The 55464-nt window shown below is 70.0% G+C and carries 53 protein-coding genes and 1 tRNA gene (2 of these 54 running past the window's edge); 29 read left to right on the top strand and 25 right to left on the bottom strand.

All coding sequences use genetic code 11. The features are described 5' to 3' along the window. Window positions 1–1195, bottom strand: partial view of a DNA gyrase/topoisomerase IV subunit A gene (locus ACFOY2_RS04600; protein ID WP_379526637.1) — the beginning only. Its footprint begins 1334 nt before the window's first position; 1195 of the gene's 2529 nt are visible here — the first part of the coding sequence; it begins with the start codon at window positions 1193–1195; the stop codon falls past the left edge of the window. Window positions 1196–1318: 123 nt separating this feature from the next. Here ACFOY2_RS04600 and ACFOY2_RS04605 point away from each other — a divergent pair, with 123 nt between their 5' ends. Further along, window positions 1319–2140: a TauD/TfdA dioxygenase family protein gene (locus ACFOY2_RS04605; RefSeq protein WP_379526638.1), complete on the top strand. Its 822-nt coding sequence runs from the start codon at window positions 1319–1321 to the stop codon at window positions 2138–2140. Window positions 2141–2232: 92 nt separating this feature from the next. Continuing rightward, window positions 2233–4344: a RecQ family ATP-dependent DNA helicase gene (locus ACFOY2_RS04610; protein WP_379526639.1), complete on the top strand. Its 2112-nt coding sequence runs from the start codon at window positions 2233–2235 to the stop codon at window positions 4342–4344. On the opposite strand, the gene ACFOY2_RS04615 is transcribed toward ACFOY2_RS04610, so the two are convergent. Next, a complete protein-coding gene (locus ACFOY2_RS04615) occupies window positions 4337–7252 on the bottom strand; it encodes an ABC transporter substrate-binding protein (RefSeq protein ID WP_379526640.1) in 2916 nt (971 codons plus the stop codon). The two genes, ACFOY2_RS04610 and ACFOY2_RS04615, sit on opposite strands and share 8 nt — an antisense overlap. A 57-nt stretch (window positions 7253–7309) precedes the next feature. Next, window positions 7310–8203, bottom strand: a complete 894-nt coding sequence (locus ACFOY2_RS04620) for a carbohydrate kinase family protein (RefSeq protein WP_379526641.1) — start codon at window positions 8201–8203, stop codon at window positions 7310–7312. A gap of 140 nt (window positions 8204–8343) precedes the next feature. Between ACFOY2_RS04620 and ACFOY2_RS04625 the strand changes: the two genes are divergently transcribed. The 4 genes from ACFOY2_RS04625 to ACFOY2_RS04640 all read left to right on the top strand — a co-directional run bounded on the left by ACFOY2_RS04625 (window position 8344) and on the right by ACFOY2_RS04640 (window position 14815). Further along, a complete protein-coding gene (locus ACFOY2_RS04625) occupies window positions 8344–11373 on the top strand; it encodes a bifunctional acetate--CoA ligase family protein/GNAT family N-acetyltransferase (RefSeq protein WP_379526642.1) in 3030 nt (1009 codons plus the stop codon). A 301-nt stretch (window positions 11374–11674) separates the two neighbouring features. After that, window positions 11675–12265 (top strand): DUF5998 family protein, encoded by a 591-nt coding sequence (locus ACFOY2_RS04630; RefSeq protein WP_357803895.1) that lies wholly within the window; start codon window positions 11675–11677, stop codon window positions 12263–12265. Window positions 12266–12914: 649 nt separating this feature from the next. Next, window positions 12915–13973 (top strand): alkaline phosphatase family protein, encoded by a 1059-nt coding sequence (locus tag ACFOY2_RS04635; protein ID WP_379526643.1) that lies wholly within the window; start codon window positions 12915–12917, stop codon window positions 13971–13973. Window positions 13974–14002: 29 nt separating this feature from the next. After that, a complete protein-coding gene (locus tag ACFOY2_RS04640) occupies window positions 14003–14815 on the top strand; it encodes a sulfurtransferase (RefSeq protein WP_379526644.1) in 813 nt (270 codons plus the stop codon). 265 nt (window positions 14816–15080) lie between these two features. On the opposite strand, the gene ACFOY2_RS04645 is transcribed toward ACFOY2_RS04640, so the two are convergent. The 4 genes from ACFOY2_RS04645 to ACFOY2_RS04660 form a co-directional block, all read right to left on the bottom strand. Beyond that, complete coding sequence (locus ACFOY2_RS04645) at window positions 15081–17591, bottom strand: CHAT domain-containing protein (protein WP_379526645.1); 2511 nt, start codon at window positions 17589–17591, stop codon at window positions 15081–15083. Between the two features lie 7 nt (window positions 17592–17598). Continuing rightward, window positions 17599–18045 (bottom strand): hypothetical protein, encoded by a 447-nt coding sequence (locus ACFOY2_RS04650; RefSeq protein ID WP_357803906.1) that lies wholly within the window; start codon window positions 18043–18045, stop codon window positions 17599–17601. Further along, window positions 18042–18578, bottom strand: coding sequence for an RNA polymerase sigma factor (locus tag ACFOY2_RS04655; protein ID WP_379526646.1), 537 nt, complete (start codon window positions 18576–18578; stop codon window positions 18042–18044). Before ACFOY2_RS04655 ends, ACFOY2_RS04650 begins: the two co-directional genes overlap by 4 nt. A gap of 71 nt (window positions 18579–18649) precedes the next feature. Next, window positions 18650–19663 (bottom strand): S8 family peptidase, encoded by a 1014-nt coding sequence (locus ACFOY2_RS04660; protein ID WP_379526647.1) that lies wholly within the window; start codon window positions 19661–19663, stop codon window positions 18650–18652. Between the two features lie 176 nt (window positions 19664–19839). Between ACFOY2_RS04660 and ACFOY2_RS04665 the strand changes: the two genes are divergently transcribed. From ACFOY2_RS04665 to ACFOY2_RS04680, 4 genes are all read left to right on the top strand, one after another. Beyond that, complete coding sequence (locus tag ACFOY2_RS04665; protein ID WP_379526648.1) at window positions 19840–20334, top strand: DUF3145 domain-containing protein; 495 nt, start codon at window positions 19840–19842, stop codon at window positions 20332–20334. A 341-nt stretch (window positions 20335–20675) separates the two neighbouring features. Next, window positions 20676–21632, top strand: a complete 957-nt coding sequence (locus ACFOY2_RS04670) for a D-alanine--D-alanine ligase family protein (RefSeq protein WP_379526649.1) — start codon at window positions 20676–20678, stop codon at window positions 21630–21632. Further along, window positions 21629–23005 (top strand): UDP-N-acetylmuramoyl-tripeptide--D-alanyl-D-alanine ligase, encoded by a 1377-nt coding sequence (locus tag ACFOY2_RS04675; RefSeq protein ID WP_379526650.1) that lies wholly within the window; start codon window positions 21629–21631, stop codon window positions 23003–23005. The genes ACFOY2_RS04670 and ACFOY2_RS04675 overlap by 4 nt, the downstream gene beginning before the upstream one ends. A gap of 28 nt (window positions 23006–23033) precedes the next feature. Beyond that, a complete protein-coding gene (locus ACFOY2_RS04680) occupies window positions 23034–23726 on the top strand; it encodes an aspartate/glutamate racemase family protein (protein ID WP_379526651.1) in 693 nt (230 codons plus the stop codon). Between the two features lie 8 nt (window positions 23727–23734). On the opposite strand, the gene ACFOY2_RS04685 is transcribed toward ACFOY2_RS04680, so the two are convergent. Both ACFOY2_RS04685 and vanY-N read right to left on the bottom strand, forming a co-directional pair. After that, window positions 23735–25672, bottom strand: coding sequence for an ATP-binding protein (locus ACFOY2_RS04685; RefSeq protein ID WP_379526652.1), 1938 nt, complete (start codon window positions 25670–25672; stop codon window positions 23735–23737). Window positions 25673–25751: 79 nt separating this feature from the next. Then, entirely contained in the window at window positions 25752–26297 is a 546-nt protein-coding gene (vanY-N, locus tag ACFOY2_RS04690; protein WP_379526653.1) for a D,D-peptidase/D,D-carboxypeptidase VanY-N, read from the bottom strand. Between the two features lie 191 nt (window positions 26298–26488). Between vanY-N and ACFOY2_RS04695 the strand changes: the two genes are divergently transcribed. Genes ACFOY2_RS04695 through ACFOY2_RS04705 form a run of 3 tightly spaced genes read left to right on the top strand, consistent with a single transcriptional unit; the run spans window position 26489 to window position 29137 of the window. After that, window positions 26489–27163 (top strand): response regulator, encoded by a 675-nt coding sequence (locus tag ACFOY2_RS04695; RefSeq protein ID WP_379526998.1) that lies wholly within the window; start codon window positions 26489–26491, stop codon window positions 27161–27163. 7 nt (window positions 27164–27170) lie between these two features. Then, window positions 27171–28643 carry an ATP-binding protein gene (locus tag ACFOY2_RS04700; RefSeq protein ID WP_379526654.1) on the top strand — a complete coding sequence of 491 codons (1473 nt, stop codon included), beginning with the start codon at window positions 27171–27173 and terminating at the stop codon, window positions 28641–28643. Continuing rightward, window positions 28640–29137, top strand: a complete 498-nt coding sequence (locus ACFOY2_RS04705; protein ID WP_379526655.1) for a hypothetical protein — start codon at window positions 28640–28642, stop codon at window positions 29135–29137. The genes ACFOY2_RS04700 and ACFOY2_RS04705 overlap by 4 nt, the downstream gene beginning before the upstream one ends. Before the next feature lie 70 nt (window positions 29138–29207). Here ACFOY2_RS04705 and ACFOY2_RS04710 read toward each other — a convergent pair whose 3' ends face one another. From ACFOY2_RS04710 to ACFOY2_RS04750, 9 genes are all read right to left on the bottom strand, one after another. After that, on the bottom strand, window positions 29208–30632 hold the full coding sequence (locus ACFOY2_RS04710) for an acyl-CoA carboxylase subunit beta (RefSeq protein WP_379526656.1): 1425 nt from the start codon (window positions 30630–30632) through the stop codon (window positions 29208–29210). Then, window positions 30633–31865, bottom strand: coding sequence for a beta-ketoacyl-[acyl-carrier-protein] synthase family protein (locus ACFOY2_RS04715; protein ID WP_379526657.1), 1233 nt, complete (start codon window positions 31863–31865; stop codon window positions 30633–30635). 35 nt (window positions 31866–31900) lie between these two features. After that, the gene (locus tag ACFOY2_RS04720; RefSeq protein WP_043614464.1) at window positions 31901–32140 is read right to left on the bottom strand and encodes an acyl carrier protein; all 240 of its coding nucleotides are present in this window, start codon (window positions 32138–32140) and stop codon (window positions 31901–31903) included. A gap of 84 nt (window positions 32141–32224) precedes the next feature. Beyond that, window positions 32225–33181 carry a beta-ketoacyl-ACP synthase III gene (locus ACFOY2_RS04725; protein ID WP_379526658.1) on the bottom strand — a complete coding sequence of 319 codons (957 nt, stop codon included), beginning with the start codon at window positions 33179–33181 and terminating at the stop codon, window positions 32225–32227. Then, on the bottom strand, window positions 33178–34074 hold the full coding sequence (locus ACFOY2_RS04730) for an ACP S-malonyltransferase (protein WP_379526659.1): 897 nt from the start codon (window positions 34072–34074) through the stop codon (window positions 33178–33180). The genes ACFOY2_RS04725 and ACFOY2_RS04730 overlap by 4 nt, the downstream gene beginning before the upstream one ends. Window positions 34075–34177: 103 nt before the next feature. After that, window positions 34178–35296, bottom strand: coding sequence for a PucR family transcriptional regulator (locus ACFOY2_RS04735; RefSeq protein ID WP_379526999.1), 1119 nt, complete (start codon window positions 35294–35296; stop codon window positions 34178–34180). A 118-nt stretch (window positions 35297–35414) separates the two neighbouring features. Further along, on the bottom strand, window positions 35415–35858 hold the full coding sequence (locus ACFOY2_RS04740; protein WP_379526660.1) for a DUF350 domain-containing protein: 444 nt from the start codon (window positions 35856–35858) through the stop codon (window positions 35415–35417). A 29-nt stretch (window positions 35859–35887) separates the two neighbouring features. After that, the gene (locus ACFOY2_RS04745; protein WP_379526661.1) at window positions 35888–37033 is read right to left on the bottom strand and encodes a glutathionylspermidine synthase family protein; all 1146 of its coding nucleotides are present in this window, start codon (window positions 37031–37033) and stop codon (window positions 35888–35890) included. 2 nt (window positions 37034–37035) lie between these two features. After that, window positions 37036–37572 carry a hypothetical protein gene (locus ACFOY2_RS04750; RefSeq protein WP_379526662.1) on the bottom strand — a complete coding sequence of 179 codons (537 nt, stop codon included), beginning with the start codon at window positions 37570–37572 and terminating at the stop codon, window positions 37036–37038. A 102-nt stretch (window positions 37573–37674) separates the two neighbouring features. Here ACFOY2_RS04750 and ACFOY2_RS04755 point away from each other — a divergent pair, with 102 nt between their 5' ends. The 3 genes from ACFOY2_RS04755 to ACFOY2_RS04765 all read left to right on the top strand — a co-directional run bounded on the left by ACFOY2_RS04755 (window position 37675) and on the right by ACFOY2_RS04765 (window position 39972). Then, complete coding sequence (locus tag ACFOY2_RS04755; RefSeq protein ID WP_379526663.1) at window positions 37675–38697, top strand: PHP domain-containing protein; 1023 nt, start codon at window positions 37675–37677, stop codon at window positions 38695–38697. Window positions 38698–38810: 113 nt separating this feature from the next. After that, window positions 38811–39539 carry a helix-turn-helix transcriptional regulator gene (locus ACFOY2_RS04760; protein WP_379526664.1) on the top strand — a complete coding sequence of 243 codons (729 nt, stop codon included), beginning with the start codon at window positions 38811–38813 and terminating at the stop codon, window positions 39537–39539. A 76-nt stretch (window positions 39540–39615) separates the two neighbouring features. Continuing rightward, window positions 39616–39972: a VOC family protein gene (locus tag ACFOY2_RS04765; RefSeq protein WP_379526665.1), complete on the top strand. Its 357-nt coding sequence runs from the start codon at window positions 39616–39618 to the stop codon at window positions 39970–39972. A 144-nt stretch (window positions 39973–40116) separates the two neighbouring features. Here the strand turns inward: ACFOY2_RS04765 and ACFOY2_RS04770 are convergent, their stop codons facing one another. The 4 genes from ACFOY2_RS04770 to ACFOY2_RS04785 form a co-directional block, all read right to left on the bottom strand. Continuing rightward, complete coding sequence (locus tag ACFOY2_RS04770; RefSeq protein WP_379526666.1) at window positions 40117–40860, bottom strand: maleylpyruvate isomerase family mycothiol-dependent enzyme; 744 nt, start codon at window positions 40858–40860, stop codon at window positions 40117–40119. Window positions 40861–40870: 10 nt separating this feature from the next. Next, a complete protein-coding gene (locus ACFOY2_RS04775; protein WP_379526667.1) occupies window positions 40871–42376 on the bottom strand; it encodes an alpha/beta hydrolase in 1506 nt (501 codons plus the stop codon). A gap of 185 nt (window positions 42377–42561) precedes the next feature. Continuing rightward, window positions 42562–45309, bottom strand: a complete 2748-nt coding sequence (gene aceE / locus ACFOY2_RS04780) for a pyruvate dehydrogenase (acetyl-transferring), homodimeric type (RefSeq protein ID WP_379526668.1) — start codon at window positions 45307–45309, stop codon at window positions 42562–42564. A gap of 555 nt (window positions 45310–45864) precedes the next feature. Next, window positions 45865–46020 carry a hypothetical protein gene (locus tag ACFOY2_RS04785; protein ID WP_379526669.1) on the bottom strand — a complete coding sequence of 52 codons (156 nt, stop codon included), beginning with the start codon at window positions 46018–46020 and terminating at the stop codon, window positions 45865–45867. Between the two features lie 103 nt (window positions 46021–46123). On the opposite strand from ACFOY2_RS04785, the gene ACFOY2_RS04790 reads away from it, so the two are divergent. From ACFOY2_RS04790 to ACFOY2_RS04820, 7 genes are all read left to right on the top strand, one after another. Further along, window positions 46124–46306: a DUF1918 domain-containing protein gene (locus ACFOY2_RS04790; RefSeq protein ID WP_357803978.1), complete on the top strand. Its 183-nt coding sequence runs from the start codon at window positions 46124–46126 to the stop codon at window positions 46304–46306. 9 nt (window positions 46307–46315) lie between these two features. Next, window positions 46316–46723, top strand: coding sequence for a secondary thiamine-phosphate synthase enzyme YjbQ (locus tag ACFOY2_RS04795; RefSeq protein ID WP_357803981.1), 408 nt, complete (start codon window positions 46316–46318; stop codon window positions 46721–46723). Window positions 46724–46840: 117 nt separating this feature from the next. Then, window positions 46841–47269, top strand: coding sequence for a DUF3052 domain-containing protein (locus ACFOY2_RS04800; RefSeq protein ID WP_357803983.1), 429 nt, complete (start codon window positions 46841–46843; stop codon window positions 47267–47269). Window positions 47270–47297: 28 nt separating this feature from the next. Then, window positions 47298–47759 (top strand): peroxiredoxin, encoded by a 462-nt coding sequence (locus ACFOY2_RS04805; RefSeq protein WP_379526670.1) that lies wholly within the window; start codon window positions 47298–47300, stop codon window positions 47757–47759. Window positions 47760–47771: 12 nt separating this feature from the next. After that, window positions 47772–48095 (top strand): hypothetical protein, encoded by a 324-nt coding sequence (locus ACFOY2_RS04810; protein ID WP_379526671.1) that lies wholly within the window; start codon window positions 47772–47774, stop codon window positions 48093–48095. Window positions 48096–48292: 197 nt separating this feature from the next. Continuing rightward, window positions 48293–49243: an ROK family protein gene (locus ACFOY2_RS04815; protein WP_379526672.1), complete on the top strand. Its 951-nt coding sequence runs from the start codon at window positions 48293–48295 to the stop codon at window positions 49241–49243. Window positions 49244–49260: 17 nt separating this feature from the next. After that, window positions 49261–49332, top strand: a tRNA-Val gene (locus tag ACFOY2_RS04820). A 6-nt stretch (window positions 49333–49338) separates the two neighbouring features. Here the strand turns inward: ACFOY2_RS04820 and ACFOY2_RS04825 are convergent. The 3 genes from ACFOY2_RS04825 to ACFOY2_RS04835 all read right to left on the bottom strand — a co-directional run bounded on the left by ACFOY2_RS04825 (window position 49339) and on the right by ACFOY2_RS04835 (window position 52995). Further along, window positions 49339–50865, bottom strand: a complete 1527-nt coding sequence (locus tag ACFOY2_RS04825; protein WP_379526673.1) for a tyrosine-type recombinase/integrase — start codon at window positions 50863–50865, stop codon at window positions 49339–49341. An 851-nt stretch (window positions 50866–51716) separates the two neighbouring features. Continuing rightward, window positions 51717–52115, bottom strand: coding sequence for a hypothetical protein (locus ACFOY2_RS04830; RefSeq protein ID WP_379526674.1), 399 nt, complete (start codon window positions 52113–52115; stop codon window positions 51717–51719). A gap of 286 nt (window positions 52116–52401) precedes the next feature. After that, on the bottom strand, window positions 52402–52995 hold the full coding sequence (locus ACFOY2_RS04835) for a hypothetical protein (RefSeq protein ID WP_379526675.1): 594 nt from the start codon (window positions 52993–52995) through the stop codon (window positions 52402–52404). A 90-nt stretch (window positions 52996–53085) separates the two neighbouring features. Here ACFOY2_RS04835 and ACFOY2_RS04840 point away from each other — a divergent pair, with 90 nt between their 5' ends. The 6 genes from ACFOY2_RS04840 to ACFOY2_RS04865 all read left to right on the top strand — a co-directional run. Continuing rightward, window positions 53086–53346, top strand: a complete 261-nt coding sequence (locus ACFOY2_RS04840; protein ID WP_379526676.1) for a helix-turn-helix domain-containing protein — start codon at window positions 53086–53088, stop codon at window positions 53344–53346. Between the two features lie 64 nt (window positions 53347–53410). Continuing rightward, entirely contained in the window at window positions 53411–53743 is a 333-nt protein-coding gene (locus ACFOY2_RS04845) for a hypothetical protein (protein ID WP_379526677.1), read from the top strand. Then, window positions 53740–53865 (top strand): hypothetical protein, encoded by a 126-nt coding sequence (locus ACFOY2_RS04850; protein WP_379526678.1) that lies wholly within the window; start codon window positions 53740–53742, stop codon window positions 53863–53865. The genes ACFOY2_RS04845 and ACFOY2_RS04850 overlap by 4 nt, the downstream gene beginning before the upstream one ends. Before the next feature lie 91 nt (window positions 53866–53956). Beyond that, window positions 53957–54244, top strand: coding sequence for a hypothetical protein (locus ACFOY2_RS04855; protein ID WP_379526679.1), 288 nt, complete (start codon window positions 53957–53959; stop codon window positions 54242–54244). Beyond that, complete coding sequence (locus ACFOY2_RS04860; RefSeq protein ID WP_379526680.1) at window positions 54241–54789, top strand: hypothetical protein; 549 nt, start codon at window positions 54241–54243, stop codon at window positions 54787–54789. Before ACFOY2_RS04855 ends, ACFOY2_RS04860 begins: the two co-directional genes overlap by 4 nt. Next, window positions 54789–55464: the 5' portion of an AAA family ATPase gene (locus tag ACFOY2_RS04865; protein ID WP_379526681.1), read on the top strand. The gene runs 350 nt beyond the window's last position; the window shows 676 of its 1026 coding nt (coding positions 1–676); its start codon is at window positions 54789–54791; its stop codon lies beyond the right edge, outside the window. Before ACFOY2_RS04860 ends, ACFOY2_RS04865 begins: the two co-directional genes overlap by 1 nt.

Consider the following 55464-nt stretch of genomic DNA (forward strand, 5'->3'; position numbering starts at 1 on the left):
GCAGCGCGATGATGAGGCCGTCGACCAGGTGGAGGCGTTCTTCGCGCTTGCGGCGGCGGAACTCCGACCTGCGGCGCACGACCTCGATCCGGTGGTCGACGTAGACCTGCAGCATCTCGCGCAGCCCCAGCGTGCGGGGCTGGCCGTCGACGAGGGCGACGTTGTTGATGCCGAACGTCTCCTCCATCGGCGTGAGCCGGTAGAGCTCCTCGAGGACGGCCTCGGGGATGAAGCCGTTCTTGATCTCGATGACCAGCCGCAGGCCCTTGTGCCGGTCGGTGAGGTCTTTCAGGTCGGCGATGCCCTGGAGCTTCTTGCTGGTCACCAGCTCCTTCATCTTGGTGACCACACGCTCGGGGCCGACGTTGTAGGGCAGTTCGGTGACGATGATGCCCTTGCGGCGCGGCGTGATCTGCTCGACCGTGCACTTGGCCCGCATGCGGAACGTGCCACGCCCGCTCTCGTAGGCGTCGCGCACCCCCTGCAGGCCGATGATCGTGCCACCGGTCGGCAGGTCGGGGCCCGGCACGTACTTCATCAGGTCGTCGAGCGTCGCGTCGGGCTTCTTGATCAGGTGGCGGGCGGCGGCCACGACCTCGGCGAGGTTGTGCGGCGCCATGTTGGTGGCCATGCCGACCGCGATGCCGCTGGTGCCGTTGACCAGCAGGTTGGGGAAGGCCGACGGCATGACGACCGGCTCGGTCTCCTGCCCGTCGTAGTTGGGCTTGAAGTCGACGGTGTCCTCGTCGAGCGACTCGACCATGAGCATCGCCGCCGGGGCCAGCCTGGCCTCGGTGTAACGCATGGCGGCGGGAAGGTCGTCGGGGGAGCCGAAGTTGCCGTGGCCGTCGACCAGCGGCAGGCGCATGGAGAACGGCTGCGCCAGGCGGACGAGCGCGTCGTAGATGGCGGTGTCGCCGTGGGGGTGGAGCTTGCCCATGACGTCGCCGACGACGCGCGAGGACTTGACGTGGCCGCGGTCGGGGCGCAGCCCCATCTCGCTCATCGAGTAGAGGATGCGCCGCTGCACGGGCTTGAGACCGTCCCGAGCGTCGGGCAGCGCCCGCTGGTAGATCACCGAGTAGGCGTACTCGAGATAGCTCTTGCGCATCTCCGAGGAGACGTCGATGTCGACGATGCGCTCCTCGAAATCCTCGGGCGGGGGTGCAGTCGTGCGTCGGGCCATGTCGAACATTGTGCCGAAGGTATTCGGGTGCCCGCGACTCCTCCGGTTAAGAGTCCGGTATGTGTAGGCTTGACCAAGCAATTGCTTGGTCGTACGTTCGGGGTGAGGGTTCCCAGTTTCCCCGGAGGGGTCATGATCGAGTTCCATCCCGTGACCAAGCACATCGGCGCCGAGGTCACCGGGGTCGATCTGCGCAAGCCGCTGTCGCCGGAAGAGGTCGCGACCCTGCGTACGGGCTGGCTGGAACACCTCGTGCTCTTCTTCCGCGACCAGCACGTCGACGACGGGCAGCACCTGCAGTTCGCCCTGAACTTCGGCACGCTCAACCACCCCGCCTTCAAGAAGGACGCCGACAGCCCCATCCACGTGCTCGACCAGACCAACCCCAAGGGCGAGGGCGGAGACGAATGGCACAGCGACAACACCTTCGAGCCCACACCCCCGATGGGCTCCCTGCTGCGCTGCGTCCAACTGCCCGGCGTGGGCGGCGACACGTGCTGGGCGAACACGTACCTGGCCTATGAGACGCTCTCGCCGTCGATGCGGCGGCTGTGCGACGAGTTGACGGCCGTGCACGACATCACGATGTCGATGAAGAAGGCGATCGCGAAGGGCTACCCGTTCGACCTGGCCGAGGTCCAGGCGAAGTGGCCGCCGGTGGAACGTCCCGTGGTGCGCGTGCACGCCGAGACCGGACGCAAGGCGCTGTTCGTCAACCGCGCCTCCACGACCCGCCTGGTGGGGCTGAGCGAACGGGAGAACGAGGCGCTGCTGCCGTTCCTCATCGACCACATCCGCTCGGCCGAGTACCAGGTCAGGCTCCGGTGGCGGCCCGGCACGCTGGCATTCTGGGACAACCGCCCGACCCAGCACTACGCCGTGGCCGACTACACGGAACGCCGACGCATGCACCGCGTCACGATCAACGCCTTCCCCGAGCACGCCGACACCTGAGCCGTCCGGCAACCGGTTCCGCCGGATTCTTTATGCCGGTCCGTGCGGCCCGGAGGCGTCCTTTGTCGGGGAAAGCTGGTAACAAGGGGGGCATGATTGACGCCGATGCCGGGATGTTGCGCGAAGAGGCCGAGGAGCGGCTGCGGGCGCTGGCGGGTGAGCACGCCCGCCTGCGCGACGACCAGTGGGCCGCCATAAAGGCGCTCGTCCTCGACCGGCACAGGGTGCTGGTCGTCCAGCGCACCGGCTGGGGAAAGTCGGCCGTCTACTTCGTGGCCACCGCCCTGCTGCGCGAGCTGGGCGAGGGCCCCACGGTCATCGTCTCGCCGCTGCTCGCGCTGATGCGCAACCAGATCGCCGCCGCCGAGCGGGCCGGCATCAAGGCCGTCACGATCAACTCCGCCAACCCCGAGGCGTGGGAGGAGATCTACACCCAGGTCGCCGACGGCATGGTCGACGTGCTGCTGGTCAGCCCCGAACGGCTCAACAACCCCGACTTTCGCGACAACGTGCTGCCCGAGCTGGCCGAGAGCGCCGGGCTCGTCGTGGTCGACGAGGCCCACTGCATCTCCGACTGGGGCCACGACTTCAGGCCCGACTACCGCAGGCTGGCCACGCTGTTCGCGGAGCTGCCGCCGGGCATCCCCGTCCTGGCCACCACCGCCACCGCCAACGCGCGCGTCACCCGCGACGTGGCCGAGCAGCTCCGCCTGCCCCCTGAGCTGCGTTCCGAGGGCGACGACACGCTCGTGCTGCGCGGGCCGCTCGAACGCGAGAGCCTCCACCTCGGCGTCGTCCGCCTGCCGAGCGCCGAGCAGCGCCTGGCCTGGCTGGGCCAGACGCTGCGCGAACTGCCCGGCTCGGGCATCGTCTACACCCTGACCGTCGCCGCCGCCCACGAGATCGCCGGCTACCTGCGCGACCAGGGCCTCGAAGTGGCCGCCTACTCGGGCCAGACCGAGCCGTCCGAGCGGCTGGCGGCCGAAGAGGCGCTGCTCAACAACAAGATCAAGGCGCTGGTCGCCACGAGCGCGCTCGGGATGGGCTTCGACAAGCCCGACCTGGGGTTCGTGGTGCACGTGGGGGCGCCGCAGTCGCCCGTCGCCTACTACCAGCAGGTCGGCAGGGCCGGGCGTGGCGTCGAACGGGCCGAGGTGATCCTGCTGCCCGGCACAGAAGACCGCGACATCTGGGCCTATTTCGCCTCTTTGGCGTTCCCGCCCGAGCCCGTCGTCCGCGCCACGCTCCAGGCGCTCGAAGAGCGCGGCCTCATGTCCACCCAAGCTCTTGAGACCGCCGTCGACCTCAGCCGCGGCCGCCTGGAGATGATGCTCAAGGTCCTCGACGTCGACGGCGCGGTCCGGCGGGTCAAGGGCGGCTGGGAGGCCACCGGCGAGCCGTGGGCGTACGACGCCGAGCGCTACGCCCGCATCGCCGCCGAGCGCAAGGCCGAGCAGGATGCCATGCTCGCCTACCTGACCACGTCCGAGTGCCGCGAGCAGTACCTGCGCAGGCACCTCGACGACGACAGCGCCACGCCGTGCGGCCGTTGCGACAACTGCACCGGCCGGCACCGCTCGCCCGAGATCGGCGCGCAGGCCGTCGAGAGCGCCCGCGAACGGCTGAGCAGGCCCGGCGTCGAGATCGAGGCCCGCAGGCAGTGGCCGACCGGGCTGGCCGACCTGTCCGGGCGGATCAAGCCCGAACTGGGCGCGGAGCCGGGGCGGGCGCTGGGGCGGCTGACCGACATCGGCTGGGGCAACCGGCTGCGCGAGCTGTTCAACGGTGGCGACGGGCCGATGGCCGACGACATGTTCAAGGCAGTAGTGCAGGTGTTGTCGGCGTGGGACTGGACAGAGCGTCCCGTCGCCGTGGTCAGCGTGCCCTCCGCGACGCGGCCCGCGCTGGTGCGGTCGTTCGCCGAACGGCTGGCGCAGATCGGGCGGCTGTCCTACCTGGGGGAGCTCGGCTATCGGGCGGGCTCGCCCGGGCAGCAGTTCAACAGCGCCAAGCGGGTGCAGGCCATCAGGGCCACGCTGGCCATGCCGAAAGAGGTGGCCTCCGCGGTCGCCGAGTGCGGAGGTCCGGTCCTGCTCATCGACGACCGCGTCGACACGGGGTGGACGATGACGCTGGGCGCGGCGCTCATCCGCCACGCGGGCGCCCCCGCCGTGCTGCCCCTGGCCCTGGCGACGGTCAGCTGAGGCCCGTGGTGAGCAGGTCGTAGTTCGCGAACGCCGGGCTGAAGTGCACGTTCGTGACCCGCTGCCCGCGCAGCAGGAGCAAGCTCTGCCACGCCATCGGCACGAGCACGGCCTGCGCGGCCAGGCTCGACTCGACCTGCGACCACAGGCCCGCCCGCTTGCCGGCGTCGATCTCCGCCCTGGCCCGGTCCATGAGCGAGTCGAGCGCCTTGTCGCGGACGCTGACGTTGAACGAGTACTCCTCGGTGATCTGCCGGCTGTCCGCCGACAGCGTCAGGAACGAATCGGGATCGAGCCAGTCCGGCCCCCAGCTCCTGGAGATCAGCCCGATTTTTTGCTTTTTGAGGTAGGCGGGACTGCCGGCAAACGTCTTGTGGAAATCCAGGACGGACGCCCGCTGAAGGGCGACCTTGATGCCGACCCTGGCGAGGGAGGCCTGCACGGTCTGGGCCGCGCGGACCTCGTTGGGCACGTCGCGGTAGATGTATGTGGCGGTGAACCCCGTCGGGTGGCCGCACGCCGCCAGCGACCGCTTGGCCGCTTCAGGAGAGCCGTCCGGGGTGAGGTTCGGGTCGGCGTAGTGGCGGCCGGGGACCGCCGGCGGCAGCAGTGACGTGGGCAGCGGCTTCTGCTCGCTCCCGTAGGCGAGCCGGAGCCGGTTCAGGTCGAGCGCCTGGACGACGGCCCGGCGGCAGTCGACCTTGTCGAACGGCGGCACCTGCGGGTTGATCGCCAGCATCCGGACGGTGCTCGTCACGGGCGCGTCCGCACGCGCCTTGAGCTGGGGGTCGCCGAGCAGTTGTGCCGTGTTCTCGTTCGGGACGACGGGGCCGATGTCGGCGGTGCCGCTCTTGAGCCGCTGATAGGCGTCCTGGGAGGACAGACCGTACTCGATCTCGTACCGGTCGGGCAGCGGCTTGCGGTTGGGGTCGGTGGCGGCGGACCACTGGTCGTTGCGTACAAGGATGACCTTGTTGTCCGTCACGGACTCCATCTTGTACGGGCCGGAGGCGATGACGTTCTTGCCGTACTGCACCTTCGTGTCCTTCGCCGCCGGCACCGGGACGGTGTCCGGGAGCTGCACGACCTGGTCGAACGTCGAATACGGGGCCTTCAGGTGGAAGACGATCGTGCGTTCGTCGGGGGTCTCGACGGCCGCGTCGGTGTTGACGTTCGCGGACCTGTAGCCGCCCTGGTAGCCGGAGGGGAGGTCGAGCATGAGGTCGAAGTACCTGGGCCCGCTGGACAGGTCGGCGTCCATGGCGCGCAGCACCGCGTACTTGACGTCCTTGGCCGTGATCGGCGTCCCGTCCTGATATTTCAGGCCCTGTCGGAGTTTGTAGGTCCAGGTCTTGGCGCCGTCGCTCGGCACGCCGAGCGATTCGGCCAGATCCGGTACGACCTGCGTTCCCGCCTGGCCCGGGACCGGCCTGAACATCGTCAGCGAGCGGCCGTAGAGCCTCACCAGGTTGAGGGAGTCCGGCAGGTACATGTTCCCGGGGTCGGTCTCCGGGGTGGACGTCGAGACGACCCGCAGGGTGCCGCCCGTCTTGGCGGACGGCATCGCCACGGCCTCCTCCGCCGCCCCGAACCTCATCTCGGCGACGGGAGACGAGGTGGGACGGGCGACGCCCGGCTGGTTCGCCTGGGACACCAACCACACTGCCGCGCCCACCATGAGCGCGGTGGTCGCGGCGGCGACGGGGATCAGCGTCCTGCGGATCCGCTTGGAGGGGGCGGTGGTGGTGGCCTGGCGGGGCGGCATCCCTTGAGGCGGAACCTGCCAGCCCTGCGGTGGGGTCTGCCGGCCGTACGGTGGGTCGCCCACCGGGTATGGCATCCCACCGGAGGGGCCCGTGCCGGGGCCTGCGCCCCCGTTGGGCGATGATCCGAGCGCGCCGCCCATGGGTCCTGCGCCAGGCGGTCCGGCTGCGCCGCCCGAGAAGCCCGCGCCGGCCAGGGGCGGCGGGCCTCCCGAAGAGGCCGGGGCGGAGTCCGCCGGCAGGGGATGGGCCGAGCCGGGAGGCGGCCCGGAGGCGCCTTCCATCGGGACGGAATCTGCGGGCAGGGGGCGGGTCGAGCCGGGAGGCGGCGGCGGGGCGGTGCCGGCGCGGATGAGGTCGCGGATGAGTTGTTCGGCGGTGGGACGGTATCGGGCGTCCTTGGCCAGGGACGCCCACAGCAGCGGCGCCAGCTCACCCGGCACCCCGGTCAGGTCGGGATCGGCGTTGAGGATCCGGTGCATCACCACGGGCAGCGGCCCGAACCCGAACGCGCCCCGCCCCGTCGCCGCGAACACCATCGTCCCCGCCCAGGCGAACACGTCGGCCGCCGGCGAGGCTTCTCCCAAGAACTGTTCTGGCGCCATGAACGCGGGCGTCCCCACGATCCCGGTCGTCAGGCTCTGGCTGACGTCGAGCGCCCGCGCGATCCCGAAGTCGATCACCCGGGGCCCGTCAGGGCCTAACAGCACGTTGTTCGGTTTGAAGTCGCGATGCACCACCCCGGCTCCGTGGATGGCGACCAGCGCCGTGGCCGTGGTGATCGCCAGCCGCATCAGGCCGGGCCCGCGGATCGGCCCTTCCTGGGTGACGTGCTGCTGCAACGAGGGCCCGTCGACGTACTCGCCCACGATGTAGGGCTGGTTCTCGACGGTCCCGACTTCGAGCACCCGGGCGGTGCAGAACTCGGCGACCCGCCGGGCCGACTCGGCCTCGCGGCGGAAGCGGCGCACGGCCTGCTCGTCCTCGGCGAACCGGGCGTGCAGCAGCTTGATCGCGACCTGTTCGCCGGAGGGGGAGAGCCCCAGGTAGACGCTGCCCTGGCCGCCCTCCCCGAGAAAGCCGGTGAGCGCATAGGGGCCGACCGACGAGGGGTCGCTCGACCTCAGCGGGCGCACGCCCTGCATCCGGCTCCCTATGTCGCGCTATTTCAGGCTTTGACCACCATAGCGCCCCACATTCCCCTAGAACGGGGGCCGTGCGCCCAAGTGCATGATCGCCTTGGCCGCCAACCGGCAGCCGGAGGCCAGCGCCTCGGCCGGGGGCTTGCCCGCCAGCCACGACGGCAGGAACCCGGCGCTGAAGGCGTCGCCCGCGCCCGTACCGTCAACGATCTTGTCGACCGGCTCGGCGGGAACGCGCACCGGATCGGGGCGGCCGTTGCTGTACCACAGCGCGCCCTCGGCGCTCATCTTGATCACGACCTGCGGGAACCACGCGGTCAGCACCTTGGCGGCGGCCTCGGCGTCGTCGCGGCCCGTCAGCACCTTGGCCTGGTCGATGTTGGCGAACAGCAGCTTGACCCCGTTGGTCCACTCCAGGAACGGCTCGGCGCCCGTGCGCTCCAGCGGCGCCGACGAGGCGCAGTCGATGGAGATCGTCATCCCGCCGCGCCTGGCCATGTCGAGCGCCGCGAGACCGGCGTCGCGCGAGCCCTCGTTGATCAGCGTGTAGCCCGACACATGAAGGTGCGTGCCCTGCGTGAACAGGTCGCGCGGCAGGTCTTCCGGAGACAGCGCGGCGTTGGCGCCCGGGTCGGAGAGCATCGTGCGCTCGCCCTTGTGCGTGACGAGCACCACGCACGTGCCGGTGGGCCGCTCCGGGTCCATGACGAGCCGGGCGTCCACGCCATAGCCCATCAGCTCCATGTCGCGGTTTCTGCCCGTGATGTCGGCGCCTCTGCGGCCGATGTAGGCCACCTCGGCACCCTCGACGGCCAGCCAGGAGGCGATGTTCGCTCCTGATCCGCCGCCGTGCATGGTCACGATCGCCGGCGTGTCACTCGCCCTGGCGAGCGCATATTGGGCGCGCGCGACCGCGTCGGTCATGAGATCGCCCACCACGACGACCCGCGTCATGATGTCACCACCTTGCTGCCTTCAGAACGAGCCGGCCACGGCAAAACTAACAGCTTCCAGGCGGTCGGTGGGGCGGACCCAGGACACCAGACGACCTTCGATGCACAAGCGTTGCCCAACTGGGCCTCCGGTCTTGGCATATGGGATGCGGGTTTACTCTCGAGACTGTGGAGGCACCCTATCCGGCCCATTGGGAGGCCGACGTCGTTCTCGCCGACGGCGGAACCGCGCACGTTCGCCCGATCAAGCCCGCCGACGCCGACCGCCTCCGCTCCTTCTACTCGCGGCTGTCCGACGAGTCGATCTATTTCCGGTTCTTCGGGCCCAGGCCCCGGCTGTCCGACAGGGAAGTCGAACGGTTCACCAACGTCGACTACGTCAACCGCGTCGCGCTGATCGCCACCATCGGCGCCGAGATGGTGGCCGTGATCCGCTACGACCGCACAGGGCCGGGCGAGGCCGAGGTGGCCTTCCTCGTCGAGGACGCACACCAGGGCAGGGGAGTGGCCTCCGTCCTGCTGGAACACCTGGCGGCCACGGCCCGCGAACGCGGCATCGAACATTTCATCGCCGACGTGCTGCCCGCCAACATGCGCATGACGGGCCTGCTGCGCCAGGCCGGTTACACGGCGCAGAGCCAGTTCGAGGACGGCGTCGTCCGCATGACGCTCGACCTCACCCCCACCGACACCTCGGCCGAGGTCACGGCCGCCCGCGAGCACCGGGCCGAGTCCAGGTCCATCGCCAGGCTCCTCACGCCGCGCTCGGTCGCCGTCATCGGCGCCTCCCGCGAGCCGGGCGGAGTCGGCCAGACCGTCCTGCGCAACCTGCTGGCCGCCGACTTCACCGGCCCCGTCTACCCCGTGCACCGGGAGGTGCGGGCGGTGGCGGGCGTGCGGGCCCACCCGAGCGTGACGGCGATCGACGGCGACGTCGACCTGGCCGTGGTGGCCGTCCCCGCCTCGGGCGTGATCGACGTGGTCGAGGAGTGCGCGCGCAAGGGCGTGCACGGGCTGGTCGTGGTCTCATCGGGGTTCGGTGAGACGGGCGCGCAGGGGCGGGCAAGACAGGACGAACTCGCGCGCATCGCCCGCTCCTACGGCCTGCGCGTCGTCGGCCCCAACTGCCTCGGCATCGCCAACACCGACCCCGCCGTCAAGCTGAACGCCACCCTCGCCGACACCGTGCCCGGCAGGGGCAAGGTCGGCTTCTTCAGCCAGTCGGGCGCGCTCGGCACCGCCCTGCTCCAGCGGGTGGCGCAGCGCGGCATGGGCATCTCGTCGTTCGTCTCGGCCGGCAACAGGGCCGACGTGTCGGGCAACGACCTGCTGCAGTACTGGGAGGAAGACGACGCGACCGAGGTGATCCTGCTCTACCTGGAGTCCCTGGGCAATCCACGCAAGTTCACCCGGCTGGCCAGGCGCATCGCCCGCAACAAGCCGATCGTGGTGGTCAAGAGCGGCGGCACCCCCTCGGGGCACTCAGCTGAGGAGCTGGGGCTGCCCGACTCCGCGATCAGCTCGTTGTTCGCGCAGGCGGGGCTGATCAGGGTGGACGACCTCATCCAGCTCTTCGACGTGGGCCAGCTCCTGGCCTACCAGCCGTTGCCCGCCGGTCCCAGGGTCGCGCTCGTGACCAACTCCGACGCGCTCGGCCTCCTCGCCGCCGACGCCTGCCTGGCCGCGGGGCTCGAACCCCGCCCCCCGGTCAACCTGGGGCCCGCCGCGGGGGCGTCGGAGTTCGGCACGGCGCTGGCCGGCGAACTGGCCTCCTCCGACGTGGACGCCGCCGTCGTGATCTACATGCCGCCCATTCCCGGCAAGTCGGATGAGGTGGCGGCCGAGCTGCTGCGGGTCTCCAAAGACGTCAGCAAGCCGGTCCTGGCCACGTTCAGGGGACATCTGGGCATGCACCCTGCGCTGCGCGTGGAGACGCCGTGCGGGTCGGGCACGACGCCCTCGCGCGGCTCCATCCCCTCATACGCGGCGCCGGAGGAGGCGGTACGCGCGCTGGCCCAGGTGGTGCGGTACGCGACCTGGCGCGCCCACCCCGCGGTGCCGCCGCCCGAACTGGACGGCATCGACACCGCCCGCGCCCGAACCCTGGTCCACACCGCACTCCCCACCGCGACGGGAACACCCCCGCAAACCCAGTCGGGACCGAGCACGAACCACGCAACTCCCTCCAAGACCGGGCCGAACGCCGAACCCAGCGAGCCAGGCCCCGAAGAGACACCAGGGCAGCGAGGTCCAGGGAAAACAGCCGTGCAGCCGGAACCAGGAGACGCGGCCGAACAGCCAGGCCCGGAGGCGGCGGCCGAATCGAGACCGGAGACGGCGGGCCAACCGGGGTCGGAGGCAGCCGGGCAGCCGGGTCCCAGCGGGGTGGCCGGGCGGCCTGTGTCCGGTGGGGTGGCTGGGCGATCGGCGCTCAGTGCGGTGGCCGGGCAGCCGGGGGCGGAGGCGGGGGTCGGGCCCTCTGGGGTGTTCGCGGAGCCTGGGCCTCCGGTCGAGATCGATGCCGCCGAGCTCCTGTCCTGCTACGGCCTCACCGTCTGGCCCGCCGAGATCGTCCGTTCCCCCGACGAAGCCGTGGCCGCCGCGGAGCGCCTGGGCTGGCCCGTGGTGGTCAAGGTGGCAGACCCTGGCGCCTCGCGCCGCGCCGGCACCGTGCGCCTGGGACTGACGGGCCCCGAGATGGTCCGCCACGCTTACACCGAGTTCGCCGACCACCCAGGACAGAGGGTGGAGCTGGCGGTCCAGCGCATGGCGCCCCAGCCCGCCGTCCCCACGGTCATCGGCGTCATCGAGGATCCGGCGTTCGGCCCCGTCGTCTCCTTCGGGCTCGGCGAGGTGACCGCGCGCCTCCTGCTCGACCAGGGCTTCCGCCTGGCCCCGCTCACCCGTGAGGACGCCGTCGCCCTCGTCCGTTCGGTACGCGCGGCGCCGCTGCTCTTCGGCGAGTACGGCTACCCGCCCGTGGCCGTGGACGCCCTGGAGGACCTGCTCGTACGCGTCGGCCGCCTGGCCAACGACCTGCCGGAGGTCGCCCGCCTGGACCTGGACCAGGTGCTCGTGGGCGAATCGGACGTAATGATCCTCGGCGCCCGCGCCACCCTGCGCACCCCGGCAGGCCCACGCCTGGACGGAGGCCCCCGCAGGCTGGGCTGACCCACCCGGCGCAGGTTGGGCTGATCGGCCCCGCAGGCTGGGGAAGGTGGTCCGCCCGGCAGGTCAGGCTGATTCGGTCTGCGGGCTGGGGAGGTGATCCGCCCGGCAGGTCGGGCTGACCCGCTCCCGGAGGCTTGGGCTGACCCGCCCCGGCAGGTCGGGCTGATTTGCCCCGCAGGCTGGGCTGATCCGCTCTCAGCGAAGCCAGTGGCCGAAGTGGCGATCGATACCTGGATAAAGACGTTATAGAGCGTTATATCCGGCGGGTGAGTGCACTGCCCGGTCCTGGCAGGATGGAGCCATGAGGGAAACCCGAGTCTCAGCCGCGGGCCTGCGTGAAGCGATAGAGCGCAGCGGCTACTATCCCGACCTCGTCACCGATGCGGTCGAATCCGCGCTGGGCAAGGAGGCCGTGACCGCGTTCGTGGTCCATCACGAGGCCACATTCGATCCCGCGATGGAGGTCCGCAGGCACGTCACCGTCCTGGTGCTGTCGGCCACGCGACTCCTGGTCTGCCACACCGACGAGCATCCCGCGGTGGAGGGCGTCTCGACCTCCCACGCCTCCACCACCACCGAGGCCGTACGCCTGAGCCGCGTCCAGTCGGTCGCCGTCACGCGGGTGGTGCCCGATCCCGCCTCCTACGTCCCAGGCGTCCCGCCCACCGAGGTGACGCTGACGATCGGCTGGGGCGCCATCTCCCACGTCGACCTGGAGCCGGCCACCTGCGGCGACGAAAACTGCGAGGCCGACCACGGCTACACGGGCGCGATCACCGCCGACGACCTGTCACTGCGGGTCAGCGAGGCCGCCGACGGCCCCGAGGCGGTCACCCACGTCCTCTCCTTCGCCAAGGCCCTCTCAGAAGCCACAGCCCGCGCCTCCTCCTAACCCCCCCCAAGAAACTCCAGACATCCCGACTGTCTCGAGCACCCCACCCTCACGAAACACCACCCCAACACCTCCCGCCACCAGACGCAGCCACCCCACAAACACCCCCTGCCTCGAACACCCCACCGCCTTGACACCTCATGCTTCCCGGATACCTCATGCTTTCCGGACACCCCTCGGCGAACGGCAAACCCCTGGCGAAGACAGCCGTTCAACTCGTGCGAGCCCGCCAGCCAACACCTCAGCGAAGAAGCCGGCCCACTATGCGCTCGTAACGGCGCGCACCCCGTGAGCCTTCACGACCGGCCATGACGGCCGGAAAGCGATGTCGGCGCGTGCGGGTGACCCTGGGCGACCGTAAGGAACGAAACCGCACGCGCGACGCCCGCAGTCGAGATCCCACGCGCGGCACCTACGGCGACGGTCGGAAAGCGATGTCGGCGCGTGCGGGTGACCCTGGGCGGCCGTAAAGAAACGAAACCCCATGCGCGCCCGGGGAAGATGAAAGATGCGCGGGGAAAATGAAAGACGCCTGGGCGACCGTAAGAACGAAAACTCCACGCGGGGGAGAATGGAAAATCCACGGAAAGTCCAGACGCACCAGAAAGCGGGTAGGGACATGGCCGGGTTGGACGGGTTGGGGCGGTCTGTGCTGGCTGCGTTGGGGCTGGGGGAGGCCAATGAGCTCGCCCTTCCTCCCGCGGACCGGATCTGCGTGTTCCTGGTGGACGGCCTCGGCGCCGAACTCCTGCGCGCCCACCCGGAGACCGCCCCCTTCCTGTCGAGTCTGCCCGGCAGAACGCTCACCGCCGGCTTCCCCGCCACCACCGTCACGAGCCTGTGCTCCCTGGGCACCGGCCTGCAGCCGGGCGAGCACGGCATGGTCGGCCTGATGCTGGCCGTGCCCGGCACGGGACACCTGTTCAACTGCCTGCGCTGGACGCTCCCCGACGGCCTGATCATGGACCCGGAGGAGTGGCAGCCGGCCACGACGGTCTACCAGCGCGCCGCCAAGGCCGGGATCGAGCCCGTGTACGTCGCCCCGGGCGAGTTCGAGGGCACCGGGCTGACCAGGGCCGTCTACCGGGGCGTGCGCTACGCGCCCGCCGAAACCGTCGACGACCGCGTGGCCCGCGTCCACGAGGCGATGCGCGCCCGCCCCGCGCACGTCACCGTCTACTACGGCGACCTCGACGCCGCCGGGCACATGAAGGGGTGGGGCGGCGAGGAGTGGCTACGGCAGCTCGCCATCGTCGACGACATGGCCCGGCGGCTCGCCGAAGGGCTGCCTCCCGGTTCCGCCTTGTACGTCACCGCCGACCACGGCATGGTCAACGCCACCGAGAAGATCAACGCCGAGGGCGTGCCCGCGCTGACGGAAGGGGTCGCGCTGCTCGGCGGTGAGGCCCGCGCCAGACACGTCTACGTCCGGCCGGGGGCGGGGAAACAGGTGCTTGAGGCGTGGCGGGAGACCTTCCGCGACAAAGCGTGGGTAGTGTCCAGGGAGGAGGCGGTCGAGTCCGGCTGGTTCGGCCCGAGGGTGCTCGACGAGTGGCTGGGACGCATCGGCGACGTCGTGGCGGTTCCCTACACCGACCTGGCCATCACCGCTCCGACGACACACCGGATCGAGGCGCTCTTCACCGGCTACCACGGTTCGATGACGACGGCCGAGCAGCACGTTCCGCTCCTGGAAGTGCGGACGTGAAGAGACTCGAAGATCATGGAGGAAGGCACTTGACGAGCCCGCTGATCACCCCTGCCGAACTCGCCGCGCTGGACGAGGTGACGGTGCTCGACGTGCGCTGGCGGCTCGGCGGCCCGCCTGGCGAGGGCCTCTACCGCGAAGGCCACATTCCGGGCGCCGTCTTCTGCGACCTCGACGCCGACCTCGCGGCCCCTCCCGGCGCGGGCGGACGCCATCCGCTGCCGGAGGCGGGGGCGTTCCAGGCGGCGATGCGGCGGCTGGGCGTGACGGACGCTCCCGTGGTCGTCTACGACGACGCCGGATCCACGACGGCCGCCAGAGCCTGGTGGGCGCTGCGGTACTTCGGGCATCGCAACGTCCGCGTGCTCGACGGCGGGCTGCAGGCGTGGACGGCAGCGAACCTGCCGATCACCAAGGACGTCCCCGACTCCGCTGTGGGCGGCTTCACTGCGCGTCCGGGCGGGATGCCGGTGCTGACGGCCGACGAGGCCGCCGAACTGGCGACCAGGGGCGTGCTGCTCGACGCCAGGGCCGCCGAACGCTACCGGGGCGAGGTGGAGCCCGTCGATCCGGTGGCCGGGCACGTTCCGGGGGCGGTCAACGCGCCCACCACGGAGAACGTCGGCCCCGACGGCAGGTTCCTCGACCCGGCCGCACTCAGGGCCCGCTTCACTGCGCTCGGGGTCGGCGAGGGGGTCGAGGTCGGCGCGTACTGCGGCTCCGGCGTGACGGCCGCCCATGAGGTGCTGGCGCTGGAGGTGGCGGGCCTGCCAGGAGCGCTGTATGTCGGCTCATGGTCCAACTGGGTCGCCGACCCCACCCGCCCCGTCGCCACCGGCTGACCAGGGACCGCACCCGCCCCACGAAAAGACGCCTCGGACGCCCGCACAGCGCCCGATCTCCGTCAAGCGAAGCACCGGCTCGCACCACGCACGCCATCATCTACGGTGCCGGACCGCGCCAAGAATGGTGCCGGATCGCATCGAGTGCGGTGGTCAGTATGGTGTCGGAGCGCGCCGAGCGCGCCCGTCAGTGCGGTGCCGGATCGCACTAAGCACGCTGGTCAGTAACGGGGCTGGGCCGAATACTGGGCATCAGTGGGGCGGGTCAGTAGAGTGGCCGGTCGCCGGCGCCGAAGCAGGCGAAGCCCACCTCGCCCGTCTTGGCCGCGGCGGCGGCCAGGGCGGCGTCCGGTGGTTGCCCCTGCGCCAGCAGTTCGTGGAACAGGCTCATCACCGCCCGAGCCGACTCGTCGTCCACCCGCACCAGCCCCGCCACCACGCAGGCGGCCCCTTTGGCGAGGAACGTCCCTGGCAGCCCCAGGGGCGCCCCCTCCACGGGCGTCCGCGACATCCCCGAGTTGCACGCGGACAGCACCACCAGCCCCGCCGACCGTGACACGTCCAGCAGGTCGTAGGCCATCAACGACCCGTCTTCCAGCAGGATCCCCGACACCAGCGGGCTGCGCGCGTGGAACATCCCGTGCGCCGCCAGGTGCAGCACGTCGGCCGTCGCCAGGGCGTCCAGCACGGCCTGCCTGCGTCCGGCCACCTCCCGCCCGGCGGGATGGCAGTCCAGCACCTGGGCGACTTCGGCCCGCGCGTGGGCCAGCCCGGGCCCGGCCGCGGCCGCGACCACCGGCGCGAGGCCCGTTTGAGCGCGGCAGAGCGCCCGCGCCCGCATCCAGGCGCCCGCGCCGGCCGTCACGCTCACCGGCCGCCCGCGCAGGCACGGCAGCGCCCCCCACGGCAACGTGTGCAGCGCCCCGACGGGCACCACCACCAGCGGCCGATCGCCCAGATCGCCCATCAGCGGCCGGAGCAGCAGCCCTTCGAGATCCGCGCCCGCCGCCTCGACGTCGCTGCGCCGCCGCAGCGCGTATCTGAGCCGGACGATCGCCTCCTTGACCTGCCGCACCTCGCCGAGCCGCCGCAGCAGCACCCGCTGCTCGGTGATCAGCACGGCCAGCAGCGACTCTTCTTCGGCCACGAACTCGACCAGCGCCCCATGCCCCAGCTCGGCCCGCACCTCCTCGGGGGAGACCGGCGAGGAGGCGTGCGCGGGCGCGGCGACGGCCCGCCAGCGTTCCGCCCACTCGAACACCTCCTCGGCGAACCCGTCGCGCACCGCCAGCTTCAGCCCGAACGCCGCCAGTCGCTCGCCCGCCCTGGCCGCGTGGGCGCGCAGCGACGGGTCGTCGAACGTCTCCACCTGCTCGCTCACCTCCGCCAGCCCTTCGTGAACCGCGCGGAAGGCCGCCGTGACGTCCTCCTGCAGCGCCGCCTCCAGCGCGAGCGCGTGCTGACGCACCGGTGCCGGGATCTGCGACGCCTGCGCGAGCTGCCTGGCCTGCCCTTCCGAGGCCAGCGAGGTCAGGCGGGTGCCGGCCGGCACCCGCCGGGTGCTCCGCTCGGCGTGTCTGGTCAGGCGGGCGAGCTGCGTGGAGGCCGTCGGGCGGTCGTCCACGGCGAGCGCTGCCTCGGCCGCCACGAGCCGCATCGCCGCCGCCCCCGCCTGGTGGCCGAAGCCGTCCTCCAGTTCGTCCGCGCACGCGATCATCTCGCGGACGAGACTGGGCGTGACGGGCTCGAGCGCCAGGCGGGAACGCAGGACGACCTCTTTGGCCAGCGGCAGCCATGACGCGCGCTCCTGCGCCGCCAGCTCGCTGGCTGCCTGCTCGGCCACCTCCCGCGCCCGGTGCGGGTCGCCGGTGAGCAGTTCGACCTGGGCCAGCTTCAGGCGCGACTCGGCAAGCGCCACGTGCGCGCCCGACGCCTCGAGGTCGGGCACGGCCAGCGAGAGCATGGCCCTGGCCTCGCCGGGCAGGTGGGCGGCCAGCAGCGCGCCCGCGAAGTCGGCCCGCATCGTGGCCAGCCGCTCGGGGAAGCCGAACAGGGTGTCCTCGGCCTCGCGGTAGTGCTGGAACGCCCCCGCGATGTCGCCACGCCGGACCGCGAGGAAGGGCAGGTTCGCGGCCGAGAGCCGGGCCAGGTGCCGCAGGCCGGCGTGCTGGGAGATCTGCAGGCAGGCGGTGAGGTCGTGCATGGCGGCGTCCCAGTCGCCGCGGAGGGTGTGGATGAGGCCGCGGTTGAGCAGCCCGCCCGCCAGGAAACGCCGGTCGTCGATGGTGCCGGGGGCGTGTACGAGCGCGCGCAGCGCCCGGTCGCACGAGGCGATGGCCTCCTGGTGGCGGCCCAGGTGGGCCAGGGCGACCGCGCGCTGGGTGTCGAGCTTGGCGCGGTCGAGCGGCGACAGGTGGGCCCACGCCAGGGCGGCCACGCGCAGGGCCTGCAGCGGGTGGCCGCGTTCCGTGCGCACGGTCACCAGCGACAGCCGCGCCTGGGCGAGCCGTTCGGCGGGGGCGCGTTCGACGGCGATGGCCTCGCGCAGGCGCAGCTCGGCCGTTTCGAGGTCGCCCAGCTCGCGGGCGGCCAGCGCCATGGCCCGCAGCGCCATGACCTCGCCCTCGGGTGAGCCGGCGCGGCGGGCCGCGGCGAGCAGGGTGCGTCCGGCGCGCATGGCGTGGTCGGGGTCGACCAGAGAACGCATCATGGCGGCCTCGGCCGCCGCGATGAGCGGGTCGAGGCCGCCGGGTGAGTCCTGTTCATCCGTTCTCATCAGGGGATCAAGGTCGGATGCGCACCCACCTGGTTTGCACGGGTGCGTGGCCGGGCCGGTGGCACACCACGCTGAGCCAGCCTGGCGCCAGGCCCGATGCGGCGAAGTAGCCGGTGCGGGCGATACGTCTCGTGAGCGTCAAATGGGGGGTTTTTACATCGACGAGTGCGCCCTCTCCTGGGTGGGGGGAAATGTGGCCGGCGACGTCGATCAGCCCGTCGCCCATGGTCACCTCCAGCTCGAAGGTGAGCCCGGCCGCGGTGAAACGCACCAGGTGCGAATCATCGTCGGCCCGTGCGCTGCGCATCGCCCGGCAGGGCGCGGGGGAGGCGGTCGCCGCCTTCGGCACCCGAAGTTTGAAGGCGTTGCGTGCGGCGGCGGACACGTGACCCGGAATCGGGTCGTTCCCGGCGGCCAGCCGGAGCGCCGCCAGGAGGTAATCATCGTTGATCATTGCGCTGTCTCCTGTAGTGAGAGCAGAGTGCGCAGTTTCTCCAGGCAGCGGGCCTTGGCTGGGCCGACGCTGCCCGCTGGCATCCCGAGCCGCGACGCCACCTGCTGGTTGCCGAGGTCGATCGCGACCAGCCGGAGCAGCGTGCGGCAGGGTTCGTGCAGGTCGGAGACCATGCGCCAGAGCAGGCGCCGATCGTCGGTCTCCAGGATGGTCGATGCCGGATCAGGGTTCTCGACGACCTCGGAGGAGGAGACGCGCGGGGTCTGCTTCCGAAGTAAGAGCAGGGCTTCGCGGCGCACGGTCGTCGTGAGCCAGCTCCCCACCCTCGCCGGGTCCCTGATGCTCTCAAGGTGCTGCAGCAGCCGCAGCCAGGCTCCCTGGACCGCGTCCGCCGCCTCGGTGCGGCTCAGGCCGCACGCGCGGGCCACGGCCCACATGCGCGGCCCGAACCGGAACTCGAGCTCGTCCCACGCCGCCTGATCGCCGTCGGCCGCCGCCACGAGCAGCTCCGCTGGATCGCGTGGATCGCGCATGCGGCCTCCTCTCGTCCAGAACGGAAGGCGATCATACCTCTTCGTGATCGCATGGGAACTGAGCGTAGACCCTACAGACCCGCCGGGACCAGAACTCCCAGATCCTCGATTTGCCGGGCCTCATCCGACTCCAGCAGCCGTCTGGCCGCCTCCTTGGCCGGCATCTCCCTGGCCGCGTCGGCGATGGCCCCCGCCACCAGGGCGGTGGCGAACGACGTGCCGCTCCACGCCGCGTAGCCGGCGAACTCGCCGTGGTCGAGAAAGCTGCTGGCCAGCCAGTCGCCGCGCGCGCAGGCGTCCACCCACGTGCCGTAGCCCGAGTAGGGCGCCCGATGTTCCTCGGCGGTGTCCAGGGCCGCCACGCCGACGGCGGAGGGCAGCGCGGCGGGCCAGAACGGCCGGTCGGACGCGGTGTTGCCGGCGCAGGCCACCGTCACCGTGTCGCTCAGCGCGGCGATGGCGTCGGCCAGCAGGGGTGGCGGGTGGTCGTCGAAGCTGTGGCAGCCGAAGGACAGGTTGAGCACGTGAGGGGGCCGCTCGCGCATGCGGTTCAGAGCGCGCACGACGGTTGCCTCGTCGCCGATGCCGTCGCCGTCCAGCACCCGCTCGACGCGCAGCCGTGAACCGGGCGCGCGGCGCGTCAGCAGGCCCGCCACGAACGTCCCGTGTCCCGCCTGCGCCCCCTCCACGGCGTCGGCCTCGTCGGGCCCCAGGTTGCCGTACCAGTCGCTGCCCGACCACCACGGATGTTTGGCCACGCCGGTGTCGAGCAGGCCGATCACCACGTCGGAGCGGGCGCGGCCCGGTTTGAAGCCGATCGGCGGGGTGGGGAAGGGCCTGGACGCGGGGCCGCCGAAGAACAGCGGCTGCCCGCGGAGCACGTGATTGGGCGATGCTCTCAGACCCTGGTCGCGAAGCTCGGCCGTGACCTCGCGGGGGTCGGCGCCGGGTGTGAGATGGATGACGCAGACGCCGTCAGCCTCCGAGACCGCCTGGGTCCAACGGGACACGGCTGACAACGCCGACCGGTCGGTCAGTACCTGACCTGCCCGGATGTACGACGCGCCGACAGATTGGATGTCCATGAGCGGGTATCTATCCCCGCTCGGGCAACTGTCACGCGCCACTCCCGCACCAACTTGGTATGGCCCCCCACTGGTGCCAGGTAGCGACCGACGGTAGTCTCTCCCTAGTCACTTGTGATCATCCCGGGAACGAGGCCGTTGGGGAAGGCGCACCTCGTACCGAAACGGGAGGTCCGGTGTCTGCTCGTGGCGTCCTTTACGTCCACTCGGCTCAGCCTGCGCTGTGCCCGCACATTGAATGGGCAGTCGCGGGTGTCCTCGGCGTGCCCGTAGACCTGACGTGGACGCCGCAACCCGCCGCGCCCAACGTCCTGCGCGCCCAGGCCGAATGGGAGGGCCGCGCGGGTATCGCGGCGGCCATCGCCTCCTCCCTCATGGGCTGGCAGCGGCTGAGATTCGAGATCACCGAGGACGCCTCGGCGGGCGTGGACGGGTCCCGGCACGCCTACACGCCGACGCTCGGCGCTTTCACGGCGGTGATCGGCGCCGCCGGCGACATCATGATCCCTGAGGACCGGCTCCGCACCGCGATGATGATGGCCACGCAGGGCCGGTGCGTGCTTGAGGACGAGCTGGACAAAATGCTTGGGCGGCCTTGGGACGAGGAACTTGAACCGTTCCGGTACGCGGGGGACGGGGCGCCTGTCCGCTGGCTCCACGCCGCCGTCTGACGCCTCCCGGGCCACGAGCAGCGCCTGACCCTGGGGAGACCTCGCACCGCCCTTGATGCCCAGGGGTGCGGGGTCTTCGCCGTACTGGCACTGGTATGCCGGTTCCGGCCAGGAAACTCGAACTTCGCGCAGTCGGGCGCGACGAGCATCGATCCAGCCTGCGCCGAGATCATCCAGAAGGCCGCCTTCCGGCTTACTGCCACATTGGTCAGGAACTGGACAGCGAATGGGCTGGTAACTGGTCAGGCGAAGAGCCGACACTCGGCGGGCTGGTCCTGCGACGGTGAACACCGTGCCGCCAGCGGTGTTGTCTCCGTGCCACTGAGGAAGGCTGATTGATCGTGGCTGAACGCTTGCGCGTGGCTGTGCTGGCGGGTGGGCCGTCCGCCGAGCATGAGGTGTCGCTGCAGTCGGCGCAGGCTGTGCTCGATGCTCTGCCCAGAGATCTGTACGAGCCCGTCGCCGTGATCATCGATCGGCGGGGCAGGTGGCCGGTGGAGCTGCGAGGTGATCTGGCAGAGGTGGTCTTTCCCGTGCTGCACGGGCCGTTCGGTGAGGACGGCGTCGTCCAGGGCCACCTGGAGACGCTGGGCATCCCGTACGTGGGCTGCGGCGTGCTGGCCTCGGCCGTGGCGATGGACAAGGTCGCGATGCGGCGCACGTTCCTGGCCGAGGACATCCCCATCACCCCACATGTGTGGTTCACCGCCCACGAATGGCGCACCACCACCGACCACTGGGGCCTGGTGAAGTCGCTGGAGTGGCCGATGTACGTCAAACCGGCCAACATGGGCTCCTCCATCGGCATCTCACGCGTCACCTCGATGCAGGAGCTGCGCGCGGGTGTGGATCTGGCGCTGACCTTCGACCGGGTGGTCGTCGTCGAGCAGGGCGTAACGGCGCGGGAGGTCATCTGCGGCGTGCTCGGCGGCTATGACGCTCCGGAGGTTTCGGTGCCCGGCGAGCTCATCGTGCCCGGCGGCTGGCTCGACTATGAGGCCAAATACCTCAGCCGGGCCGAGATCGCCGCCATCCCCGCGGTGCTGCCGCAACGGGTGGCCGAGGACGTGCGGGAGCTGGCCCTGCGCGCCTTCCGGGCGATCGGCGGCTACGGCCTGTCCCGGGTCGACTTCCTCTACGAGCGGGACACGGGACGCCTGTATGTGGGGGAGATCAACACCATGCCCGGCTTCACCACCCGTTCCGTCTACGCCCGGGCCTGGGCGGCGAGCGGTGTCGCCTACCCGGACCTGCTGCGCCGCCTCATCGATCTCGCCTTCGACAGGAGCGGCTCATGATCCCCATGACGCTGAACGAGATCGCGCACGCCGTCGGCGCGAGCCTGCATGACGTGCGCGAGGCGCGGGCGCTGGTAACGGCACCCTCGGCGGTCGACTCCCGGCAGGTGGTGCCCGGCGGCCTGTTCGCCGCGACGGCCGGCGCCCGCGTCGACGGGCACGACTACGCCGCGGCCGCGGTCGCCGGCGGCGCCGTCGCCGTGCTGGCCGCAAGGCCGGTCGGCGTGCCCGCCCTCGTGGTCGAGGACGTCCAGCTCGCGCTCGGCCTGCTGGCCAGGCACCTGCTCGGCCGCATCAGCCCGGCGGTGATCGGGCTGACCGGCTCGGTGGGCAAGACCACGACCAAGGACCTGCTGGCCCAGGTGCTGGAACGGCACGGTCCGACGGTCGCCACCGACCGGTCGTTCAACAACGAGCTCGGGCTGCCGCTCACCGTGCTGCGCGCCGATGCCGCCACCCGATACCTGGTGCTGGAAATGGGTGCGGGCCGCAAGGGCGACCTGAGGTACCTGACTGGGCTCGCACCACCCCGCCTCGGGCTGGTGCTCAATGTCGGCACCGCGCACGTGGAGCGGATGGGGGGCGGGCCGGCCGACGTGGCCGAAGCCAAAGGCGAGCTGGTCGAGGCCCTGGCCGGGGATGGGGTCGCCCTGCTCAACGCCGACGACCCGCATGTCGTGGGCATGGCCGGCCGCACCAAAGCCACGATCCTGTTGTTCGGCAGGTCGGCGCAGGCGCAGGTGCGCGCCGAACAGGTGCGGATGACCGGCCGCGCGCGACCCGCGTTCACGCTGGTGACACCTTCCGGGCGTGCCCCGGTCGAGCTTGACCTGATCGGCGAGCACCAGGTGAGCAACGCCCTGGCCGCGGCCGCCGTGGCCACCGCGCTCGGCCTGGGCGTCGCCGAGATCGCCGAGGGGCTGAACGCCGCCCGGCGGCGCTCGGCGGGCCGGCTGGAGGTCGTCGAACGAGGCGACGGCGTCACCATCGTCAACGACGCCTTCAACGCCAGCCCCGAATCCATGTGGGCCGGGCTGCGGGCGGCCAAGGCCCTGGCCGGCACCCGTCGCACCATCGCCGTGCTCGGCGCGATGGGACAGCAGGCGGACGCCTCGGCCGCCCGGCACGCCGAGATCGGCCGGCTCGTCGCCCGCCTCCGCTTCGACGTGCTGATCACGGTCGGAGCCGGGGATCCCCTCACGATGGCGCAAGCAGCGCAGTCCTCGGGCCAGGGCGTGACCGTCCACACCGTCGAAGACGTGACCGGGGCCCTCCGGCTGGCCACCGGACTGCTCGAACCGGGAGACGTGGTGTTCATCAAGGCCTCCAGCGAGATCGGGCTCAGCGCCTGCGCCCGCGCCCTGGCCGGTTAATGAGCACAAGCAAGCGAAACGGAGTTCCATGCGCACGATCGGTCTCATCGGCGGGTTGAGCTGGGAATCGACGGTGATCTACTACCAGATCATCAACCAGCGGGTACGCGAGCGACTCGGCGGCAGCCATTCCGCCGACAGCCTCATCTGGTCGGTCGACTACACGACCGTCGAAAACCTCATCTTCGCCGGCCGCTGGGAAGAGGTGAGCACGTTGCTGACCGGTGCGGGCGGGAAACTGGCCGATTGCGGCGCAGAGGTCCTGCTCATCTGCAGCAACACCTTCAGCCGGGTGAGTGATGAGGTGGCGCGGGCCGTGAGCGTGCCCGTGCTGCACATCGCCGACGCCGTGGGCGCCGAGATCCGCGCCAGGGGCATGCGCAAGGTCGGCCTGCTGGGCACCCGCTTCACCATGGAGCAGCCCTTCTACCGGGAGCGGCTGGCCGCCCACGGCTTCGACGTGGTCGTCCCGCGACGTGAGCAGCGGGAACTGGTCCATCGCGTGATCTTCGACGAACTGGTGCGCGGGGTGATCCGGGACTCCTCCAGGGACGCCTACGCCCAGATCATCGCCGATCTCGCAGCCGACGGCGCTGAAGGCGTCATCCTCGGCTGCACGGAGATCGAACTGCTGATCAGTGAGAAGGACACCGCCATCCCAGCGCTGCCGAGCGCCCGCCTGCACGCCGAAGCGGCGGCCGGCTTCGCCCTTGCCGACTGACCCCGCCCTCAGCCGCGCTCGTTCACCGGCGCGTCGGTGCCATACAGCTCCCGGCGCCACAGGCCGGCGCAGATACGTTCGATGCCGGCCGTCAGATGGCGGCGGTAGGTGGTGAAAGGGACGCCGAGCCGTTCCGCGGCCAGCTCTTGAGTGGGTGTGCCGCGCAGGAACGTGACGGACAGCGCCCGGTGGAACTTGACCGAGCGCGGATCCTCACGCAGGCCGTCGATCGCCTGGCGGAGCAGGTCACCCAGTGCCGTGGCCGGGTTCTGCCCGGCCCGCTCGGCGATCAGCCTGGTGCGCGTCAGCGGGGAGGCGGCCAGCGCGTCCGGCCGCGACAACTGGCGCAACGCCTTGCGAACCGCCTCGGCGAACTCCGCCTGGGACAGCACCGCCAGTTTCACCGCTGCGGCACTCGGGCCGCCCCGGTGGTTCATCCGTTCCAACCACGCCCGCGCCGGCACCGCGCGCCAGTCATGAACGAACAGGGTGCACGCGTCATCCCCTGGCCGTGGCTGCTCGGAGATGCCACGCATCCCGTAATGTTCCACCCACGCTTGGTCCGGATGCCGTATCTCGAGATATGACCAGGCCATCCGCTCAGACCGCAAACAATTGCCGATCGCTCGCCACTGGATCACATCCATCACCGGCGAGTTTCCGCGATACGGCGGCAGCGCCCATAGCCGGCTGACCGCCAAATGCTCACCGGCGCGCAACGGCGTGGTGGCACGCGCATGCGCCCACGCCATGGCCACGATGGGATCGGCGCTCAGCTCCTCCTCATCGAGTTCCGCCAACCGCAACCACGCGGAGAAAGCCACGGGCTCGCCGGGTTCGGTCCGTCGATACACCCGGAACGCCTCCGGCTGACGTTCCACCCAGAAGGCGGCGCTGCCCGCACCCTCCGCTGCCGCCGCCACCCGGAGCAACGTGCCGACGTCCTCCTCCCGCAACGCCTCTTCCTGGAACTCGCCCTCGTCGTGGCGGCCGTGGAAATCGGCCGGCGCCCCGTTGCCGCGATGCGGGTAGAGCAGTGCTGCCACCGCGCCGGGCACGTCCACATCGCTCGCCGTGCGCACCCTCTCCGCCAGATGAGCGTGAATGCGGTCGTGCATCACCGCGTACCCCTCGGGATCCCGCCATCGTAGGTCCGCCTCCAGCACCTCCCGCACCACGTCACGCGGAAACAGCCCGAGACTGCTCGACTCCACGAACGGCAACCGCCGCAACCATCGGAACAACGTCCCGGCGTCCTCCGGCAAGGCCGCCCGCAGCAGGTCCTCCGTCGTCCTGTACGCATGCGTGCAGATCTCCAGAGCATGCCGATGCGCCGCAGAAGGCAACTCTCCCACCAGTTGATCGAGCAACGTGGCCACCACGTCCTGATTCGGCGTCCACCGCCTGCCGTCCTTCACCGCCAGGGCCGCCCCCAACAGCAGCGCCAGCGGATGACCACCGGAGAAGGCCAGCAGCGGCTCTCGCGACTCGGCCGGCACCCCGGAGGAGTCCATCAGGGCCCGCGCGTCTGCGGCCCGCAGGTCGCGCAGCGGCAGCACCTCCAGCGCCCCCGCCCATCCCGGATCCGCCTGCCACCGCCTGTCCGGCGGGTTTCGCCCCGCGATCACCACCAGCGCCCCCATGGGCACCCGCGGCAGGAACCGCTCACGCAACCATTCCTCCAGGCCCTGAATCCGGTCGACGTCGTCAACCAGCAGCACCAGCTCGGCCTCAGCCGGCGACGGCTCCACCATGCGCCCGTCCACCATGCGCCCGTCCACCATGGACACCGGCCGCCCCGCCGCCGCGGCTTCGTGAGCGAACCGCCGCAACAAGGCCGATTTCCCGATGCCGCCGGGACCGTGCACGTACACAACGCTGCAGCCGCCGCCGTACAGCGCCGCGTTGAAAACCGCGAGCTCTTCTTCTCGCCCCACGAACGCCATCTCGCGCGCTGCTTGCAGACGCCATCCCAGCGATCCGGGCTTGTCGTCACTCCCCGATGACATACTCCTGGCCCCTCCCTCAGCCCACGCCGGGGTGGGGTCGTCGTGGTGGTGGTGTGCCGCCGCTGTCCGGGCGGTGCTCGAAGTGCCACCACTCGTTGTCATAGATGCGGTAGAGGTCGTAGCGGGCGCCGTGTTCCTCCAGCCAGCGCGCGCCTTCGTGCGGACGCACGTCCAGCGCGATGCCCTTGACGTGGCTGGATTCCGCCGATGGCAGCACGAGCATCCGTGCCAAGGCCGGGGAGCCGGCGCGGCGCACCTCTTCGTCGAACATCCGCTGCTGGACAACGGGATCGCGGTATCCCGAGGTGAGGCCGATGAGCTGGCCGTGACGCCAGAGCGCCTCGGTGCGCGCCGCCGTGAACGCCGCCAGGGCGTCGTCGGTGAGCCCGGTGAGGTTTTCGGCCGGAAATCGCATCCTCAACGCCCAGCGGCAGGCCAGTTCGCGGGCGCGGCCGGGACGGCGGGCGAACGCCGCGGGCAGCAGGAGCACGGCGAGCACCAGCGTGACCGCGGCGTACAGCCGGTCTCGGGGCCGAAGTGGGATCGTGCGTGGCTCGTCCATGACGAACCACGATCGGCGCCGAATGTGCCCGCCTCGTCCGCCGAATGTCACCGTCTCTCGACGGCTGTCACCGCCGGCGCGGCTGTGACACAACCATGACATGGCGCGGACGAGGCGAGGACACCGTCGGCCGACAGTAGATTAGGTGGACCGGCGGACGAGTTACGGAGCGTGCGGTGAAACCCGGCGGCGTGTCGCGAGTGTTGTTGATCGAGGATGACCCGGCCGTGCGGGAGGGCATGGAGCTGGCCCTGACCCGGCATGGGCACCGGGTGCGCGCGGTGGAGTCCGGCGAGCAGGGTCTGGACCGGCTGCGTATGGACCTCCCCGACGTCGTCGTGCTCGATCTGATGTTGCCCGGCATGGACGGGTTCGAGGTCTGCCGCCGCATCCGGGCCGCAGGGGAGGTGCCGATCATCATGCTGACCGCGCGCGGTGACGACATCGACGTGGTGGCCGGGTTGGAGGCGGGCGCCGACGACTACGTGGTCAAGCCGGTGCAGCCCCGGGTGCTCGAGGCGCGCATTCGCGCGGTGCTGCGGCGGATCGGCCGGGACCAGGCGGAGCTGGAGCGGCACAGGGACCTGACCATCGATCGGGCCGGGCTGGTGGTCGCCAAACGCGGCGTGCCGGTCAGCCTCGCCCCGACCGAGCTGCGCCTGCTGCTCGAGCTCTCCGGCACGCCGGGCCGGGTGCACAGCCGCCAGCAGTTGCTGGAGTCGGTGTGGGAGCACGGGTATTTCGGTGACTCGCGTCTGGTGGACGCGTGCGTACAGCGGTTGCGCGCGAAGATCGAGGACGACTCGGCGGCGCCTGTCTACGTGCAGACGGTGCGTGGGTTCGGGTACCGGTTCGGGCCGGTGTGAGCCGCCGATGACACCTCGGCTGAGCCTGGGGCTGCGTGCCCGGTTGTTGTTCGCGTTCGCGCTGCTGTGTGTGGTCACCGCGGCGGCGGTGGCCGGCGGGATGTACGTCCAGGCCCGCAACGACATCCTGCAGCGGGCCCAGGATGCCGCGGTGCAGGCGATGAAAAGCCGTCTGGAGGCGGTCTTCCCGTTGCGGAGTGCGGCGCCGGGCCTGGCCGAGCTCAACGAGATCGCCGGCACCATGGCGGACGGGAACGGCCCTGCTGTCGCCGTCTACCACGAGGTGCACTCGTCGACCGGCATGCCGCCGGGGGACTGGAGGCCGCGCGTGAACGTGCCGGTCCTGACTCCCGAGGTGATTCCGGCGGGGCTGCGGCGGGAGGTGGCCGACGGCCACGTCGCGTGGCAACGCGTGATCCGGAATGGCGCCCCCTTCCTGGTCATCGGTGCGCCGTTGCCGATCATCGAACAGGATCGGACGACGCGGCTGTCCGGCATCGAGGTCTACCTCGCGCGCAGCCTGCTTCCCGAACAGCGCAGCATCGACGAGCTCGCCGCACGTGCCTGGGCCATCGGCGGGTTGGCTCTGGCCTTCGCGGTCGTCCTGGCGTTGCTGGCCACCCGTGGCGTGTTGCGCCCGGTGCGCGAGCTCGGCCGGGCGGCCCGCCTGCTGGGCGAGGGCGAGCTGCGGACCAGGATCGCGGTGCGCGGCTCCGATGAGCTGGCCGATGTGGCACGCACGTTCAACAACACCGCCGCGGAGCTGGAACGGCACGTCAAGCAGCTGCGTGAGATGGAGGCCGACGCCCGCCGGTTCGTGGCCGACGTGTCCCACGAGCTGCGCACCCCGCTGGCCGCGCTCGCCGCGGTCGCCGACGTCCTCGACGAGGAGGCGGCCGGGCTGCCCGAGCACGCCGGCAGGGCCGCCAGGCTGGTCAGCCAGGAGACGCTCAACCTGACCGGGCTGGTGAACGACCTCATCGAGATCAGCAGGTTCGACTCCGGCGTCGCGGCCCTCGCGCTGAACGAGGTCGACGTGGCCGAACTGGTGCGCGCGACCCTGCGTACGCGGGGCTGGCCGGAGCGGGTGGACGCCGAGCTTCCACCTGCGGTGACGGCACGGCTGGACCCGCGCCGCGTGGACGTCATCCTCGCCAACCTGGTCGGCAACGCCCTGCGGCACGGCGAACCGCCGGTGTCGGTACGGCTCTGCGCCGACCAGGACTGGATCACTCTCGAGGTCCGCGACCACGGGCCGGGACTGAAGGAAGCGGTGCTGCCGCACGTGTTCGACCGCTTCTACAAGGCCAGCACGGCCAGGGCCAGGTCCGAGGGCAGCGGCCTCGGCCTGGCCATCGCGCGGGAGAACGCGCGCCTGCACGAAGGCGACATCACGGTCACCAACGCCCCGGACGGCGGCGCCGTCTTCACGCTGCGCCTGCCACGCCGGGCACCCGATCCCGATGGAGGCCCCGAGTGAGAACCGGGCTCGCCCGCCGCGTGCTCGCCGCGGGCCTCGTATCGCTTGTCGCCGTGACCGGCTGCGGCGTGCAACCCAGCGACGCCATATCCGCCGGCGACCCGCCGAGCGGACACGTCTCACCAGCCATCGCACCACCCACGATGATCACCCTCTTCCTGGTGAAGAACGGCCGGCTGAGCGCGGTGACGCGGACCAGCGATCGTCCACTGTTCAAAGCGGACAGGCTCGCGCTGCTGGCGGCCGGACCCACCAAGAGGGAACAGACGCAGGGACTCACCACCGACGTCCCGCCCGAAGCCAGTCCGTTCTCGGTGACCGTCATGCCGGACGGCCACTTGGCGGTGGGCTTGTCCACTCCGGCCCGCGAACTGTCCACACTGGCCATCGAGCAGATCGTGTGCACGGCCGCCGCCACGATGCAGGAAAGCTCTGCCCGGATCACCGTCGTCGGTGCCGGGCAGAGCGTCGGCCCCCGGAACTGCCCGCAGTAGCAACCGGACGGCCGGGGACGCGAAAGGCCCCGCACCGTGCGAACGATGCGGGGCCTCGTGAGCCGAAGGGCTACAGCGGGATGTTGCCGTGGGCGCCGCGGGCCGGGGTGGCCTGGGCCAGCACCTTGGCGATGGCGCCGCGCGTCTGCGCGGGCTGGATCACCTCGTCGATGACCCCGAGCTCCTGCGCCCTGGACAGCCCACCGGCGAGCTTCTCGTGCTCCTGGGCCAGCCGCTGCTCCAGCTCGGCCCGCTCCTCCTCGGGCGCCGCCGCCAGCTCGCGCCGCTTGAGGATGCGCACCGCGGCCACCGGGCCCATGACCGCGATCTCGGTGGTCGGCCAGGCGAAGACCTTGGTCGCGCCGAGCGCGCGGGAGTTCATGGCGATGTATGCCCCTCCGTACGCCTTGCGCGTCACCAGCGTGACCCGGGGCACCGAGGCCTCGGCGAAGGCGTGCAGCAGCTTGGCCCCGCGCCGGACCACGCCGTCGTGCTCCTGCCCGACACCCGGCAGGTAGCCGGGGACGTCCACGAGGACGACCAGCGGCACGCCGAACGCATCACACATGCGGACGAAGCGGGCGGCCTTCTCGGCGGACGTGGCGTCGAGGCAGCCGCCGAGCCGCATCGGGTTGTTGGCGATCACCCCGACCGTCCGGCCGCCGAGACGGCCCAGCGAGGTGACGATGTTCGGCGCCCACTTGGGGTGCAGTTCGATGCCCGGCTCGTCAAGCAGGCCGTTGACCAGCGGCTTGACGTCGTAGGCGCGGCGCGCGGAGTCGGGCAGCAGCGTGGTGAAGTCCACTTCCCCGACGGCTCCCGCGCGCACCCGGCCCTGGTGGCCGAGCAGGGTGGCGAGCTGGCGCGCCTTGACGTAGGCGTCGGTCTCGCTCTTGGTGACGACGTGCACGACGCCGCTGCGCTTGCTGTGGGGCTCGGGGCCCCCCAGGGCGGCGCTGTCGACGCTCTCGCCGGTGACGCTGCGGACCACGTCGGGGCCGGTGACGAAAATACGGCCCGTGTCGGCCAGGATGACCAGGTCGGTCAGCGCGGGGCCGTAGGCGGCGCCGCCGGCGGCGGGGCCGACGACCACGGAGATCTGCGGCACCACGCCGGACGCCTTGGTCATCGCGGCGAAGACCCGGCCGACGGCGTGCAGCGACTCGACGCCTTCGGCGAGTCGCGCACCGCCGGAATGCCAGATCCCGATGACCGGCACCCGTTCGCGGACGGCCACGTCGTAGGCGTGCACGATGTGCTCGCAGCCCTCGCCGCCCATCGCGCCGCCCTGGAAGCGGGCGTCGCTGCAGAAGGCGACGACGGGCACGCCTTCGACGCGGCCCATGGCGGCCAGTACGCCGCTCTTGTCCTCAGCGGTGATCAGCCGCAGCGAGCCCTCGTCGAGCAGCGCGGTCAGGCGTATGACTGGATCGCGGGGATCAGCAGGCTCCTGATCGGAACCCGGCGTCACCACCCGGTTGTCGAGGACGGTCAATTAAGCCCCCTTAAACACGACGGTCACGTTGTGGCCGCCGAACCCGAAAGAGTTGTTGACCGCGGCGATGTCGCCTTCAGGAAGCGTGCGAATCGAGTCGCGGACGATGTCCACGTCGATGCCGTCGTCGAGGTCGTCGATGTTGATGGTGGCGGGGACGATCCGCTCCTGCAGCGCCTTGATCGTGAAGACGGACTCGATGCCGCCGGCGCCGCCGAGCAGGTGACCGGTCATGGACTTGGTCGAGGTCACGAGCGGGTGGGTGCCGATGGCCTTGGCCACCGCCTGCACCTCGCCGACGTCCCCGGCGGGGGTCGAGGTGGCGTGCGCGTTGACGTGCTTGACGTCGAGGCCGCTGACGCCCGCGTCGCTCAGCGCCTGCGTCATCGCCATGATGATGCCCCGGCCCTCAGGTTCGGGCTGGGTGATGTGGTGGGAGTCGGCGGAGTAGCCGACGCCGGCGGCGTAGGCGTAGATTCGCGCTCCGCGTGCCTTGGCGTGCTCTTCGGACTCCAGCACCACGATGCCGGCGCCCTCACCGAGCACGAACCCGTCGCGGTCGCGGTCCCACGGCCGGGAGGCGCCCTGCGGGTCGTCGTTGCGGGTCGACATGGCCCGCGCGGCGGCGAAGGCGGCGATGTTGAGCCCGTGGATGGCGGCCTCGGTGCCGCCGGCGATCACCATGTCGGCGCGGCCCGCCCTGATCATGTCCATGGCGTAGCCGATCGCCTCCGCGCCCGACGCGCAGGCGGAGACGGTGGCGTGCACACCGGCCATGGCGCCCCGGTCGAGGCCGATCCAGGCGGCGGGGCCGTTGGGCATGAGCATCGGCACGGTGAACGGCGAGAGCCGGTTCCAGCCGCGCTCACGGTAGGTGTCGTAGGCGCTCAGCGTGGTCGTGATGCCGCCGATGCCGCTGGAGACCACGACGCCGAGCCGCTCCGGCGCCACCTCGGGGGCGCCGGCGTCCTGCCAGGCCTCGCGGGCGGCGACCATGGCGAACTGCTCGCTGCGGTCGAGCCTGCGGGCCTCCGGACGAGGCAGTACGTCGGCCGGATCGACGGCGGCCGTCCCCGCGAACGTCACGGGGACGGTGTCGATCCAGTCCGCGTCAAGACTTTCGACACCCGACTGACCGGCGAGGAGCGCCGTCCAGGTCGAGGTGACGTCTCCACCGACGGGCGTCGTCGCGCCGAGCCCGGTGACGACGACACGTACCCGGTTCGCACTCACGTTTTCGCGCTCCTTACTGATCAGACGGGGGTGTTTCAGTTCTGGATGAAGGTGAGGACGTCCTTGACCGTCTTCAGGTTCTTGAGCTGGTCGTCAGGGATCTCGACGCCGAACTCGTCCTGGGCGGCCACGGCGATCTCGACCATGGACAGGGAGTCGATGTCGAGGTCGTCCACGAAGCTCTTCTCGGGGGTGACCTCGGACGCCGGGATGCCCGTGATCTCGTTGATGATCTTGCCGAGGCCCTCGAGGATGTCCTGCTCGGTGGCAGCCATGTCGCTAGTTCTCCTTTGGTTTCCTGGTTCCTGTGCGGGCTCGGCCCGCACAAGCTCTTGAGTGACCGGGGCGTGGCGGGATCCCTAGGGGATCTCGATCACTTGCCCCGCGTAGGTGAGGCCCGCGCCGAAACCGAGCATCAGCGCCAGACCGCCCGAGCGGACCTCACCGCGCTCCAGCATGCGCGAGAGCGCGAGCGGGATGGACGCGGCCGAGGTGTTGCCCGCGTGGACGATGTCGCGCGCGATGACGGCCTTGTCAGCGCCCAGCTTACGGGCGATGGCCTCGATGATGCGCAGGTTCGCCTGGTGGGGCACGAACGCCGACAGCTCCGACGGGTCGACGCCCGCGCGCTCGCACGCTTCGAGCGCCACCGGGTGCAGCGCGGTGGTCGCCCACCGGAAGACCGTCTGCCCCTCCTGGCGGAGGTAGTCGTCACGGTCCTTGATCCGGATCGCGTCGGACTTGTCGCCGGAACTGCCCCACACCACCGGGCCGATGCCGGGCGTCTCGGACGGCCCCACCACGGCGGCCCCCGCGCCGTCGGCGAAGATCACGGCGGTGGACCTGTCGGTCCAGTCGATCCACTGCGACAGCTTCTCCGCGCCGATGACCAGCACGTTCCTGGCCGCGCCGCCGCGGACGGCGGCGCTGGCCGTGGCCAGGGCGTAGCAGAACCCGGCGCAGGCGGCGTTCACGTCGAACGCGCCCGGCGAGTCGATGCCGAGCCGGTGGGCCACGACGGCGGAGGCGTTGGGGATCTGGGTCTCGGCCGTGCAGGTGGCCACGATCACGAGGTCGACGTCGTCAGGCGTCAGGCCGCTGGCGGCCAGCGCCTTGCCGCCGGCGATGACGGCCATGTCCTCGAGGGACTCCTCGCGGGGCGCGATCCTGCGCTCTTTGATGCCGACGCGGGACTGGATCCACTCGTCGTTGGTGTCCATGGTCTTGGTCAGGTCGTCGTTGCTGACGACGTTGGCCGGCTGGTAGTGGCCGAGGGCGAGCACCCTGGCGGCCGGTGCGATGTCCGGGATCCTCATTTGATCAGCTCCCTGGCCGCGTCGAGGTCGTCTGGAGTCTTCAGCGCCGCCGTCCGGATGCCGCGCAGGCCGCGCTTGGCCAGGCCGGTCAGCGTGCCGCCGGGGAGGAGTTCGATCATCGTGGTGACGCCGAGACCGGCCATGGTCTGCATGCAGGCGTCCCACCTGACGGGGTTGCTGATCTGCTTGACCAGGCGCTCGACGAACTCCGCGCCGGTGGCGACCGGCTGCCCGTCGGCGTTGGACAGCAGCGTGACCCCGGGGTCGGCGGGGGTGACGGTCCTGGCGGCCTCGCGCAGGCTCTCGACCGCGGGGGCCATGTGGGCGGTGTGGAAGGCGCCCGCGACCTTCAGCGGGATGAGGCGGGCGCGGGCCGGCGCGTCGTCCTTGAACGCGGCCAGTTGCTCGATCGTGCCGCCCGCCACGATCTGCCCGGCGCCGTTGACGTTGGCGGGGGTCAGCCCGTGGCGCTCGATGGCGGCCAGCACCTCGGCCTCCTCGCCGCCGAGCACGGCGCTCATGCCGGTCTCGGTGACGGCGGCGGCCTTGGCCATGGCCTTGGCGCGCTCGCGTACGAGGGCCAGGGACTGCTCGGGGGTGAGCACCCCGGCGAGCGCGGCGGCGGCGAACTCGCCGACGCTGTGGCCCGCGAGCACGTCGGGGGCCGCGCCGAGCACCTCGGCGGAGGCCAGGGCGGCGGCCACGAGCAGCGGCTGGGCGACGGCGGTGTCGCGGATCTCGTCGGCTCCCGCGGTCGTGCCGTAGGCGATCAGGTCGAGCCCGACGACCTCGGACCAGGCGCCGAGCCTGTCGGCCACGCCGGGCAGCTCAAGCCATGGAGCCAGGAAACCTGGAGTTTGGGCACCTTGGCCCGGAGCGACGAGTACAAGCACAAAATCCACCTTGCCCTGTAGAACTCCGACACGCGGATGGAGATCCGTACGAACTTTGTCCGGGGTGATTTGTAGGAACCCTACAGTAGGGATTTCGGTGGTATTACGTTAGGGCGCGCCACGTTACGGCGCTTTCCGACAGCCGGCCGAGAATGAGCCCGACCTGCAGGGTGAAGGCGGAGCGGCCCTCGGTGGGCTGGTACCCGGTCAGCTCCGTGATCTTCTTCAGCCGGTAGCGCACGGTGTTGGGGTGCACGAAGAGCAGCCTGGCGGTCGCCTCCAGCGAGGTGCCCTGCTCCAGATACGTGGCCAGTGTGTCGAGCAGCGGCGTGCCGGCGAGCGGCAGGTAGACGTTCTCGATGAGCTGCTCCCTGGCGTCGGCGTCGCCGTCGAGCGCCCGTTCGGCCAGCAGATCCTCGGCGTGCACCGGCCTGGGCGCGTCGGGCCACCCGCAGGACGCCTTCAGCCCGGCCAGCGCCGCCCTGGCGGACCTGGCGGCGGCGTGCAGGTCGGGCACCTCGGGGCCGATGACGATGGGGCCGACGCCGAAGCGGGACACGACCTGCCTGGCCGCGTGGTCGACGCTGTCGGCGCCGCCCACGATCACGATCAGCCGGTCGGCCTGGACGCCGGCGAGCAGGTCCATGCCGATGCGGCGGCCCTTCTCGCGCAGGCCGTCGATGACCGCGCGGGGGTCGCCCTCGGGGGCGTGACCGGCGATGACGACCACGGGGGAGGAGGTCCAGCCGAGCGCGGCGGCCCAGGAGTGGAGGCCGTCGTCGACCTCGCCGCGCACCAGCGCGTCCACGATCAGCGCCTCAAGCCGGGCGTCCCACGCGCCCCTGGCCTCGGCCTCGCGGGCGTAGACCTGGGCGGCGGTGAAGGCCACGTCGCGGGTGTAGCGCAGCATGGCCTGCTGGAGCTGGTCCTCGCCGCCGGGCGCGGCCAGTTCGTGGGCCTGCGCCTCGACCACCTCGACCACGATCCTGACGATGTCGACGGTCTGCTGCAGCGAGATCGACCGCTTGAGCTCGCGCGGGGCCGTGCCGAAGAACTCGATGCTGGGAGTGTCCTTGCCCGCCTGCTGGAACCACTCGACGAAGGCGGCGATGCCGGCCTGGGCCACCAGCCCCACCCACGACCTGTCCTCGGCGCTGAGCGCGCGGAACCACGGAAGCTGCTCGTCCATGCGCGCCATCGCCGCCGTGCCGAGCGAGCCCATGGCCCGCTCGAGCCTGCGGGTGGTGTCCTCCCGGGTCCGGTCTGTCACGTCATCTAGAGTGCCAGGTCCATTCCCATGACCGCGACGGCGGTGTCAGGCCCGGCCGCGCGGACGGCCTTCAGATGACGGCGACGGCCGTGATCAGGCCGATCGCGAGGTGGGTGACCGCGAGCAGCCGCGCTCCTGGCTGCAGCTCCTGCTCCTTGACCAGATCGCGGACGGAGACGCCCACGATCTTGTCGAACACCAGCATCGCGACGGTCTGCACGATGATGCCGACCAGGCCGAACACCGCCGTGGCCGCCAGCCCCTCCGTCAACCGGCCGCCGGAGGCCCAGATGGAGGCGGCCACGATGAGGCCGATGGCGCCCAGCGCCGAGGTGGTCAGCAGCGTGGCGTTGGGGTTGCGCTGGGTGCGGATGACCTCGCTCAGCTTGCCGGGCGTCGCCCAGTCGATCACGTAGAAGCCGACGATCATGAGGACCAGGCCGACGGCGGCGTAGGCGGCGATGGCGCCGGCGCCGCGCATGAGGGTTTCGAGAAGGGTCACGTCTGTATCCATTCAGGGGAGGATGCGGGAGTGGGGGGAAGTCAGTCGGCGATGCGGTGCGGGACGAAGGAGGAGGTGTCATCGGTGATCAGGCCGGTCGTCTCCCTGATACCCAGCCCGGCGGCCTCGTCGGCGACGATCCAGGCGCCGAGCACCGGGCGTTGTCCCTCGAACACCGGCAGAGCCTCGAAGCCCTGGAAGACGTAGCCTTCCTTGCCGTAGGAGCCGGGCGTCTCCTGTGTCCCCTCCGGGGTGACGATCCGCATCGAGGCGCCCTCCCTGCCGAGCATCGGCTTGGCGATGTAGGAGGTCAGCTCCCGTGGGTCGCCGAGGTAGGCGGGCAGCAGGTTGGGGTGGCCCGGGTGGAGCTCCCACAGGAGCGCCAGCAGCGCCTTGTTCGACAGCAGCGTCTTCCACAGGGGTTCGATCCAGGTGGAGTGCCGTACGGCCTGCCGTCCGAAGTCGTCGTCCAGCATCCACTCCCACGGGTAGAGCTTGAACGCCGAGCGGATCATCTGCCCGCCGAGGTCGGCGAAGCGGCGGTTGAGCGCGTCCCAGCCGATGTCCTCCATGGCGATGGCCATGGTCCGCAGGCCGGCCTGTTCGGCGGTCTCCTGCAGGTAGGCCACCGTCATGGCCTCTTCGCCGGTCTCGTCCATGTTCGTGAACGCGAAGTGGATGGGCCCGGGCGGCAGCCGCAGCTCGCGCCAGCGCTCGACGAGCCGCTCGTGCACGGAGTTCCACTGGTCGTCGCCGGGGAAGCGGTCCTGCAGCCAGAACCACTGCACGACCGACGACTCCACCAGCGAGGTCGGGGTGTCGGCGTTGTACTCCAGCAGTTTGGCCGGGCCCGTGCCGTCGTAGCGCAGGTCGAATCGGGCGTACACGTGGGGGTCGCGCCGCTCCCACGAGCGGGCCACCTCCTCCCACGCCCACTCGGGGATGGCGAAGTCGGCGAAGCGCCCGGTGGAGATCACGTGCTCCACGACGCCCAGGCACATGCGGTGGAGCTCCTCGACCTGCTCCTCCAGCGCCTCGACCTCCTCCATCGAGAAGACGTAGTGGACGGACTCGTCCCAGTAGGGCCTGCTCAGCCCGGAGGGGTGGGCGGCCCGGTGGTAGGCCAGCCCCTGACCCTCGATGATCTTCTCCCAGTCGTCTCTGGGCGTGCCATGCTCGCGGCGCACCGTCAGCTCCCGCTGCTCGAACGGTTGCCGAACCCGCCGCGCTGGATCTCCTTGCCGGAGCGGCTGTTGATGTTCACGTCGGAGGGGCGGTAGGTGCTGCCCTTGGAGACGCGGTCACCCTGCCTGGTGCCGCCGTAGTACCAGCGGTACGCGCCGCGCGAGTCGCCGTAGTTGATCCGGTAGGAGTTGTAGCTGTTGTTGCCGCCGCCGCCGCCGTCGCCATCGCCGTCATAGCTGCGGTAGCGGTTGTCGTCATCGTCATCGCAGTTGGAGTCGTCGACGACCTGGTAGGAGCCGGGGGGCGGCGTTGACGTGCCGGGGGTGGGGGTCGCGGTCGGATCGGGGGCGGGGGTCGGCGAGTAGGCGTCCCCCTCCACGTAGAGCACACAATCTGCGGTGACGTCGTCGTCCTCGTCGTTCGCCTCCGCGACCGCCCAGATCCCGACCAGGGTCAAGGACAGAACGCCGAGCACGGACAGCGCAACGATCTTGGACGACTTGCGCTCGGACGCCTCGTCGTAATGGGGCGGTGGTGCCATCAAGCTCCTGCTTTCATGGGCCGATCAGCCTATCGGTGGCTCTCGTTCGCGTTCAATGTGTATCGCCTGCCTGTTGCTATTGGTTTGGGTATGAATCAAGGCATGGATCCGGTTGATGCCCTCCGCGAGATCGCCTTCCTGTTGGAGCGCGCGGGAGAGCCCACGTACCGCGTACGCGCCTTCCGCCGTGCCGCCGCGCTCGTTGACGACCTCCCCCGAGACGAGCTCGCGCGGCTGGCCCACACGGGTGGGCTCGGCGACCTGCCCGGCATCGGCAAGGTCACCGCACTGGTGATCAACGAAGCACTCTCCGGTGAGGTTCCTACGTATTTGCGGAGAATGCGGGCGACCGAGGGCGTGGAACTCGACGCGGCGGCGGCAGCCCTGCGCAGTGCGTTGAAAGGCGACCTGCACAGCCATTCGGACTGGTCGGACGGCGGCTCGCCGATCGAGGAGATGGCCGAGGCGGCCATCGGGCTCGGCCACGAATACTGGGCGCTGACCGACCACTCGCCGCGCCTGACCGTCGCCAAGGGCCTGACGGCCGAGCGGCTGGAACGGCAGCTCGAGGTCGTGGGCAAACTGAACGAGCGGCTGGCCCCGTTCAGGATCCTGACCGGCATCGAGGTGGACGTGAACGCGGACGGCTCCCTCGACCAGGAGCCCGCGCTGCTGGAGCGGCTGGACGTGGTGGTGGCGAGCGTGCACTCCAAGCTGCGCATGGACGCACAGGACATGACCCGCCGCATGGTCACCGCGATCGCGAACCCGCTGGTCGACGTGCTCGGGCACTGCACGGGGCGGGTGGTGCGGGCAGGGGGCGAGCGGGGGGCCAAGCGGCCGGAGTCGTCGTTCGACGCGGAACTGGTCTTCGAGGCCTGCAGGCGGTTCGGGGTGGCGGTCGAGATCAACTCCCGGCCCGACCGGCTCGATCCGCCGAAACGACTGATGCGGCTGGCCTACGAGATGGGGTGCGTGTTCGCGATCGACTCCGACGCGCACGCGCCCGGGCAGCTCGACTGGCAGCGGTTCGGGTGCGAACGGGCCGCGCAGTGCGGGATCGAGGCGGACCGGATCGTCAACACCTGGACGCTGGACCGGCTGCTCGAATGGACGGCGGCCTGATTCGGGGGAGCGGTCGCCGTGACGTGAGACCACCGTGGCCCGGCGGTGAGGCGGTGGTTGCGGGGACGGCGTGAGCCCCATGATTGTCGGTGGCGCCGCGTAACGTCTCGGCTGTGAACCGTACCGACCGGCTCTACGCACTCGTCGAAGACCTGCGCGCCATCGCGCCCCGCTGCCGCTCGGCCCGGGAGCTCGCCCAGCGGTTCGAGGTCAGCGTGCGCACGATCGAGCGCGACATCACGGCGCTGCAGGAGTCGGGGGTGCCGATCTACGCCGAGCCGGGGCGCAAGGGCGGTTACGCGATCGACAAGAAGATGTCCCTGCCGCCGCTCAACTTCACCCCCGCCGAGGCCGTGGCCATCGCGGTGGCGCTCAGCAGAGCCGGCGACCAGCCGTTCGGCAGGCAGGCGCGCAGCGCGTTACGCAAGGTGGTGGCCGCCATGCCGGGCGCCGAGGGCGATCTCGCCCGAGAGCTGGCCCGCCGCGTGCAGATGGTCCGCCCGCACTCCGAGCCCGACGACGACATCCAGCCGCTCGGCGCCGAGGGCATCTCGCGGGCCATCGAGGAGGCGCTGCTGCGCAGGCGCGTGCTCAGGCTCGAATACGCCGACGCCAAGGGCGCGCTGACCTCGCGCGACGTGGAGCCCGGGGTGTTCCTGGGCGGGCGGGGCGGGTTCTGGTACCTCGTGGCGTGGTGCCGGCTGCGCGACGACGTACGCGTCTTCCGCCTCGACCGCATCGCGGCCGCCACCGTCACCCCCGAGCGCAGCCCGGACCGGCCGCTCGAAGGCTTCGCCTCCGGGGTGCCCGAGATGATCGTCCACGGCACTTCGCTCGAGTAATCATTCGAAAACACCGACATAGGGTTGTCGCTCACGCGTTGCATCGTTGTCCTGTTCGAGAAATGAGGAGACGACGATGGACAACACGGTGACCTGGTTCGAGGTCGCGACAGACGACCCAGAAGGCGCCCAGACGTTCTATGGCGGGATGTTCGGCTGGACGTTCGCCCGTGACGACGCCCCGATCGACTACCGGTTGATCGGCTACCCGGGCGGCGCGCACCCGGCGGGCGGGCTGTACAACACCAAGGGCGAGTTCCCGGCTCACGCGATCTTCCACGTGCATGTGGCCGACGTCGAGGAGGCCTGCGCCAAGAGCGAGAAGCTGGGCGGCAAGGTCGTCACGAAGGTCATCGGCGACGCCGACGGCACCGACTTCGCCTATCTGCGCGACCCGTCGGGCAGCCTCTTCGGAGTCTTCCACCGCAGGTGAGCCACGTTCCGTCCGCCCGCGCGCCCGGGAGAGCACCTTCCCCGCCGACCCGAGGCCGCCCCGGGGGACGGATGGTTCGCCTTTCGCCCTGGGCACGCCGCCGATCGCCGAGCGGCGGCGCGTCCAGGGCCTTTCTCCGAGTGGTCAGAAGGCGGCGGCCGACAGCCAGCGGTCCAGGAAGGCGCGGTCGCCGTACACGGTGAGCCCGTCGGGGGAGCGCCGGCCGTACAGCAGGAGAAGCAGGTCGCTCACGGGGCCCCGCACGGCGACGTCGCCCTTGGCGTGCCCGCGCGCCCACGTGATCGCTCCGCCGGGCCCCTGCGTGATCGTCCACTCGCCGTCGGCGTCGGTCGCGTGGAGGTGGATCGTGGCCCCCTCCGCGCCCAGCTCGGCCAGCGGCCGGGTGACCCAGGCGGCGGACGGCAGATTGTGCAGGAACTCCTCGACGCCGTCGATCGCGGTCGGCGCCGGGACCACCGGGTCGACGCCGAGCGCGAGCTCCGCGTCGGCCCGGTGGACGACCAGCTCGAAGAGCATCCTGCGCGGCCACCAGGACGCCCGTTTGTCCGGGCCCCAGGTCCACACGGGCATCGCCGGATCGGTCACGCGCAGCGTCTCCAGCAGGGTGGCGGCGCCGGCCGTCAGCCAGGCCGCGTCCCCGCTCTCGCCCTCGGCCAGCCCGCTCGGCACCTGGCGCGACCAGATCCGCTCCTGAACCCGGTTGCGCAGCACGTGGGTGGCCCAGCGGTGGGTCTGGCCGACGTGCGTGACCAGTTCGGCGAGCGTCCATCCCGGGCACGTGGGCACCGGGACGGACAGGTCGCCCGCCAGGGAGGCCAGTCGCGCGGCCTCCGCCTCAATCGTCGATTCGTCAGTGTCGTCCGTCACGCGGCCCAGACTAGGCCGCCGGGCAGGTGCTGCCCTTGCTCGGCATGCGGCCGTCGATCAGGTACGTGTCCACGATCCCCTGGATGCACTTGCTGCCCGACAGGTACGCCCCGTGCCCCTCGCCCTCGTAGGTGACGAGCGTGGCGGTCTTGAGCTGGGCCGTCAGCCTGGGCGCCCACTCGTACGGCGTGGCGGGGTCGCCCCTGCCGCCCACGACCATGATCGGCGCCGACCCGGTGGCGTTCACGTGGCGCGCCTCGTCGCTGCCCTTGGCCGGCCAGACCCGGCACAGCCCGCCTGAGCCCTCGCTGCCGAACAGCGGCGAGATCTTCAGCGCGGCCGCCTCGGTGCGCCGCAGCTCCGCCTCCGTGGGGCGTTCCGTGGTGTCCACGCAGGTGATGGCGGGGAAGCTGGTCATCTGGGTGGAGTAGGAGCCGTCGGGGGAGCGGCCGGTGTAGGAGTCGGCCAGGTACATCAGCGCGTCGCCCTTGCCCTTGATCGCCTCGGAGAGCGCCTGCTCCAGGAACGGCCAGGTCAGCTCGGAGTAGAGCGCCGCGGCCACGCCCGTGGAGGCCAGGCCCTGGGTGAGCTCGCGGGTGCCGACCTTCAGCGGCTGGACGGTGAGCTGGTTCATCAGCTTCTCGACGTTGGCGTCCGCGGTGGTCGCGTCATTGCCGATGTCGCACGATCCGTCCTTGACGCACGAGCGCAGGAAACTCTCGTACGCCTTCTGGAACCCGCGCGTCTGGGTCAGCGTCCGCTGCTCGAAGTTGACCGTGGGGTCGAGCGGGGCGTCGAGCACCATGCGGCCCACGTTCTTGGGGAACTCGGTGGCGTAGACGCCGCCGAGCTGGGTGCCGTACGACATGCCCACGTAGTTGAGCTTGGCGTCGCCGAGGGCGGCGCGGATGCGGTCCATGTCGCGGGCCGCGTTCACGGTGCCCACGTACGGGAGGATCTTGCCGGAGTTCTGCTGGCACAGCGCCGCGAACTGCTTGTTGGCCGCCGCCGACTCGCGATGCGTCTCCTCGTTGGACGGAAGCGTGTCCAGCGAGGTGAAACGGTCCATTTCCGCGCTGTTGCCGCAGCGCACCCCGGAGCTGCGCTCGACGCCGCGCGGATCGAAGCTGATCAGGTCGTAGCGGGCGCGCAGCGCGGCGAGCGCCTTGCCCGCCTGGTCGAGCGTGTCGACCCCGGACGCCCCCGGGCCGCCGAAGTTGAAGACGACGGATCCGAGCCGCTGGCCCTTGCCCGCCGTGGTCGCCAGCTTGATCAACGCCAGGTCGAGCTGCTCGCCGCGGGGGTTGGCGTAGTCCAGAGGCACCGCGAGCTTGCCGCACTGCACCTTCGCGTCCGTGCGGGCCGGAGGCTCGCCGTCAGGACGCCTGATGTCGGTGCACGGCCCCCAGGCGATCTTGTCGGGGGCGGCGGTGGACTGCGTGGCGGGCTCGGCGGCCGGCACCGTGGAACATCCGGCGGCCGCCACGATCAGGGCCGCGGCAAGGACACGTCGCATCAGATAGTTTTCCCCTCGTCTCTCAGGGGGGAAGTAGTGCCCACAATACGTGACCGAATACCAAACCGGGTGAGGCGGCACGACCCCTCCTGACGTGCCGCCCCACCGTCCAGACGGCGCGGGCGGCCGGATATGACGGCGCTCCCGCGAAACCGGATTCGCGGGAGCGCCCCTTCCGGATGACGTCAGACGCCCATGGACTGGGTGTCGTTGCTCTCGGCGCCGCCGGCCTCGGTGACGCCGTTCTTGAGGTGGTAGCGGGCGATGGCCTCGCGCAGCACCTCGCCGTCGAGCTCGCCCCGCTTGACCAGGCTGGTCAGCACGGCCAGCGTGATCGAGGCGGCGTCGACGTGGAAGTGGCGGCGCAGCGCCGAGCGGGTGTCGGACAGGCCGAACCCGTCGGTGCCCAGCGAGGACCAGTCACCCGGCACCCACTGCGCGATCTGGTCCTGCACGGCCTTCATGTAGTCGCTGACGCCCACGAACGGCCCCTGAGCCTGCGACAGCACCTGGGTCACGTACGGGACGCGCCGCTCGGCGTCGGGGTTGAGCAGGTTGTGCTCCTCGCAGGCCAGAGCGTCGCGGCGCAGCTCGGACCACGACGTCGCCGACCACACCTCGGCCGACACGCCCCAGTCCTCCGCCAGCAGCCGCTGGGCCTCCATCGCCCACGGACCCGCCACGCCCGAGGACAGGATGTTGGCCTTCGGGCCCTGTGTCTGGGGACCGTCGGCGAACTTGTACAGGCCCTTGAGCAGCCCCTGCACGTCGATGTTCGCCGGCTGGGCGGGCTGCAGGTAGGGCTCGTTGTAGACGGTCAGGTAGAAGAAGACGTCCTCCGGCTGGTCGCCGTACATCCGGCGCAGGCCGTCCTTGACGATGTGGGCCACCTCGAACGCCCAGGACGGGTCGTAGGAGACCGAGGCCGGGTTGGTCGAGGCGATGAGCGGCGTGTGGCCGTCCTCATGCTGCAGGCCCTCGCCGTTGAGCGTGGTGCGGCCCGCGGTGGCGCCGAGCAGGAAGCCGCGGCCCATCTGGTCGCCCATCTGCCACATCTGGTCGCCGGTGCGCTGCCACCCGAACATCGAGTAGAAGATGTAGATCGGGATCATGTGCTCGCCGTGCGTGGCGTAGGAGGTGCCGGCCGCGATGGCGGAGGCCATCGAGCCCGACTCGCTGATGCCCTCGTGCAGGATCTGGCCCTGCACGGCCTCCTTGTAGGACAGCAGCAGCTCCCGGTCGACGGCCTCGTAGGTCTGGCCGTGCGGAGAGTAGATCTTCGCCGTGGGGAACATCGCGTCGAGACCGAACGTCCTGGCCTCGTCGGGGATGATCGGCACGAACCTGTGGCCGATCTCCTTGTCGCGCATGAGGTCCTTGAGCAGCCGCACGAACGCCATGGTGGTGGCGACCTGCTGCTTGCCCGAGCCCTTCTGGAAGCCGCCGTAGACCTCGTCGCCGGGCAGTTTGACCGGCTTGGCGCGCATGACCCGCTTGGGCAGCACGCCGCCGAGCGCGGCGCGGCGCTCCATCATGTACTGGATCTCGGGGTCGTTCTCGCCCGGGTGGAAGTACGGGGGAAGGTCGCCCTCCAGCGCCGAGTCGGGGATCGGCAGGTAGAGCCGGTCGCGGAACTCCTTGAGCTCGGCCTTGGTGAGCTTCTTCATCTGGTGGGTGGCGTTGCGGGCCTCGAAGTCCTTGCCCAGCGTCCAGCCCTTGATGGTCTGGGCGAGGATCACGGTCGGCTGGCCGACGTGCTCGCGGGCCGCCTTGAACGCCGCGTAGACCTTGCGGTAGTCGTGGCCGCCGCGCGACAGCTTGCGGATGTCGTCGTCGGTCAGGTGCTCGACCATCTTGCGCAGGCGCGGGTCGCCGCCGAAGAAGTGCTCGCGGATGTACTCGCCGGACTCGACCGAGTACGTCTGGTACTGGCCGTCGGGCGTGGTGTTCATCTGGTTGACCAGCACGCCGTCGACGTCGGCGGCCAGCAGCGGGTCCCAGTCGCGGCCCCACACGACCTTGATCACGTTCCAGCCGGCGCCGCGGAAGTACGACTCCAGCTCCTGGATGATCTTGCCGTTGCCGCGGACCGGGCCGTCGAGCCGCTGCAGGTTGCAGTTGATCACGAAGGTGAGGTTGTCGAGCTCCTCACGCGCGGCCAGGCCGATCGCGCCCAGCGACTCGGGCTCGTCCATCTCGCCGTCGCCCAGGAACGCCCATACGTGGCTGCGGCTGGTGTCCTTGATCTGGCGGTTGAGCAGGTAGCGGTTGAACCGCGCCTGATAGATCGCGCCGATCGGGCCCAGGCCCATGGAGACCGTGGGGAACTCCCAGAAGTCGGGCATGAGGCGCGGGTGCGGATAGGAGGGCAGGCCGTGGAAGCCGTGCGACAGCTCCTGGCGGAACGCGTCGAGCTGGGCCTCGTTGAGCCGGCCCTCAAGGAAGGCACGGGCGTAGATGCCCGGCGCGGCGTGCCCCTGGAAGAAGACCTGGTCGCCCGACTCGCCGTGGTCCTTGCCGCGGAAGAAGTGGTTGAAGCCCACCTCGTAGAGCGAGGCCGCCGAGGCGTAGGTGGCGATGTGGCCGCCGACGTTGGTACGGGCGTTGGCACGGGAGACCATGATCGCCGCGTTCCAGCGGATGTAGGCGCGGATGCGGCGTTCGACGTGCTCGTCGCCCGGGAACCAGGGCTCGCGCTCCGGCGGGATCGTGTTGATGTAGTCGGTGCTGCGCAAGCCCGGCACGCCGACCTGATGCTCGCGGGCCCGCTCGAGCATGCGGAGCATGAGGTAGCGGGCTCTGGTGCGGCCCTCGGTCTTGACGACGTTGTCGAGGGACTCGAGCCACTCGTTGGTCTCGCTGGGGTCGACATCAGGTAGCTGGCTGGGTAGGCCGTCGCTGATGATCGAGAATCGCTGGCGTCCGGAAGCCACTGGGTCTCGCCTTCCGAGATGGACTGATGTCTGGTCTGGGTCGCCTTCCATCCTGGTCGCTAGCCGTAGAAAACGCATCTCTACTCGCTGGTAACCAGGGTGTCCCTGCTGGCAGGGTCAGCTTCGATGGCCTAGACCACCGATGGTAGGACGAATCGACACCAAAGGTTACATCCCCGGTGCAATTTAACAAGACCGGAAAATGAACGAAATTTCGCTCGAATGTCCTGTTGACGACTGTCCCATGCCTCCAGCTTGCCCCGAAGAGGGGGATCTCACCCATGAGGGCGTGTGACGTGACGGGCGAGTCTAGCCACCGGCCTGTCCGTACGGCGCTGACGGGGCGGTCTGTCGCTCACATCGTCGGCGCCGCCGGTCTTTCTGCGGCCCACTCGCCCGCTCTTTGTTGGGAGGAGCCCGTGTCGTCGAGCACCGTGAGACGGGTCGGCGGTCACTCTGTGCGACCGTTCGTGACTCCCCGGCTGATCCACTCCGCAACTCACCGGGACGTGAGTCTGTCGGGCTGTCACGGTTCGGCATCGTTATGTCCAGGGATCACGCGTAGATCTTCGGAGCGGAACCGGCCAGGATCGTGGCGCGGGCCGGGACGACGTCCGCACCCGTGCCGCCGCCGGCGGGAGCGCTTACGACGTCGCCGATCGAGCACGTGTGCGGCGCCGCCGTCCCGCTGTGAAGCCCGAAACGTCGCATCTGCGCAGAGTAACGTTTTGGTCATCTTTGTACGGGCTCCAAGGCGATGCAAAACTTCCGAATCGTCCTTTTCGTGCGGCCTGCCGCGTACCAATCTGGAGGTATGAATGCGACGGTGGGCGACCGGCTCCTGGTGCACGGGAATACCGTTGGCGAAAGGGACCGGGGTGGCGTAATCATGGAGGTCCAGGGCCCGGAGGGCGGGCCTCCCTACATGGTGCGGTTCGACGACGGGCACACCGGGCTGGTGTTTCCCGGCCCCGACGCCGTCGTCGTGCCTAAGTAAGATTTCCACGTGAGATCTGAAATCATCTCTGTGACCACAGGTTCACGAGAGACGGTGCACGACATCACCGCCGAATGTGCGGAGTTCGTGCGAGCGCAGGGGGCAGACGGGCTTTTGCATGTGTTCGTGCCCCACGCGACGGCGGGTGTCGCCCTGCTCGAATTGGGCTCGGGCAGCGACGACGACCTGCTCGCCGCACTGCGTGATCTCCTGCCTGCCGACGAACGGTGGCGTCACGCCCACGGTTCGCGCGGTCACGGCAGGTCACATGTGATGCCCGCGCTGGTCCCGCCGTACGCCACCATCCCGGTGCTCGGCGGGCGCATGGCGCTGGGTACATGGCAGTCTGTCGCACTGGTTGACCTGAACGTCGACAACGTGCAACGCCAGGTTCGCCTGTCGTTTTTGCCGGATTGATTCTGGCCGACTACGGCCGTACCCGTGGCGACCGTTGACGACTGAGGGTCACAGCGTGTGGACTGTGCCGAAGCGATAAACCGCATAAGCGGGGCCACTCAAGCAGGAGGGATAAACGTGAGCGCGACCGCGGGTCAGGCGCAGAGCGAGCGCGGCCTGGCCGAACGACTCGGCCTCAAGTCGGGTCAGGTGGTGCAGGAGATCGGTTGGGACGAGGACGTCGACGACGAGCTTCGCGAGTCCATCGAGAACCTGACCGGCAACGAGCTGTTGGACGACGATAGCGACGACGTCGTCGACGTGGTGCTGCTGTGGTGGCGCGACGACGACGGAGATCTCTTCGACGCTCTGACCAGCGCCATGCGATCACTCGCAGAAGGCGGCCAGATCTGGCTGCTCACGCCCAAGGCCGGACGCGAGGGCCACGTGGAGCCGAGTGACATCGGGGAGGACGCCACCACGGCGGGCCTCTCGCAGACCAGCAGCGTCTCCGCCGCATCCGACTGGTCCGGGACCAGGCTCGTCACGCCCAAGGGCCGACGGTAGGGAGTCTGAGCGCCTGCCATGCGGCAGGATGGTGCCTGTGAGCGCACATCCTGCCGAGGTCGGCGCCCCGGCTCCTGATTTCGAGCTGCAGGACCAGCACGGCACGCCGGTACGCCTGTCCCAGTTCCGGGGCACCAAAGTCGTGCTGGTCTTCTACCCGCTGGCCTTCAGCGGGGTCTGTCACGGCGAGCTGTCCGCCCTGCGCGACCAGCCGCTGGACGGCCAGGTGCTGACGGTGTCCGTCGACTCCGTCTTCACGCACCGTGCCTGGGCGGATATCGAGGGTTACACCTTCGCGCTGCTCTCCGATTTCTGGCCACACGGACAGGTCGCGCAGGCGTACGGTGTCTTCGATGAGGCGAAAGGGCTCGCTTCGCGGGGGACCTTCGTCATCGACGGCGAGGGCGTGATCCGGTGGTCGGTGGTCAATCCGATCTCCTCCGCACGTGACGTCGCCGACTACGTGAAGGCACTCGCCGACATTTCTTGACTTCGGAGGGAAATGATGCCCTGCTACCGGTGCGGGGCCCGGCAGACCGACCCGGTGCGTGGCGCCAGCCCGTGGCAGCGCGGGGTGCGCAACGAGTCCCAAGTGTTGATCTGCCCGGACTGTCAACGGCTGCACGACCTCGACCTCGACTCGTGCGCCGGCTGCGGGTCCACGGCGTTGATCTGCCGGCTGGGCGAGGTGGAGTGCCGGGCCTGCGGCACGGTGCGGATGGCGATGGCCCGCACCGACACCTCCCCGGCCGACCCGGTGACACCGCCGCCAGGGCTTTCCGCGGAGGTGGAGGCGGCACTCAACCGGGTGCTGGGACGGGCCTGAGGGCCGCTGAGGGCCGTCCGGGGGTCCGTGGGCTGCCCAGGGGTCGGCCGTCGCCGTATCGGGCCACTGAGGGCCGGAGAGAGCGCCTGGAGACGCTGGCCGACTCCCTCTGAGAGCTTCGGCAGGCAACTCTGCAAGATCCTTGGCGAACAGCTTCTTTCCAGACATTTCCCTGAGCTGCGCTATCGTCTCCTTCCGTGTCCGCAATAAGTTCGTTCGTCGTTGCGCTCGACGTCGGTGGCACGTCCATGAAGGGCGGGCTGGTCAGCGAGTCCGGCGCGGTGCTGTTGAGCGAGCGGCGCCCGACCCCGCGAGCGGAGGGCCCTGAGGCGGTCGTGGCCGCCATCTCCGACTTCATCAGCCACCTGGCCGGATCGGGCGACGGGAACCCCGCGGGCGTGGGGCTGGCCGTACCGGGCCTGGTGTCGGAGAACGCGGCGATCTACGCGGCGAACCTCGGCTGGCGCGACGTCCCCGCCACCGACTTCACCACCCTGGACATCCCGGTGATGCTCGGCCACGACGTACGCACCGGGGGCCTCGCGGAGAGCATCCTCGGCGCCGGCCGGGGCCTTTCCGACTTCCTCTTCCTGCCCATCGGCACGGGCATCGCGGGCGCCTCGATCATCCGCGGCGAGCCGTACGGCGGCTCATCCGGCTGGGCAGGCGAGATCGGCCACACCCCGGTCTTCCCGGACGGCGAAGAGTGCGCGTGCGGCCAGTTCGGCTGCCTCGAAACCTACGCCTCAGCCGCCTCGGTGGGCCGCCGCTACAGCCAGCGGGCGGGCGTCGAGGGCGTCAAGGCGGAGCAGGTCGTCTCCTCCGACGATCCGATCGCCATCGAGGTATGGGACGAGGCCGTGGAGGCGCTGTCCCTGGCGCTGGCCACATACACCCTGCTCCTGGACCCCTCGATGATCGTCCTCGGAGGCGGCCTCGCCGAAGCCGGCCCCGCCCTCTTCGACCCGGTACGCACCCGCCTCATCAAACGCCTCGCCTTCCGCGAAGCACCCCCACTGATCCCGGCGGCACTCGGCGTGGACGCCGGCATGCTCGGCGCGGCCCTCCTGGGCTGGCGCGCCGCGGACCGCCCCGAACTCGGCCCCGGCTGGGCGGTGGATGTGCGATCGGACCCGGTGGTGTCGTAAGGTGTAGTGCCGATCAGGGGCGGTTAGCTCAGCGGTAGAGCACTCGCCTTACAAGCGAGGGGTCACTGGTTCGAACCCAGTACCGCCCACCCAGGTCAGACCACCTTTTTAGGTCGCGGACGAAGATCCGAAACGGGCGCCTGGGAGAGATTTGGGAGATGATCTTTCTTGTCAATCTTCCGATAGGGCTCCAGTAGCTCATCCAGAAGCGGCACCGGAGAGTGCCCATCACCGATCGCTGACCGCTCTCGAAGAGACCGCTCCCAGCACCGAACCTGCAAACCTTCTGTGATCATCCGGACCATCTCTGGAGACGTGTGCGAGTACGTGCCGACGATGCCCGGCACATCGTGCCCCATCCGCTCCTCCGACGCGACCGTCGGCACACCGAGCTCGTCCAGCCACACCTTCTGACTGTGCCTCAAGCCGTGGATTTTGAGCTTGCGGCCCCGATCTTCGGGCTTTACCGGCAGCCAGGACACCACGTGATGCTGGTCCATGTCGTACCGCCAGAAGCCGCGCCGTCGCGGCGGCTTGAACTCTTCACCCGAGACAGCCGCAGGCCAGGAACGGCGAACGACGCCTGGCCACGGAGCGTCCGCGAGGTCGGCCAGCACTGGATACCCCGGGCGGTCCTTTGCATCCGCGTGCCTCCCGTCCACTGCCGGGCGGAACCTACGCCGGCCGAAGTTACTGCGCCGCTCGTGGTCGCCGCCCTCCGGCAGGAACACGTACCGGCCGCCGCCGCACCCCCTCTCCTTCTCCTCCCTCGTTCTCTTCCTCGTGCAGTCGCATGCGCCGTCGCCATGCCGCTGGATCTGGCGCGACAGCAGATCGGCAAGGAACGGCGGCAGGTGGATGTCCCGGTATGAGTCGTCCTTCGGAGGCTTCTTTATCCACCGGCCCTTGTGCTCGTACACCTGCTGCTCGATTTGGATGACCGACAAGCGCAGAAACTGCCGTTCGAGGCCGATCGATTCTGCCCACCGCATTCCGGTGTAGGCGATCGTCACCAGGTGGATGAACTCGTCGGGACGGCCGGATAGGAGAGAAGCACGTTCTGCAACGAGGAGAGCTTCCAGCGGGGTAGCCCACACCTCCTCCGGGCCGCGGGCTCGACTCTTGCCGTTCTTCCTGCCTCGGTTGCGTTGCCTGACCGCAGGGTTGGCAGGGATGAGGCCGGCCGACACGGCGTCGGACAGGATCGTGTGGAGGAGTGTGCGGGCGGACGCCGCAGACGTCTGCCCGCACACGCCGTTGCGCCACAGGGACAGCTCCCACGCGGCGATGTCGAGCGCGTTCAGTGTTCGGAGAGCATGCTCTCCGAAGTACGGCAGGATGTGGACTTCGATATGCCACCGGTAGCCCTCGAGCGTCGTCTCCTCAAGGTGCTGAGCAGGAAACCATCGGTTGACCCAGTCGTTGAGCGTGATGTCGCCAGCTCGTGGGTCACGCCACAGGTTGCGGCGGATGTCCGCTTCCTGCTCTTCGCCGTAGTTTTCGGCGGCCTGCCTGGTTTCGAACCGCTTCCCGTCATCGCCGTGAGGGGCTGACGCCCAGGTTCCATCAGCACGCTTATACCGGGCGCGCCAGAACGCGCCTCTCTTCTCGGCAAACGCCATGAGGGTCCCTTGGGAGTGGGGGGTTGGGGGTCACCGGCTAGTGAAGCATGCCGTGCTACGAGATCGTGCCGAGTCGCCGAAGCTTCAGCGGATGCAGACGTTGAGGATCGGGTCCACGTCCACCTCCAGGTAACAGTCGCTTCCCGGCTCCTCCAGGTACGGCGCACCGCTGGTCGGCGCCGTTGGAGAAGGACGTGCAACGCCTGGCGCTGACAGGGGAGCCGGCGACGGCTCCACAGCGGCCTCGGCTACCAATGGCCGTGCCTCTGGAATGACATCTGCGCGCGGTGTCGGCGACCGGGCGGGGGTCGGCCCCACCCTTGGTGGTGGCGACTTTCCAGTACTCGGCTCGGCAGGCGACGGCAAGTCAGACGTCGGTCTTCTCTCCGGCCTGCGCGGCCCGCCAGCTTCGGTGGTTGACGTTGGGCGTTGCGTGCTGCCCGCAGAAGGGGAACGGGTTGGTGTAACGGTCCATAACGTTGGCGGCGGAGAAGCCATCATCGAGGGCGAGACCGGCGGGCGGGAGGCTTGAGGCTGTTCGCGGTCGTCGAGCTGGATGACCGCAAGCACGCCCGCCACGGCCACGGCGGCGGCTGTGCCGACTGCTGCTGCTCGCCCAGGATGCCCGCTCGCCCATCGCTTGATCGGATCCCAGGCGTACACGAGGAACGCCGCGGGGAGCAGTGCGGCTGTTCCCTGCTCGTGCGCCCGCCACGCGGCGAGAACGGCGGCGGCGCGCCCCTTGCCGGTGAGCTTTTCGTCGACCTCGATCACGGTCCGGCCGTTCTCGGTGTAGGCGACAGCAGGCGACAACGGGTCTTTTACCTCGCGGATCTCTGGCCAGACGCTCATCATGCGTCTCCATACCGCTCGGTGAACCGCTTCCACCACCTCATCCACTCGGCCGGGTCGTCCATGCCCATGGACGGGACGAGGAACGTGTGGATTTTGCCGTTGAGGGTTGCGCTGACGGCGTGTGCCTTGCCGCTGCGGCTGCTCAGCGCCTGGATGACTTCCTGAGGGGGAAGTTCGGCGGCCATCGCTTCGAGTGCCCGGCTGAGCCTTTTGATCATCTTGTAGGCCAGCTCGAGTTCGGCGGCCATGTCGTCGAACCGTTGCTGTGTGAATTGGTCGTTTTGAGCTTGGGCTGCGCTGAGCCGTTTGGCGATCTCGACGCGTTCCTTAATGGTGGCGAGCATGTGGTTGATCAACTCGCGCTCGCGGACGTCGGATTGCCCGTCGGCGATCAAGATTTTCCACCCCCAGAGCGCATTACGCGCAGAAGTGTTGTTACGTGGACCCCCGCCCCAAAAAGCTGTATTGGTCATTCCACGTCCACAAACGCGCGTAGTCCACCCCAAGTTGGGGGCCGTAATGTGATCGTGACACGACCTGCCATGTCACGCCAGGGCACAGCCTGCCATCCCCGTGACCAGTGGCAATCCTGAAAGATTCCTGAGAACGTCTGTGACGGCCGACGATACAAAGTCGGCATACGTGCAGGGCTATATTTCGGTCCTGAACGCGCACGATGGGTCAGCGGCGCGGCCGAAACTCCCGGACCTCAGCGTTGATCTCAGGATCCTCGTCCTCCATCGCCTCTCGGGCGACCCGCAGCAACCCGATCAACTGCCTGCGGATCACGGGCTCGATCTCGGCGATCTCCCAGAGTCGCTGCTCGGCGTCGTCCTCGTACTTGCGCTCTGATCGCGAGAGGTCGGCGAGGATGCTCCGCATTCGTTCGGGGCTCAACTGCTGGGCCAGGTCTCGGATCGCCGCCTCGATGTCCTGTGAGGTCCGTGGTTTCTGCGTGCCAGGTTCGGTGGTCGACGCCGAAAGGTCCGCCGCTTCTCCGCCGGCGCGGATGGCGTCGATGCTGCCGGGAGCCCAGTTGAGGGCGGCTTCCAGCTTGGCAATGGTGAGGGGGCCGGCCCCCGTGCCGGAACGGATCTTGCGCAGGAAGGCCGCGGAGATGCCGGCGGCTTCGGCCACTTCGTTCCACTCGAGGCGTAGCGCGAGGCGTCGCTGCTCCATGAGGTTTGCGAGGTGCTGGGTGCGGTCTCGCTCCATGCTTGGTCTCCGGTTCAGCTCGCGGTTCTGAACGCAATGTATCGCAATGTCGCTGGTCATGGGCTGCTGAATTCCTGACTCGGGGGTCTTCTTGAAGAAATGATGAGCGCTATGTTGCGGTCATTCGAAGACTTGCGCTAAGTTGCGCTCATGAAGAAGCGACTCCAGCTTCCTTTCGATGGCAAGCGCGCCAGAGAAGTGAGGGAGCGCAAAGGGCTCACCCTGGCGGACCTGGAGGTCCGCTGCGAACGGGCGGGCATGAGGATCACGGTCAGCACCCTTTGTCGATGGGAATCCGGGGTGTTCCTGCCGACGGCACCGAGGCTGGGGGTTCTAGTCAGGGCTCTCGACGTCGACATTGACGCGTTGTTGACCAAGCCTGAGGCAACGGCTCAGGCGGAGTGTGCATGATGCGCACTAGAGCGATCTATAGCGCTCACGACACAACCGCGTACCTCCACGAGGTGAGCGGCGCATGAAACCCCTCGAACGCGTCTTCACGCTTGCTCAGACGGTCGAGTGGTTCGGTGGCGAAGACGTCGTCACCGAGTACTGGCTCAAGAAGACCGCCCGCACACTGCAGATCGGCACACGCCTCGGACGGAAGCTCGTCTTCACCGAGACGCAGCTCCAGATGCTGCTCGACGCCCACGCCCTCCAGGGGCAGGAGCCGAAGCCCGCCCGCAAGCCCGGCACCGTCAAGAAGCCGCGACCGGCGAAGCCCCAGAACATTCCGGCGGCGAACACCGCCGTCACTCCGCTGTGCGCACGCCCCGAGCGGGCCCGGTCATACAGGGGGACGGCGTGAACCCGATGCCTTCCTTCGAGCAGCGCTACCGCCTCCAGGTGATCGCGGGATGGCGGGTCGGCTGCATCGCACGTGACCTCGAAGACCGCGCCGAGTACGTCGGACGGCACCACAAGCGCTGAAAGCGCAGCGCGGGCCCAGCAGTTTCTGACCCCTGCCGGACCCGCTTGATCCCGCTCACGAGCACTGACTGATCGATAGAGAGCAGGACCGATGACAACGATAATCCAGTCCGGCGGAGCGGTTCGCCCGCTGGGGACGCTCGCCCTCTACACGTACCTGTACCGGCCGGACTCGGGCGGCGGACATCTGCGGACCGCGTTGCTGGCGCAGATCCTGACCGACCAGCACGGGATCGTCCCTGACGAGGCGATCGAACTGGCGAGGCTCGACGCGTTCGACGAGCGCGTCCGCGCGGCGGGCAGCGAGGCTGACCGGCTGATCGCCGATGCCGAACGTAAGGCGCTCGCCGCCGAGTACGGCCAGGCGGCGTCGGCATGACCGCCACCCAGATGTCTCCTCCGGCCGCCGAGTACCGGGTCCAGTTCACCGGCATGGACACGCTCGGCTCGGAGCGGCTGGTCACTCTCGCGCAGCCGGAGATCGGTGACGCCATCGAGGACCTGGCCCGAATCCGCACACACCAGGAGGACTACCGGCTGCCCGTGGACGCCTGCATCTGGTGGCGGACGGGTGAGAGCCCGTGGCAGCCGTGGGGCGACGTCATGACAGCCCACTCCATGACCACCGAGAACGGCACCTACGAGGTGGTGGAGCGGCTGCACCGCCCCGGCGGAGCTGTGGACCTGATCGTCGCCTACAGCAAGAGTAACGGCCGGTCCCGCCCCGTCTACAAGGCGTACCGGATGGAGCCGGACGGCTCCTGGAAAGCACTCAGCGGGGTGTGGGTGTCCGCCGAAATCGCGCGGCGTAAGGTGCCCTACTCCCGCCAGTACGCGCCTGTCGTGGCCGAGTGGATGGCCACGTTCCTTGGCGGCGCGATCAGCAACGACGACACCCCCAACGACGAGGGAGACGACCACTGATGGCACCGAGAACCCGCAAGCCGACCGGCGCTGTGCCGTGGCCGCTCATCCTCCTGGAGGGTGGCGAGAAGGTCGGCAAGTCATTCGCTGCCGCCGAACTGTCCGGCTCCGCGAAGGTCGGGCAGACGTACTGGCTGGACCTGAACGAGGGAGCAGCCGACGAGTACGGGGCAGTGCCCGGAGCTCGCTACCTGGTGATCGAGCACGACGGAACCTGGCAGTCGATCCTCTCCCAGGTGGTCGAGGTCCGCGATGAGGCTGCCCGGGCGGCGCAGGCCGGAGAGCCGCCGGTGGTGCTCGTGATCGACTCCATGACCGCCGAGTGGGACCTGCTGAAGGACTGGGCGGGCAACCGCGCCAAGACGTCTCGAAGCAACCAGCAGAGGCTCCAGCGGGATCCGAACGCCGAGGTCCAGGTGTCGATGAACCTGTGGAACGACGCGACGGCCCGGCACCGGAGACTCATGACCCTGCTCATGACTTTCCCTGGCATCGTGGTGATGACCGCCCGGGGCAAAGAGGTCGCGAGCCTCGACCAGTCGGGCAGGCCCATTGAAGGGTCGAAGGACTACAAGGTCGAGGGGCACAAGAACCTCGCCTACGACGCGTCGGTGTGGGTGCGGATGTCGCGCGAGCACCCGCCGATCGTCGTCGGCGCCCGCTCGGTGCACGCCG

The sequence above is a fragment of the Nonomuraea purpurea genome (genome assembly GCF_042650645.1).
In the GTDB taxonomy this organism is placed as follows: Bacteria; Actinomycetota; Actinomycetes; order Streptosporangiales; family Streptosporangiaceae; genus Nonomuraea; species Nonomuraea purpurea.

Excerpts from the sequence above, each read along its gene's own strand:
- ACFOY2_RS04605 (WP_379526638.1), top strand. The coding sequence starts at position 1,319 with ATGATCGAGTTCCATCCCGTGACCAAGCACATCGGCGCCGAGGTCACC.
- ACFOY2_RS04610 (WP_379526639.1), top strand. The coding sequence starts at position 2,233 with ATGATTGACGCCGATGCCGGGATGTTGCGCGAAGAGGCCGAGGAGCGG.
- ACFOY2_RS04615 (WP_379526640.1), bottom strand. The coding sequence starts at position 7,252 with ATGCAGGGCGTGCGCCCGCTGAGGTCGAGCGACCCCTCGTCGGTCGGC.
- ACFOY2_RS04620 (WP_379526641.1), bottom strand. The coding sequence starts at position 8,203 with ATGACGCGGGTCGTCGTGGTGGGCGATCTCATGACCGACGCGGTCGCG.
- ACFOY2_RS04625 (WP_379526642.1), top strand. The coding sequence starts at position 8,344 with ATGGGATGCGGGTTTACTCTCGAGACTGTGGAGGCACCCTATCCGGCC.
- ACFOY2_RS04630 (WP_357803895.1), top strand. The coding sequence starts at position 11,675 with ATGAGGGAAACCCGAGTCTCAGCCGCGGGCCTGCGTGAAGCGATAGAG.
- ACFOY2_RS04645 (WP_379526645.1), bottom strand. The coding sequence starts at position 17,591 with ATGAGAACGGATGAACAGGACTCACCCGGCGGCCTCGACCCGCTCATC.
- ACFOY2_RS04650 (WP_357803906.1), bottom strand. The coding sequence starts at position 18,045 with ATGATCAACGATGATTACCTCCTGGCGGCGCTCCGGCTGGCCGCCGGG.
- ACFOY2_RS04655 (WP_379526646.1), bottom strand. The coding sequence starts at position 18,578 with ATGCGCGATCCACGCGATCCAGCGGAGCTGCTCGTGGCGGCGGCCGAC.
- ACFOY2_RS04660 (WP_379526647.1), bottom strand. The coding sequence starts at position 19,663 with ATGGACATCCAATCTGTCGGCGCGTCGTACATCCGGGCAGGTCAGGTA.
- ACFOY2_RS04675 (WP_379526650.1), top strand. The coding sequence starts at position 21,629 with ATGATCCCCATGACGCTGAACGAGATCGCGCACGCCGTCGGCGCGAGC.
- ACFOY2_RS04680 (WP_379526651.1), top strand. The coding sequence starts at position 23,034 with ATGCGCACGATCGGTCTCATCGGCGGGTTGAGCTGGGAATCGACGGTG.
- ACFOY2_RS04685 (WP_379526652.1), bottom strand. The coding sequence starts at position 25,672 with ATGGCGTTCGTGGGGCGAGAAGAAGAGCTCGCGGTTTTCAACGCGGCG.
- vanY-N (WP_379526653.1), bottom strand. The coding sequence starts at position 26,297 with ATGGACGAGCCACGCACGATCCCACTTCGGCCCCGAGACCGGCTGTAC.
- ACFOY2_RS04700 (WP_379526654.1), top strand. The coding sequence starts at position 27,171 with ATGACACCTCGGCTGAGCCTGGGGCTGCGTGCCCGGTTGTTGTTCGCG.
- ACFOY2_RS04720 (WP_043614464.1), bottom strand. The coding sequence starts at position 32,140 with ATGGCTGCCACCGAGCAGGACATCCTCGAGGGCCTCGGCAAGATCATC.
- ACFOY2_RS04725 (WP_379526658.1), bottom strand. The coding sequence starts at position 33,181 with ATGAGGATCCCGGACATCGCACCGGCCGCCAGGGTGCTCGCCCTCGGC.
- ACFOY2_RS04735 (WP_379526999.1), bottom strand. The coding sequence starts at position 35,296 with ATGGGCTCGCTCGGCACGGCGGCGATGGCGCGCATGGACGAGCAGCTT.
- ACFOY2_RS04740 (WP_379526660.1), bottom strand. The coding sequence starts at position 35,858 with ATGGATACAGACGTGACCCTTCTCGAAACCCTCATGCGCGGCGCCGGC.
- ACFOY2_RS04750 (WP_379526662.1), bottom strand. The coding sequence starts at position 37,572 with ATGGCACCACCGCCCCATTACGACGAGGCGTCCGAGCGCAAGTCGTCC.
- ACFOY2_RS04755 (WP_379526663.1), top strand. The coding sequence starts at position 37,675 with ATGGATCCGGTTGATGCCCTCCGCGAGATCGCCTTCCTGTTGGAGCGC.
- ACFOY2_RS04765 (WP_379526665.1), top strand. The coding sequence starts at position 39,616 with ATGGACAACACGGTGACCTGGTTCGAGGTCGCGACAGACGACCCAGAA.
- ACFOY2_RS04775 (WP_379526667.1), bottom strand. The coding sequence starts at position 42,376 with ATGCGACGTGTCCTTGCCGCGGCCCTGATCGTGGCGGCCGCCGGATGT.
- ACFOY2_RS04785 (WP_379526669.1), bottom strand. The coding sequence starts at position 46,020 with ATGCGACGTTTCGGGCTTCACAGCGGGACGGCGGCGCCGCACACGTGC.
- ACFOY2_RS04790 (WP_357803978.1), top strand. The coding sequence starts at position 46,124 with ATGAATGCGACGGTGGGCGACCGGCTCCTGGTGCACGGGAATACCGTT.
- ACFOY2_RS04805 (WP_379526670.1), top strand. The coding sequence starts at position 47,298 with ATGGTGCCTGTGAGCGCACATCCTGCCGAGGTCGGCGCCCCGGCTCCT.
- ACFOY2_RS04810 (WP_379526671.1), top strand. The coding sequence starts at position 47,772 with ATGATGCCCTGCTACCGGTGCGGGGCCCGGCAGACCGACCCGGTGCGT.
- ACFOY2_RS04825 (WP_379526673.1), bottom strand. The coding sequence starts at position 50,865 with ATGGCGTTTGCCGAGAAGAGAGGCGCGTTCTGGCGCGCCCGGTATAAG.
- ACFOY2_RS04835 (WP_379526675.1), bottom strand. The coding sequence starts at position 52,995 with ATGACCAGCGACATTGCGATACATTGCGTTCAGAACCGCGAGCTGAAC.
- ACFOY2_RS04840 (WP_379526676.1), top strand. The coding sequence starts at position 53,086 with ATGAAGAAGCGACTCCAGCTTCCTTTCGATGGCAAGCGCGCCAGAGAA.
- ACFOY2_RS04845 (WP_379526677.1), top strand. The coding sequence starts at position 53,411 with ATGAAACCCCTCGAACGCGTCTTCACGCTTGCTCAGACGGTCGAGTGG.
- ACFOY2_RS04855 (WP_379526679.1), top strand. The coding sequence starts at position 53,957 with ATGACAACGATAATCCAGTCCGGCGGAGCGGTTCGCCCGCTGGGGACG.
- ACFOY2_RS04860 (WP_379526680.1), top strand. The coding sequence starts at position 54,241 with ATGACCGCCACCCAGATGTCTCCTCCGGCCGCCGAGTACCGGGTCCAG.